Annotated in this window: 54 protein-coding genes (2 of these 54 running past the window's edge); 33 read left to right on the forward strand and 21 right to left on the reverse strand. The window is 64.4% G+C overall.

Features of this window, described 5'->3' with window-relative positions:
- On the forward strand, positions 1-342 hold the 3' portion of the coding sequence (locus BLV27_RS00540; RefSeq protein WP_092640684.1) for a YggS family pyridoxal phosphate-dependent enzyme. The gene continues 312 nt to the left of window position 1, outside the view; 342 of the gene's 654 nt are visible here — the last part of the coding sequence; its start codon lies beyond the left edge, outside the window; the stop codon is at positions 340-342.
- Here BLV27_RS00540 and BLV27_RS00545 read toward each other — a convergent pair.
- Both BLV27_RS00545 and ribA read right to left on the reverse strand, forming a co-directional pair.
- The gene (locus BLV27_RS00545; RefSeq protein ID WP_092641984.1) at positions 339-869 is read right to left on the reverse strand and encodes a L,D-transpeptidase family protein; all 531 of its coding nucleotides are present in this window, start codon (positions 867-869) and stop codon (positions 339-341) included. The two genes, BLV27_RS00540 and BLV27_RS00545, sit on opposite strands and share 4 nt — an antisense overlap.
- Positions 870-874: 5 nt before the next feature.
- Entirely contained in the window at positions 875-1915 is a 1041-nt protein-coding gene (ribA, locus tag BLV27_RS00550) for a GTP cyclohydrolase II (protein ID WP_092640687.1), read from the reverse strand.
- A gap of 163 nt (positions 1916-2078) precedes the next feature.
- Between ribA and BLV27_RS00555 the strand changes: the two genes are divergently transcribed.
- The 7 genes from BLV27_RS00555 to BLV27_RS00585 all read left to right on the forward strand — a co-directional run bounded on the left by BLV27_RS00555 (position 2079) and on the right by BLV27_RS00585 (position 7698).
- The gene (locus BLV27_RS00555) at positions 2079-2765 is read left to right on the forward strand and encodes a response regulator transcription factor (protein WP_092640690.1); all 687 of its coding nucleotides are present in this window, start codon (positions 2079-2081) and stop codon (positions 2763-2765) included.
- A gap of 365 nt (positions 2766-3130) precedes the next feature.
- On the forward strand, positions 3131-3790 hold the full coding sequence (locus tag BLV27_RS00560) for a DUF2461 domain-containing protein (protein ID WP_092640693.1): 660 nt from the start codon (positions 3131-3133) through the stop codon (positions 3788-3790).
- Between the two features lie 44 nt (positions 3791-3834).
- Positions 3835-4983, forward strand: coding sequence for an MFS transporter (locus BLV27_RS00565; RefSeq protein WP_244504490.1), 1149 nt, complete (start codon positions 3835-3837; stop codon positions 4981-4983).
- Between the two features lie 93 nt (positions 4984-5076).
- Positions 5077-5865 carry an exodeoxyribonuclease III gene (locus BLV27_RS00570; protein ID WP_092640699.1) on the forward strand — a complete coding sequence of 263 codons (789 nt, stop codon included), beginning with the start codon at positions 5077-5079 and terminating at the stop codon, positions 5863-5865.
- A gap of 58 nt (positions 5866-5923) precedes the next feature.
- Positions 5924-6841 carry a tetratricopeptide repeat protein gene (locus BLV27_RS00575; RefSeq protein ID WP_092640702.1) on the forward strand — a complete coding sequence of 306 codons (918 nt, stop codon included), beginning with the start codon at positions 5924-5926 and terminating at the stop codon, positions 6839-6841.
- Between the two features lie 27 nt (positions 6842-6868).
- The gene (locus BLV27_RS00580) at positions 6869-7513 is read left to right on the forward strand and encodes an LON peptidase substrate-binding domain-containing protein (RefSeq protein WP_092640705.1); all 645 of its coding nucleotides are present in this window, start codon (positions 6869-6871) and stop codon (positions 7511-7513) included.
- On the forward strand, positions 7510-7698 hold the full coding sequence (locus tag BLV27_RS00585) for a Trm112 family protein (protein WP_092640707.1): 189 nt from the start codon (positions 7510-7512) through the stop codon (positions 7696-7698). Before BLV27_RS00580 ends, BLV27_RS00585 begins: the two co-directional genes overlap by 4 nt.
- Positions 7699-7701: 3 nt before the next feature.
- Here the strand turns inward: BLV27_RS00585 and BLV27_RS00590 are convergent, their stop codons facing one another.
- On the reverse strand, positions 7702-8907 hold the full coding sequence (locus tag BLV27_RS00590; protein ID WP_092640710.1) for an FAD-dependent monooxygenase: 1206 nt from the start codon (positions 8905-8907) through the stop codon (positions 7702-7704).
- Positions 8908-8992: 85 nt separating this feature from the next.
- Between BLV27_RS00590 and BLV27_RS00595 the strand changes: the two genes are divergently transcribed.
- The 9 genes from BLV27_RS00595 to BLV27_RS00635 all read left to right on the forward strand — a co-directional run bounded on the left by BLV27_RS00595 (position 8993) and on the right by BLV27_RS00635 (position 18465).
- Positions 8993-10318: an amidase gene (locus BLV27_RS00595; RefSeq protein ID WP_092640714.1), complete on the forward strand. Its 1326-nt coding sequence runs from the start codon at positions 8993-8995 to the stop codon at positions 10316-10318.
- A 138-nt stretch (positions 10319-10456) separates the two neighbouring features.
- Positions 10457-10723 (forward strand): hypothetical protein, encoded by a 267-nt coding sequence (locus BLV27_RS00600; protein ID WP_092640718.1) that lies wholly within the window; start codon positions 10457-10459, stop codon positions 10721-10723.
- Positions 10720-10899 (forward strand): thermonuclease family protein, encoded by a 180-nt coding sequence (locus BLV27_RS19645; protein WP_244504491.1) that lies wholly within the window; start codon positions 10720-10722, stop codon positions 10897-10899. The genes BLV27_RS00600 and BLV27_RS19645 overlap by 4 nt, the downstream gene beginning before the upstream one ends.
- A 271-nt stretch (positions 10900-11170) precedes the next feature.
- Entirely contained in the window at positions 11171-12346 is a 1176-nt protein-coding gene (locus tag BLV27_RS00610; protein ID WP_092640721.1) for an aminotransferase class I/II-fold pyridoxal phosphate-dependent enzyme, read from the forward strand.
- 9 nt (positions 12347-12355) lie between these two features.
- Complete coding sequence (locus tag BLV27_RS00615; RefSeq protein WP_092640724.1) at positions 12356-15085, forward strand: DNA translocase FtsK; 2730 nt, start codon at positions 12356-12358, stop codon at positions 15083-15085.
- A 391-nt stretch (positions 15086-15476) separates the two neighbouring features.
- The gene (locus BLV27_RS00620) at positions 15477-15992 is read left to right on the forward strand and encodes a hypothetical protein (protein WP_092640727.1); all 516 of its coding nucleotides are present in this window, start codon (positions 15477-15479) and stop codon (positions 15990-15992) included.
- A gap of 71 nt (positions 15993-16063) precedes the next feature.
- Complete coding sequence (gene ppk2, locus BLV27_RS00625) at positions 16064-16948, forward strand: polyphosphate kinase 2 (protein WP_092640730.1); 885 nt, start codon at positions 16064-16066, stop codon at positions 16946-16948.
- A 106-nt stretch (positions 16949-17054) separates the two neighbouring features.
- A complete protein-coding gene (locus tag BLV27_RS00630; protein WP_092640733.1) occupies positions 17055-17651 on the forward strand; it encodes a LolA family protein in 597 nt (198 codons plus the stop codon).
- Positions 17652-17778: 127 nt separating this feature from the next.
- Positions 17779-18465 carry a type 1 glutamine amidotransferase domain-containing protein gene (locus tag BLV27_RS00635; protein ID WP_092640736.1) on the forward strand — a complete coding sequence of 229 codons (687 nt, stop codon included), beginning with the start codon at positions 17779-17781 and terminating at the stop codon, positions 18463-18465.
- Between the two features lies 1 nt (position 18466).
- On the opposite strand, the gene BLV27_RS00640 is transcribed toward BLV27_RS00635, so the two are convergent.
- From BLV27_RS00640 to BLV27_RS00655, 4 genes are all read right to left on the reverse strand, one after another.
- Entirely contained in the window at positions 18467-19342 is an 876-nt protein-coding gene (locus tag BLV27_RS00640; protein ID WP_092640739.1) for an MBL fold metallo-hydrolase, read from the reverse strand.
- Positions 19343-19427: 85 nt separating this feature from the next.
- Positions 19428-21455 (reverse strand): NADPH-dependent 2,4-dienoyl-CoA reductase, encoded by a 2028-nt coding sequence (locus BLV27_RS00645; protein ID WP_092641988.1) that lies wholly within the window; start codon positions 21453-21455, stop codon positions 19428-19430.
- Positions 21456-21544: 89 nt separating this feature from the next.
- Positions 21545-22147 carry an enoyl-CoA hydratase/isomerase family protein gene (locus BLV27_RS00650; protein ID WP_092640742.1) on the reverse strand — a complete coding sequence of 201 codons (603 nt, stop codon included), beginning with the start codon at positions 22145-22147 and terminating at the stop codon, positions 21545-21547.
- Positions 22144-22893: an SDR family oxidoreductase gene (locus tag BLV27_RS00655; RefSeq protein WP_092640745.1), complete on the reverse strand. Its 750-nt coding sequence runs from the start codon at positions 22891-22893 to the stop codon at positions 22144-22146. The genes BLV27_RS00650 and BLV27_RS00655 overlap by 4 nt, the downstream gene beginning before the upstream one ends.
- Before the next feature lie 73 nt (positions 22894-22966).
- Here BLV27_RS00655 and BLV27_RS00660 point away from each other — a divergent pair, with 73 nt between their 5' ends.
- The 6 genes from BLV27_RS00660 (at position 22967) to lpxK (ending at position 29244) form a co-directional block, all read left to right on the forward strand.
- Positions 22967-24463: a hypothetical protein gene (locus BLV27_RS00660; RefSeq protein ID WP_092640748.1), complete on the forward strand. Its 1497-nt coding sequence runs from the start codon at positions 22967-22969 to the stop codon at positions 24461-24463.
- 124 nt (positions 24464-24587) lie between these two features.
- The gene (locus BLV27_RS00665) at positions 24588-25931 is read left to right on the forward strand and encodes a TldD/PmbA family protein (protein ID WP_092640751.1); all 1344 of its coding nucleotides are present in this window, start codon (positions 24588-24590) and stop codon (positions 25929-25931) included.
- Positions 25918-26703 (forward strand): inositol monophosphatase family protein, encoded by a 786-nt coding sequence (locus BLV27_RS00670; RefSeq protein WP_092640755.1) that lies wholly within the window; start codon positions 25918-25920, stop codon positions 26701-26703. The genes BLV27_RS00665 and BLV27_RS00670 overlap by 14 nt, the downstream gene beginning before the upstream one ends.
- Before the next feature lie 60 nt (positions 26704-26763).
- Positions 26764-27006 carry a DUF4170 domain-containing protein gene (locus tag BLV27_RS00675; protein ID WP_092640758.1) on the forward strand — a complete coding sequence of 81 codons (243 nt, stop codon included), beginning with the start codon at positions 26764-26766 and terminating at the stop codon, positions 27004-27006.
- Positions 27007-27034: 28 nt separating this feature from the next.
- The gene (locus tag BLV27_RS00680; protein ID WP_244504492.1) at positions 27035-28288 is read left to right on the forward strand and encodes a 3-deoxy-D-manno-octulosonic acid transferase; all 1254 of its coding nucleotides are present in this window, start codon (positions 27035-27037) and stop codon (positions 28286-28288) included.
- The gene (gene lpxK / locus BLV27_RS00685; protein ID WP_092640763.1) at positions 28288-29244 is read left to right on the forward strand and encodes a tetraacyldisaccharide 4'-kinase; all 957 of its coding nucleotides are present in this window, start codon (positions 28288-28290) and stop codon (positions 29242-29244) included. Before BLV27_RS00680 ends, lpxK begins: the two co-directional genes overlap by 1 nt.
- 95 nt (positions 29245-29339) lie before the next feature.
- On the opposite strand, the gene BLV27_RS00690 is transcribed toward lpxK, so the two are convergent.
- Positions 29340-30002: a DsbA family protein gene (locus BLV27_RS00690; RefSeq protein WP_092640766.1), complete on the reverse strand. Its 663-nt coding sequence runs from the start codon at positions 30000-30002 to the stop codon at positions 29340-29342.
- 22 nt (positions 30003-30024) lie between these two features.
- Positions 30025-30519 carry a DUF721 domain-containing protein gene (locus tag BLV27_RS00695; RefSeq protein WP_092640769.1) on the reverse strand — a complete coding sequence of 165 codons (495 nt, stop codon included), beginning with the start codon at positions 30517-30519 and terminating at the stop codon, positions 30025-30027.
- Between the two features lie 75 nt (positions 30520-30594).
- Here BLV27_RS00695 and BLV27_RS00700 point away from each other — a divergent pair, with 75 nt between their 5' ends.
- Both BLV27_RS00700 and BLV27_RS00705 read left to right on the forward strand, forming a co-directional pair.
- Positions 30595-31611: an A/G-specific adenine glycosylase gene (locus BLV27_RS00700; protein ID WP_092640772.1), complete on the forward strand. Its 1017-nt coding sequence runs from the start codon at positions 30595-30597 to the stop codon at positions 31609-31611.
- Between the two features lie 78 nt (positions 31612-31689).
- A complete protein-coding gene (locus BLV27_RS00705; RefSeq protein WP_092640777.1) occupies positions 31690-32835 on the forward strand; it encodes an alkane 1-monooxygenase in 1146 nt (381 codons plus the stop codon).
- Here BLV27_RS00705 and BLV27_RS00710 read toward each other — a convergent pair.
- The 6 genes from BLV27_RS00710 to BLV27_RS00735 all read right to left on the reverse strand — a co-directional run bounded on the left by BLV27_RS00710 (position 32832) and on the right by BLV27_RS00735 (position 38644).
- The gene (locus BLV27_RS00710) at positions 32832-33428 is read right to left on the reverse strand and encodes a DedA family protein (protein ID WP_092640780.1); all 597 of its coding nucleotides are present in this window, start codon (positions 33426-33428) and stop codon (positions 32832-32834) included. The two genes, BLV27_RS00705 and BLV27_RS00710, sit on opposite strands and share 4 nt — an antisense overlap.
- Positions 33429-33501: 73 nt before the next feature.
- The gene (gene kdsA, locus BLV27_RS00715) at positions 33502-34338 is read right to left on the reverse strand and encodes a 3-deoxy-8-phosphooctulonate synthase (protein WP_092640784.1); all 837 of its coding nucleotides are present in this window, start codon (positions 34336-34338) and stop codon (positions 33502-33504) included.
- Between the two features lies 1 nt (position 34339).
- Entirely contained in the window at positions 34340-35119 is a 780-nt protein-coding gene (locus BLV27_RS00720; RefSeq protein ID WP_092640788.1) for a 3-deoxy-manno-octulosonate cytidylyltransferase, read from the reverse strand.
- Positions 35116-36057 carry a KpsF/GutQ family sugar-phosphate isomerase gene (locus BLV27_RS00725; protein WP_092640791.1) on the reverse strand — a complete coding sequence of 314 codons (942 nt, stop codon included), beginning with the start codon at positions 36055-36057 and terminating at the stop codon, positions 35116-35118. The genes BLV27_RS00720 and BLV27_RS00725 overlap by 4 nt, the downstream gene beginning before the upstream one ends.
- Positions 36058-36094: 37 nt before the next feature.
- Positions 36095-37336, reverse strand: coding sequence for a glycosyltransferase family 4 protein (locus BLV27_RS00730; RefSeq protein ID WP_092640793.1), 1242 nt, complete (start codon positions 37334-37336; stop codon positions 36095-36097).
- Positions 37337-37339: 3 nt separating this feature from the next.
- Positions 37340-38644: a UDP-glucose dehydrogenase family protein gene (locus BLV27_RS00735; protein WP_092640796.1), complete on the reverse strand. Its 1305-nt coding sequence runs from the start codon at positions 38642-38644 to the stop codon at positions 37340-37342.
- Positions 38645-38810: 166 nt separating this feature from the next.
- Between BLV27_RS00735 and BLV27_RS00740 the strand changes: the two genes are divergently transcribed.
- On the forward strand, positions 38811-40007 hold the full coding sequence (locus tag BLV27_RS00740; RefSeq protein ID WP_092640799.1) for a glycosyltransferase family 4 protein: 1197 nt from the start codon (positions 38811-38813) through the stop codon (positions 40005-40007).
- A 4-nt stretch (positions 40008-40011) separates the two neighbouring features.
- On the opposite strand, the gene xrtD is transcribed toward BLV27_RS00740, so the two are convergent.
- From xrtD to BLV27_RS00755, 3 genes are read right to left on the reverse strand one after another with little or no spacing between them, the layout of a single operon-like run.
- Positions 40012-41568, reverse strand: a complete 1557-nt coding sequence (gene xrtD / locus BLV27_RS00745; RefSeq protein WP_092640802.1) for a VPLPA-CTERM-specific exosortase XrtD — start codon at positions 41566-41568, stop codon at positions 40012-40014.
- A 5-nt stretch (positions 41569-41573) separates the two neighbouring features.
- A complete protein-coding gene (locus BLV27_RS00750) occupies positions 41574-44099 on the reverse strand; it encodes a tetratricopeptide repeat protein (protein ID WP_092640805.1) in 2526 nt (841 codons plus the stop codon).
- A 9-nt stretch (positions 44100-44108) separates the two neighbouring features.
- Positions 44109-44795, reverse strand: coding sequence for a sugar transferase (locus tag BLV27_RS00755; protein WP_092640808.1), 687 nt, complete (start codon positions 44793-44795; stop codon positions 44109-44111).
- Positions 44796-45121: 326 nt separating this feature from the next.
- On the opposite strand from BLV27_RS00755, the gene BLV27_RS00760 reads away from it, so the two are divergent.
- From BLV27_RS00760 to BLV27_RS00775, 4 genes are read left to right on the forward strand one after another with little or no spacing between them, the layout of a single operon-like run.
- Positions 45122-45976: an ExeA family protein gene (locus BLV27_RS00760; RefSeq protein WP_170831309.1), complete on the forward strand. Its 855-nt coding sequence runs from the start codon at positions 45122-45124 to the stop codon at positions 45974-45976.
- 23 nt (positions 45977-45999) lie between these two features.
- Positions 46000-47526 carry a GumC family protein gene (locus tag BLV27_RS00765; RefSeq protein WP_092640814.1) on the forward strand — a complete coding sequence of 509 codons (1527 nt, stop codon included), beginning with the start codon at positions 46000-46002 and terminating at the stop codon, positions 47524-47526.
- Positions 47527-47551: 25 nt separating this feature from the next.
- Positions 47552-48433: a CpsD/CapB family tyrosine-protein kinase gene (locus tag BLV27_RS00770; RefSeq protein WP_092640817.1), complete on the forward strand. Its 882-nt coding sequence runs from the start codon at positions 47552-47554 to the stop codon at positions 48431-48433.
- Positions 48426-48968 carry an acyltransferase gene (locus BLV27_RS00775; RefSeq protein WP_170831310.1) on the forward strand — a complete coding sequence of 181 codons (543 nt, stop codon included), beginning with the start codon at positions 48426-48428 and terminating at the stop codon, positions 48966-48968. The genes BLV27_RS00770 and BLV27_RS00775 overlap by 8 nt, the downstream gene beginning before the upstream one ends.
- Here BLV27_RS00775 and BLV27_RS00780 read toward each other — a convergent pair.
- From BLV27_RS00780 to BLV27_RS00790, 3 genes are read right to left on the reverse strand one after another with little or no spacing between them, the layout of a single operon-like run.
- On the reverse strand, positions 48965-49780 hold the full coding sequence (locus BLV27_RS00780) for a glycosyltransferase family 2 protein (protein ID WP_092640823.1): 816 nt from the start codon (positions 49778-49780) through the stop codon (positions 48965-48967). The two genes, BLV27_RS00775 and BLV27_RS00780, sit on opposite strands and share 4 nt — an antisense overlap.
- Entirely contained in the window at positions 49777-50940 is a 1164-nt protein-coding gene (locus tag BLV27_RS00785; RefSeq protein WP_092640826.1) for a polysaccharide pyruvyl transferase family protein, read from the reverse strand. The genes BLV27_RS00780 and BLV27_RS00785 overlap by 4 nt, the downstream gene beginning before the upstream one ends.
- On the reverse strand, positions 50937-52145 hold the full coding sequence (locus BLV27_RS00790) for a Coenzyme F420 hydrogenase/dehydrogenase, beta subunit C-terminal domain (protein ID WP_092640829.1): 1209 nt from the start codon (positions 52143-52145) through the stop codon (positions 50937-50939). The genes BLV27_RS00785 and BLV27_RS00790 overlap by 4 nt, the downstream gene beginning before the upstream one ends.
- Positions 52146-52289: 144 nt before the next feature.
- On the opposite strand from BLV27_RS00790, the gene BLV27_RS00795 reads away from it, so the two are divergent.
- The 3 genes in view from BLV27_RS00795 to BLV27_RS00805 are tightly spaced (at most 22 nt apart) and all read left to right on the forward strand, a layout consistent with a single transcriptional unit that may run on beyond the window.
- Positions 52290-53627, forward strand: a complete 1338-nt coding sequence (locus BLV27_RS00795; RefSeq protein ID WP_092640833.1) for an oligosaccharide flippase family protein — start codon at positions 52290-52292, stop codon at positions 53625-53627.
- A 22-nt stretch (positions 53628-53649) separates the two neighbouring features.
- Positions 53650-55707, forward strand: coding sequence for a right-handed parallel beta-helix repeat-containing protein (locus tag BLV27_RS00800; RefSeq protein WP_092640837.1), 2058 nt, complete (start codon positions 53650-53652; stop codon positions 55705-55707).
- A protein-coding gene (locus BLV27_RS00805; protein ID WP_092640840.1) for an O-antigen ligase family protein crosses the window boundary here: on the forward strand, positions 55704-56180 show its 5' portion. It continues 954 nt past the right edge of the window; only the first 477 of its 1431 coding nucleotides appear in the window; its start codon is at positions 55704-55706; its stop codon lies beyond the right edge, outside the window. Before BLV27_RS00800 ends, BLV27_RS00805 begins: the two co-directional genes overlap by 4 nt.

Below are 56180 nucleotides of genomic sequence, written 5' to 3' on the forward strand. Positions count from 1 at the left end.
CGCATCGCGGATATGGCGCAGGAAATCGGCAGCTGTCCCGACCTGTTCCTGCAAATCAACACCGGCGAAGAAGACCAGAAGGCCGGGATCGCGCCACGCGACGCCGACGCCTTCATTCGCGATGTTCGGGCGCTGGATGTGCCGGTAAAGGGATTGATGTGCATCCCCCCGGTCGATGAGACCCCATCGCTGCATTTCGCACTTCTGGCCAAGATCGCGGCCCGCAACGGGCTCTCCGGTCTGTCGATGGGCATGTCCGCCGATTTCGAGCAGGCAATCGCCTTCGGCGCGACGCACATCCGTGTCGGCTCCGCGATCTTCGGCGCGCGGATTTCGGACTAGGCGCGCACGATCAGCCGCGTTCCAAAGGTGATGCGCCGCGCAATCCAGAGCAGATGCTCCGGCGCGAATGCCACGCACCCCTCGGTCGGATATCCCGGCCTGCGCCAGCGATGCAGAAAAATGGCCGAACCGCGTTTGTATTCCGCACGCGGCCAGTTCCAGTCGGTAAGAATCACCAGATCATACAGCGGGTCCGCCCGGCGCAGTGCCTCGGCCGAGGCTGCGAAGGGCGCGCGGACCATCAGGTTGTAATCCTCATGCGCAGGATCGTCGCACCACAGATCACCCGGCCCGATCGGCAAGGCCCAGTTCGTCGGCTTCGGCATCCTGTCGGGGCGATAGAGCATTCCGACGATGCCATGCACACCGACTGGCGTACCGCCATCACTCTCCCGCTTGTCAGCCACGATTCCGCCGCGTCCGACGGTGCAGGGAAGGACCCGACCCCTGAAGCGCGCGCCCAACGGCGTCAGGACAATATCCGTCTTCTTCGCTTTGAAAATACTCCCGCCGGAGGCTTCCGCCATCGCCATCACTCCAGATGCCCCGACTTCGTACGTTTCACATTCAGGTAATCCGCATTCTCCGAGGTCCGTCCCACGTGCAGCGGCACGCGTTCCGCAACCTCAATCCCCTGCCCCCGCATCATCGACAGCTTGCGCGGATTGTTCGTCATCAGCCGGATCGTGCCGATCCCCATCCGCCGCAGAAGGCCCGCTCCCAGCCGGAAATCCCGTTCGTCATCCTCGAATCCCAACCGATGATTGGCTTCGACGGTATCGAACCCCTGATCCTGGAGGTCGTAGGCGCGCATCTTGTTCGCAAGGCCGATCCCACGCCCCTCCTGGTTGAGATAGAGGAGGATACCACCGCCTGCCTCGGCCATCGCCTGCATCGCGGCGTGGAGTTGGGGGCCGCAGTCGCACTTGAGGGACCCAAGCACATCGCCGGTAAAACAGGCCGAGTGCAGGCGCGTCAGCACAGGGGCCGCGCGGTCGATCATGCCGATCTCGATGGCGTAGTGTTCTTCGACCCCGTCACGAAACACCTGCACACGGGACTGGCGCTCGACAGCAAGGGGCACGCGGGCTGCCGAAATCAGCGTCGGCGGCAACGGCGGCGTCGCCGAGAGATCGACCGAAAGCCGGGTGATGCCGGAAGGAGCCTGTGCAATGACACCGACCACGGCCGGCAACAGCTGCGCCGCCTTGGCCAGGCGCACGCCGGTCCTCCAGGGGGCGCAATCGCCGCCGCGCAGCGTCGCCAACGGCCCCTTCATCGGGGCGCGCAGGTCGTTTGCCGGGTCGGCCACCGCGCGCAGCCAAGCCAGATCCACCCCTTCGGGCACCGCGATTCGTGCGACATCGCCGTCGTAGGCGCGCGCCTTCAACGTTTCCGCACGGCGACCGGATAGCGTCAGAACCAGATCTCCGGCGCGACGCAGCCCCTCCAGACGTTCCGCAGAAAGGGTCTCGACCGAGGCCAGAACGACGTTTCCCACGGACACCGGCAGCCCGACCCTAAGGTCGGCGCAGGCGCGCGCCAGCAGTTCGGACGGGGTGGGCGATAACATCGCGCGTGATTTCCTGTAACATTTCGCCCGATGACGGGCCTTGCACACTGCACATATGAAACATTTGCACCTTTGGCGACACGTCGGCGTGAGCGGTGATGAGCAGACTTCCCAGACAGAGGGGCACGAGGCACCAATAGGGAAACAGATAACGGAGGCTTCGATGGCCAATCTCAAGAAGATCCTACTTGTCGATGACGACGACGACTTGCGCGATGCCCTCGCCGAACAACTTGTGATGACCGAGGATTTCGACGTCTTTGAAGCCGATTCGGGGGCCACCGGCATGAGCCGGGCAAAGGAACAACTCTACGACCTGATCGTTCTGGACGTGGGCCTGCCGGATACTGACGGGCGCGAATTATGCAGACTCATGCGCAAGCAGGGTGTCAAATGTCCCGTGGTCATGCTGACCGGCCATGATACCGACGCCGACACGATTCTGGGGCTGGATGCAGGGGCGAACGATTACATCTCCAAACCTTTCAAGTTTCCGGTCCTGCTGGCCCGGATTCGGGCCCAATTGCGCACCCATGAGCAGTCCGAAGATGCCGTGTTCGCCCTGGGGCCATACACCTTCAAACCATCGATGAAGATGCTGCTGACCGAGGATGAGAAGAAAATCCGCCTTACAGAAAAAGAGACGAATATCCTCAAGTTTCTTTACCGGGCCGGCGACGGGACCGTCGCCCGCGACGTGCTGTTGCACGAAGTTTGGGGCTACAATGCCGGTGTCACGACACACACGCTGGAGACACACATTTATCGCCTGCGCCAGAAGATCGAACCCGAACCGTCGAACGCCCGTTTGCTGGTCACGGAGAGCGGGGGATACCGCCTGATGGCGTGACGCAGGTGTCACAGCCGATTCAGAATTCCGAAATTTCCGAAAATTAACCCTAGGGAAACTTTCGTCTCGTAGTATTATATTCATGTACCGGCGCATCAGCGGAATTTCTGATGCAACCTCCCTGTTGGACTTGGCCGGACCCTCGGGTTCGGCCTCTTTTTTTGCCGCAGGCTGACTTTTTTCCCCCGGCCGCCCAACGGGGGCGACGCCGGCCATCATCACCATGCCCGCACGCGGCGGCGCAGAACCCGGTGCTGCCATCAGCCTAGGGCAGTTTGCGTTTTCAGGATCAAGGTCCGGGACATGCCCCACCACCTGCGCTAGATTCGGAAAGGACGCGGAAGAGCGCCACCGAGGAGCAAGCGATGTCGGACGGATTTACCCAGATGCTGGACCGGGCGCAGGCCTTCTACGGGCAACTGGCGCGGAACAACTCGAAAGACTGGTTCGAGCCGCGCAAGGATCAGTGGAAGACCGATATCGAGGGTCCGGCAAAGCTTTTCACCGAACTGATGGCCGAGGAAATCAGCCGCATCACCGGCGACGGCCACACCGGGAAGGTATTCCGAATTTACCGCGACGTTCGGTTCTCCAAGGACAAGTCGCCCCTCAAGACCCGGCTGGCAATGACATGGCGTACCGGCGACGCCGTTGACATGGCACCTGTGTTCTATTTTGCCATCGAACCCGCGGCCACGCTTGTCGCCTGTGGTGTGCCCGGTTTCGCGGGCGAGGCCCTGCGCAGGTATCGCGTGCTCGTCGATACCTGGGGTGACCAACTGGCAGACGTGATCACGCAGACGGGTGCCGAGATCGCGGACATCGGCCCGGACCCGCTCAAGCGTGTGCCAAAACCCTACGATCAGGACCATCCGCACGCGGATCTGATGCGGCGCAAGTCGCTCGCCCTGTCGATGCCCTTGGTCGAGGGTTGGCGTGACAGCAGCGAGGGGCTGCTGGCCGCGCTGACCGACCGGATCGAGGCGCTGGCCCCCTTCCGCCGCTTTCTGGCGGATCGGCTTTGAGTTGTAATCTCGCTCTCTATCCCTGGTACAGGTTCCTGGCCGGATTGCTCTTCTGGCAGGCGATCTGGTTTCTGTACATCCAGGCCGAACTCTCGGCCGCCGAGGCGATCCTGATGTACGCCATCTTCGACGTGAGCACGACGGTTCTGGAGGTTCCGTCGGGCTGGCTCTCGGACCATTGGGGTCGCCGCCGCACCCTCCTCGTCGCGGCCTTCGCCGGAGTGGCGACCGCGATGATGCAAGCGATGGGCGGCCCGTTCTGGTGGTTCGCCGTTGCTCAGGTGCTTCTGGCGACGCAAGTGGCCTTCGCATCCGGAACAGACAGTTCGCTCCTCTACGAGTCCCTAGCCGCCGAAGGCCGGGAGGAGGAGATCGAGGCGCAAGAGTTGCGCGGCTGGCGGGCCGGGTTCGCGGCCCTCGCGCTCTCGGCTCTGGGGGGCGGTGCCCTGGCACGATTCGATCTGACTTGGCCCTATATCGCGAGTGCGGCGGGCTTCGGCGTCCTCCTGGCCGTCACATGGATGTTCCGCGAGCCGCCACAGGCCACCAACGACCCGACGGGCCCGTCGCGCCTGAACCTGTTGCGCGATGCGGTCCGGCAACCGGTGCTCCTCTGGCTTTCGGGTTTGGCGATCGTGATGTATGCCTTCAGCCACGTGCCTTTTGTCTTCGGCCAGCCCTTCATCGAACGCGCCCTTGCCAGTACTGACTTCGCCTCCGAGACACCCATCATCAGCGGTGCCATAACTGCCGCGATGATGACGGTATCGCTTGCCGTGTCACTGGTCGCACCTCGCCTTCGGGCGGCCATCGGCCTGACAGCGATGCTCCTGGGGGCTTTTGCCCTGCAATTGGCGCTGCCGGGCGCGCTGGCCATCGCGACGGGGCCGCTGGCCGTCCTGCTGCTGATGGCGCGGATGGTGCCCGACGCGCTTGCCCGACCGTTCCTGATCGCGCGGATTCAACCGCTCCTGCCTGACGGCAGCCGCGCGACCTACCTGTCGCTGCAAAGCCTGCTTGGCCGTCTGTTCTTCGCCGCCACTCTCTGGATCGCGGCAAGCGGCACGACCGAAGTGGGCCAGATGCCCGAGGCCGACGTGCGCTTGATCCTTGGGGCCTATGCCGTCGGGGGCAGCGTGATCCTCATCACGCTGGCGCTGCTTTCGCGTCGCCTTAGAATCGAGAAGCCGTGACCCCCCTCATCTCGGGAACTTGGCGGGGGCACGGGGCTGGCCCCCGCGTGTTCACCCTGCCAAAAGGCGGCACCCAAAGCCCGGAGCACAGACATGGCCTTCACCCTTGCCACCTGGAACATCAATTCAGTCCGCCTGCGAGAAGAGCTTGTGCTGCGCTTCCTGCGGGAGGAAGCGCCAGATGTGCTATGCCTGCAGGAGTGCAAGTCCCCGGTGGACAAGATTCCGACCGAAGGATTCGCATCGCTGGGCTATACCCACATGGTTGCGCGCGGACAGAAGGGATACAACGGCGTCGCCATCCTGTCGAAGCTGCCGATCGCCGAGGCCGGGGCCGAAGATCATGCGAAGCTCGGCCACGCGCGCCACATCGCCGGACGGTTGGAGAACGGGGTCACGATCCACAACTTCTATGTCCCCGCCGGTGGCGACAAACCCGACCGGCAGATCAATGAAAAATTCGGCCAGAAACTCGACTACCTGTCCGACATGCGCGACGCCTTCCATGCTGCCGCGCCCCAAAAGGCGATCCTTGTGGGCGATCTGAACATCGCACCCCGCGAAGATGACGTGTGGGACCACAAGAAGCTGCTCAAAGTGGTCAGCCACACACCGGTCGAAGTCGAGTCGCTGGCGCAGACTCAGGAAGCGGGCAAATGGGTCGACGTGACGCGCGCCGACATTCCCGATGGCAATCTGTACAGCTGGTGGTCCTACCGTTCCCCGGATTGGGACACCGCCGACAAGGGCCGGCGACTGGATCACGTCTGGGCCACGCCCGACATCTCCAGCGCCGCGCATTCCAGCCGGGTGCTGCGTCACGTGCGCGGCTGGGACAAACCGTCCGACCACGCGCCGGTGCTTGCCACCTTTGACCTTTGAAGGGTTGGAATATGTGGCGCTCGGTCGCATATAACCTGCCAACAGAGGAGTCCGCCCGATGATCGAACTTGGCCAGTCCCAGACCGACACACCAACCGACCTGATCCGCGACGTCGACGAGAGGTCCTTCATGGTAGAGGTGGTCGAGAAATCGATGACCACCCCCGTAATCGTGGATTTCTGGGCCCCATGGTGCGGCCCCTGCAAAACGCTGGGCCCGCAGTTGGAGCAGGCCGTTACGGGTCACAAGGGCGCGGTGATCATGGCCAAGGTCGATGTCGACCGAAACCAGCAGATCGCGGCCCAGTTGCAGATCCAGTCTATCCCAACCGTTTACGCATTCTGGCAGGGCAAGCCGGTAGATGGTTTTCAGGGGGCCGTCAGCCAGAATGAAGTCGCCGAGTTCGTAAAGCGCACTGCCGCACTGGGTGGCGGGGCCGAGGAAGACGACGGTCTTGCCGAAGCCATTGCCGCGGCCGAGGAAATGCTCGACGCGGGCGAAGCCGTTGACGCTGCCCAGACGTTCGCCGCCGTTCTGGGCGAGGAGCCGGAAAACGCCGTCGCCTATGGCGGACTGATCCGCGCGCATCTGGCGCTTGGCGAGGTGGACGAGGCTGAAACGCTAGTCAACGACGCACCCGAAGCCTTGGAGGGCACCGCCGAAATCGATGCTGCCCGCGCCCAGATCGCATTGGCCCGCCAATCGGCGAATGCAGGCCCTGTCGCCGACCTGACCGCCGCCGTCGAGGCCGACGAGAACGACCATCAGGCGCGCCTCGACCTGGCCGCCGCCTTGCAGGCCAACGGCGACACCGAAGCCGCGGTCGATCAGCTGCTGGAATTGTTTCGCCGCGACCGGGAGTGGAATGACGGGGCAGCGCGAGCGCAGTTGTTCACGATTTTCGAGGCCATGAAGCCGACGGACCCGATTGTTCTGAAGGGACGCCGCAAGTTGTCGTCGATGATCTTTGCCTGACGCACCCCGCGCTCTAGGTTCCTGACCATGTATCGATCGAATGACCTCCCCCCGACGATCCCCGTGTTTCCCCTTCCGGGGGCGCTGATGCTTCCGCGCGCCCGCTTGCCGCTGCACATCTTCGAGCCTCGTTACCTTCAGATGATTGATGACACTCTGAAGACGGACCATCGCCTGATCGGAATGGTCCAGCCGCGCGCCCAGACGACCGGCGACGGGCGGGAATTGCAGTCGATCGGCTGCGCCGGACGGCTGACCCAACTGTCCGAGACCGAGGACGGCCGCTACATGATCACGCTGGCCGGTGTGTCGCGCTATCGGATCACGCGCGAGGTGTCTGGCTTTCAGCCTTATCTTCAAGCCGACGTCAGTTGGGCCGGCTTTGAGCGGGATCTCGGCAAACCCGAAGTCGACAAGACTTTCGATCGGCCGGCCTTCCTAGACCTGTTGCACCGTTATTTCGAGGCGCAGTCCCTCTCGACCGACTGGGACAGCTTGAAAGATGCGGACGAAGAGTTGCTGATAAATTCTCTCTCGATGCTCTGTCCGTTCGAGCCGGAGGAAAAGCAGGCGCTTCTGGAAGCGCCCAGCCTTGGCACCCGTCGCGAGACAGTTGTGACCCTGATGGAATTCGCCCTGCGCGGCGGAGAAGGCGAAAGCATGCTGCAATGAGCGACGGCAAGGCCCCGACCCATGACCGCAAGATGCTGGAAGCGCTGGTTTGCCCCCAGACGAACAGTTCGCTGTCGTATGACGCGGATGCTCAGGAATTGGTGTCCAAGTCCGCGCGGCTGGCCTTCCCGATCCGGGGCGGCATTCCGATCATGCTGATTGACGAGGCCCGCAAGCTGGATTGATGCTCAGCCGCGCATCAGGCGGGGCAGGTCGCCGGAAATCCCCGCCGCCTCGCTGATAAACTTTCGGCGCAAGACCGGCATGTTGGAAATCGCCCCCATGCCAAGGTCGCGCCCCAAGCGCAGAATAGGGTTGTCGTTAGAAAACAGCTTGTTCACCGCGTCCGTCGCGATCCCCATGACCGAGGTATCGAACCGACGCCAGCGCTGATACCGCGCCAACACGTCCGCCGCGCCGATATCCTCCCCGCGCGCGCGGGCACGCCCGAGCACATGGGCCAGCGCGGCCACATCCTTGATACCGAGATTCAGACCCTGACCCGCGATCGGGTGGATACCATGGGCCGCATCCCCCACGAGGGCGATATGGTCCGCGACGAAAGCATTGGCCAGCGTCAGGCCGAGGGGATAGCTGTGCCGCGCGCCGAGCAATCGGATCTCCCCCAGGAAGTCGCCGAAGCGGGGCCTCAGGATCTCTAGGTAATCGTCGTCGGGCAGCGCGCTCAGGACGCCGGCCGTGTCGCCGCTTTCGGTCCAAACGATGCTGGACCGGTTGCCCCGGAGCGGCAGAATCGCCAGCGGTCCGGCGGGCATGAAGTACTGATGCGCAACGCCGTTGTGCGGCAGGTCGTGTTCAACGGCGCAGACGAGCGCAGTCTGACCGTAATCTTTGGCGGTCCGCCCAATCCCGGCACGGCGGGCAACCCCGCTTTCGCGTCCGTCGGCCCCCAGCAACAGACGCGCCGTCAGCGTCTCGCCCGCCTCCACCTCGACGCCTGCTGCCGTGGCACGTTGATCGCTGACAATCGTGTCAAAGCGCATCTCGATCCGGTCATTCGCGTCACAGGCGGCAAGAAGTGCAGGGCGCAGAAACCGGTCCTCCACCATCTGGCCCATGAACGGCTCGCCGATCTCGGCGGCATCGAAGGCAAGGTGCAGGGGCGAGGCCCCCTGGCCTGCGCGACCGTCACTGGCGCGGATACCCGTCATCGGTTGCGCCGTCCCGGCCAGCGCATTCCACAGACCCAAGGCCCGCATCAGCCGTACAGACCCCAACGCCATCGCGTAAGACCGTCCGTCGAATCCCGCGTCGTCGAAGGTATCGCGCGGCCGCGCGTCGAGAATAAGGGAGGTGAGGCCGGCGTCCGCCAGGGCAAGGGCCGTCAGCGGGCCGGTCAGCCCGCCGCCGACAATGATGACATCTGCATTCATGACCCCAGATATGCCCGCCCGCCCGCCATTGTCCAATCCTCTGCCGCGCTCTAGCGTGACCCGCGACACTTTGACGGAGGCGGCGATGCAGGAATGGTTATGGGCAAGCGCGGCGGACCTGGGCCGGGGCATCGCCAGCGGTGACATCGACGCCGAAGCGCTCTGTGACACCTACCTGTCCGCGATCGCGGGCCACGCCGCGCGCGACGACATCTATGCTAGGCTGACCGACGACCGCGCCCGGGCCGAAGCGGCGGCAGCGGCGCGCCGTGCGGGCCTCGGCCTGCGCCGGGGGCCGCTGGACGGTGTGCCGGTCAGTTGGAAAGACCTGTTCGATACCGCCGGCGTCGCGACCGAAGCGGGCACCGCGCTGCTGAAGGGTCGTGTGCCGCAGGACGACGCGACCGTGCTGGCCAATGCGACCCACGGCGGGTCGGTCTGCCTCGGCAAGACGCATATGTCGGAATTGGCCTTTTCGGGCCTTGGCCTGAACCCGATGACCGCAACGCCCCACAATCGCAACGACACGGATCGGGTGCCCGGCGGGTCGTCGTCAGGGGCGGCGGCCTCGGTCGCCTTTGGCCTCGCCCCGGTGGGCATCGGGTCGGACACGGGCGGTTCGGTACGAAACCCGGCGGCCTGGAATGACCTCGTGGGCCTCAAGACGACATTGGGCCGGGTGAGCACCGCCGGTGTGGTCCCCCTGGTCGAGACAATGGACACCATCGGCCCGCTTTCGCGCACGGTAGAGGACGCGGCCTTGATGCTGGCACTTCTGGAAGGCGGCAAGGCGGCGGACCTGTCTGGAGCAACCCTGAAGGGTAAGCGGCTGCTTGTGCTGGCCGATTATGCGGACACCAGCCGCGACGCCCCCCGCGTCGCCTTCAAACACGCCGTGGAGCGGTTCCAAGATGCCGGGGCGGTCGTCGAGAGGGGGGAAGTCACGGCCGTCAAGGACGCGATGGACCTGACCCCCCTGCTGTTCGCGCCCGAAGGCTACGCGATCTGGCGCGACGTGATCGAGGCCAATCCCCATCTGATGTTCGACCGCATACTGGAACGCTTTCGCCAAGGGCGCGACGTCAAGGCCGCCGATGTACTGGACGCGCATCGCAAGCGCCGCGCGGCTGAAGCCGCCTATCTGAGTGCCACTGCCGGGTACGACGCTGTGATTCTGCCAACTGCCGCGATTCTGCCCCCCGATCGGGAACGATTGATGACGGACGAGGACTACTACGTCACCGAAAACCTTATGGCGCTGCGCAATACCCGCGTCGGCAACGTTCTGGGCCTCTGCGGTCTGACCCTGCCCACGGGCGTGCCGATGTGTGGCGTCATGGCGCTCTGCCCCCCGATGCAGGAAGAACGGTTGCTACGGCTGGGCGCGGCGATGGAGACCGCGCTTGGATGAGATCCAGGGAGACGACAGCCGCTCTGCGCATCTCAACGGCAACCAACATGGACTTTGCCTCTTGCGGAACAGGCCACTCGGCCACGGCTTAGGTGGGAACGGGGTCCATATCCGGACAGCACAGAAAGTTGAGATGCCTTGGACGGCCTGATCGCACTCATCATGCTGATTGGATTCATCGTCATTATCGCCAAGATCAGTCGGAAGGCATCAGGCAATGGAGCGCTGCCCAAACGCGTCGAACCGCTAACAAGACCCGTGAAAAGGGCACCGCTCCCGGTGGCCAAAGCTCCTCGCACGACCACGTCGGTGATTCTGAATGGTTCCGCCCGTATCATCGACGGAGATACGGGCGTCATCCAGCGCGCCCGATCCGTCTCTTCGGTGTGGATGCTCCAGAAATGAACCATCCCCATGGCAACAATGCAAAATGGGCGCTTATCCACATGTGCAAGGGTCAAAAGATCCGGGCCGAAGTACCACAGAAAGACGTTCACGATCGGACGGTCGCACGATGCTACCTACCCGATGGACGCGATCTTTCGGCGGAAATGGTGAAGGCAGGTTTTGCAATTGACTGACCGAAATACTCCGGCGGGATCTACCGCACGCTGGAGGTACCTGACGCGCGCAAGAAGATGTGGCTGGCAGACGCCCGACAGAAGGGGCGAATGGACGTGTGGGACAGGTTCGAGACGAACCAAAAGCAGCGACGGAGGTAATACCGCCCTCGACCGACCCCAAAGCCACACCTGCATGACGCACCGACGTTTACCGTAGACCCCGGCCCCATGCCTTTGCTATCGTGCTAAAAATGGGGCCGTTAGAGCACCCGTATCGAGGCTACAGGCGATGATTTCTCCGAAGCGGTTCTCCGAACTGCCTGAATATGCGTTTCCGCGTCTGCGGACATTGCTTGGCGACCTGTCGCCCGGCAGCAATACGCCGATTCAGATGACCATCGGCGACCCGCGCCACGCACCGCCCGCACTGGTGGGCGAGGTGATTGCGCGGCACAACGCGGCCTTCATGTCCTATCCGCCCAACGACGGCGCGCCCGAACTTCTGGGGGCTTGTGCCGGATGGTTGAAGCGGCGCTACGGCTACGATGCCGACCCGGAGCGGGACATCCTCGTGCTCAACGGCACGCGCGAGGGCCTTTATAACGCTGCTATGGCGCTCTGCCCCGAAACCAAGAATGGTCAGCGCCCCGCGATCCTGACGCCGAACCCGTTTTATCAGGTCTATGCCGTGGCCTCTCTCTCGGTGGGGGCGGAACCGGTCTACCTGAATGCGACCAGCGCGACCGGCCACCTGCCCGATTATGACGCGGTTGACCCCGCTCTGCTGAACCGTACGGCCATTATGTACATCTGTTCGCCCGCGAATCCGCAGGGGGCGACGGCCTCGATGGACTACTGGGCGAACCTGCTGCGGCTGGCCGAAAAGCACGATTTCATCATCTGCGCCGACGAATGCTACGCCGAAATATATCGCGGCCAGCCACCCGTGGGCGTGCTGGAAGCGATAAAGGCCACCGGGGCCAACCCTGAGCGGGTCGTGGCGTTCCATTCACTTTCCAAGCGTTCGAACCTTGCGGGTCTGCGCTCGGGCTTCGCCGTGTCTGGTCCGAAAAACATCGCGCGCATGAAGCAATTGCGCGCCTACGCCGGAGCGCCGCTTCCGCTGCCGCTCCAAATGGCCGCCGCCGAAGTCTGGGCCGAAGAAACCCACGTCGAGGAAAACCGCACACTCTACGCGGCAAAGTTCGAGGCGGCCAAGGGCATCTTCCCGGACCTGCAAATTCCCGACGCCGGTTTCTTCCTCTGGCTGCCGGTCGAGGACGGCGAACAGGCGACGCTTAAGCTGTGGCGTGAAGCGGGGGTCAAAGTCCTGCCGGGTGCCTACCTCGCCCGGGATACCGAAGCCGGGAATCCCGGTGACACATACATTCGCGCGGCCCTTGTGGGTCCGCTTGGCGAGACGATCGACGGGCTGACGCGCCTGCGCGATTGCCTTTATTCATAAGGAGGTTTCATGGCCTATCAGGTGCGGCAACGCGATCCCCTTCTGGACTCAAGCATGCAGATCAGCCTGGCCCGTCGCGGGCGGGAGGGTCTGGGCGTCCTGATGATGCTGTTCGGGCTGGCGCTAGCCGTCCTGTTGCTCAGCTATCATCCTGACGATCCGAATTGGCTGGCGGCGACAGACGCGGCCCCGCGCAATTGGCTGGGCCTGTTCGGCGCGTCACTGGCCGCACCGCTTTACCTGGTTCTGGGCTATGGCTCTTTGGGGTTGGCCGCGGGGTTGATGATCTGGGGACTGCGCTTTGCTGTCCACGCAGGATCCGAGCGTGCCTTGCCGCGCGGATTGTTCGTTCCGGGTTGGGTGCTGCTCCTGTCGCTTTATTCGGCATCGATGGTCCCGGGGGTCGGCTGGACGCATGATTTCGGCCTCGGCGGGTTGTTCGGTGATACGGCTCTTGGGGCGCTGCTCCAGATCCTGCCAATCACGGCATCGATCGGGCTCAAGATCCTTTCACTGGCGATTGCCGGTGCAACGGTCCTCGGCGGTGCCTGGGTGCTGGGATGCACGCGCGACGACCTGCGCCGGGCCTGGGTCTTCTTCCTGACCGGCCTCGGCAATGCCGTGCATATGATAAAGCTGGCGACCGGATCGGCCGCGCGTGGAGCCGCAGTCGGCACGATGAAAAGCGCCGCCGCCATCCGCGAGGCCCGCGCCTCGCGCGAGGAAGAAGCCTTCGAAGACGACGTGTTCGAGCAGGAAGAGACACCGACCCGGCGCAACCTGATGTCCTGGCTGCCACAGCGCACAATGACCGAGCCCTTGGCCGATGACAGTCTGTCAGACGACGGCGAAGACCGGGTCAGCGCCCGCATCGCCAGTGCCGTGCGCACCCGCGTACGCCGCGCAAATATTGCACAGGCCCTGACCCCTGCCCCCGGCGCGCCCATGGCCCCGACAGCGCGGGTCGAACCGACGCTTGCCGTCGCACCGCGCCCCGAGTCGACCTTGCAAACCGCGCCGACAGCCGACACCAACGCCAGCATACGCCCCCCCGGCCTGGACGAAGACACGCTGATCGAAACAGCCGATCCCACTCCGCAGCCGACAACGCGCCAAGCCCTGTCGCGCAAAGTGGTGCAACCCGCAGCCAAGCCCGCGCAGCCGTCAAGGCAGGCCCGCGCGGAAGCGCAGCCCGCGCTCCAGTTCGAGGCGAAGGCCAACGACTACGAGATGCCGCCTCTTGGCTTGCTGGCCGACCCCTCAACGGTCGAACGGCACGTCTTGTCCGACGAAGCGCTGGAAGAGAATGCCCGCATGCTGGAGACAGTGCTGGATGACTACGGCGTCAAAGGCGAGATCGTCAGCGTCCGTCCCGGTCCCGTCGTCACCATGTACGAGCTGGAGCCGGCCGCCGGCCTCAAGGCAAGCCGCGTCATCGGACTGGCTGACGATATCGCGCGATCCATGTCGGCCCTGTCGGCACGTGTCTCGACTGTACCGGGCCGCACTGTCATCGGCATCGAACTCCCGAACGAACGGCGCGAGAAAGTCGTTCTGCGCGAAATCCTGTCCGCCCGCGACTTCGGCGACTCGAGCCAGGAACTGCCGCTGGCACTGGGCAAGGACATCGGCGGCGCGCCCATCGTCGCGAACCTGGCCAAGATGCCCCACCTGCTGATCGCCGGTACCACGGGTTCGGGCAAGTCGGTCGCAATCAACACCATGATCCTGTCGCTGCTCTACAAGCTTCCGCCGGAAGACTGCCGGATGATCATGATCGACCCGAAGATGCTGGAACTGTCGGTCTATGACGGCATTCCGCACCTGCTGTCCCCCGTCGTGACCGACCCCAAGAAGGCCGTCGTGGCCCTGAAATGGACCGTGGGCGAAATGGAGGAGCGCTACCGCAAGATGTCCCGAATGGGCGTGCGCAACATCTCGGGCTACAACGGTCGGGTGAAGGATGCGCTCGACAAGGGCGAAATGTTCAGCCGAACGGTACAGACCGGCTTCGACGATGAGACAGGGGAGCCGATCTTCGAAACCGAGGAGACAGTCCCCGAAAAGCTGCCCTACATCGTCGTGATTGTCGACGAGATGGCCGACCTGATGATGGTCGCCGGCAAGGAGATCGAGGCCTGCATTCAGCGCCTTGCACAGATGGCGCGGGCCTCTGGCATCCACCTTGTCATGGCCACACAGCGCCCGTCCGTTGACGTCATCACTGGCACGATCAAGGCGAACTTTCCGACGCGGATCTCTTTCCACGTCACCTCGAAAATCGACAGCCGCACGATCCTGGGCGAGATGGGGGCCGAGCAACTTCTGGGCATGGGCGACATGCTCTACATGGCTGGCGGCTCCAAGATCACCCGTATCCACGGCCCCTTCTGCTCGGATGAGGAAGTCGAGGAAATCGTCAACCACCTGAAATCCTTCGGCCCGCCGGAATATGCGTCCAGCGTGCTGGACGGACCCGACGGCGACGCGGCGGGCGACATCGACGCGGTGCTGGGCCTGACGGGCGGCGACTCCGGCGGCGAAGATGCACTCTACGATCAGGCGGTCCAAATCGTCGCTCGTGACCGCAAATGCTCCACCTCCTACATCCAGCGCAAGCTGGGCATCGGCTACAACAAGGCCGCGCGCCTGGTTGAGCAGATGGAGGACAACGGCGCGGTGACTGCGGCCAACCACGTCGGCAAGCGCGACATCCTGCTGCCGGATCCGAACGGGTAGGCAAGAATGTCGGCCAGAAGCCTTATCGATCGGTCTTGCGCGCGCAGCATCGGTTGCTGCGGCGAAGGAATCCGGCACCGCTACCGTTGAGATGGAACCCGCGCCTTCCTCGCCGGTGAGGTTCTTTGGCAGACGGCGGGATACAGGGATTTCCCTCCTCAGAATGGTGCTGACCGGGTTTACGAAATCATCGATGCCGACTCCTGAATGGTCCGTGCCGTGTCGTCTTCGATGTGGATGATGACAGCTCGTCCTTATCTCGGCTGTTCGCTGCGAACTGGTCTCTCGATACCACGGCAGCCACGTTCTCGTTCCCGACCTCTTCAGGATTGAGGGACTTCCGGTGCAGGTAAAGTCGCACGATTCAGCACCCGTTGAACTCCACCATTTTATGGAAGAGCGCGAGAACCCTGCATGGATGGCGACGCGTGGTGCCCGCTACCCGCCGCATGACCGCAGCGAGTTTTCCGGCTTTGGTGTGGTGGTCACCTACCCGCAGGATTGCGACTTGAAGGTCGGGCTGCGCATCTACGCGCCACACTACGTCGCCGGGATCGGCAAGATGGTCCGTGCCCTCGCCAAGCGCATGGTCACGATCCCGACCTGCCTCGAAGTCACAGACGACGCGCCCCGCGGCGGGGCGGAAATGCGGCTAGCGTTTCTTCGCGCCGAGAATGCGGAACTGCGGGGTGCTCTCCGGAAGTTCGGGCGTGAGATTCTTGGTGGCACTCTACCGCTCGCCGCGCTCTCTTCCTCTGCCTGCAAATGCCTCGTGGTCCTGCCCGGCGTCCTGCGATCTCGTGCCACGAACGGCTGGAACATCCGCCCTACTCTACGTCCGACGCAGATCAGCCGCATATCACCCGTGAATCACCCCCGCTCTCCGACGTCGAAACCCTCTCCTTGAGCCAGATCAAGGCGACCGCCCCGCCACTCCGTCACAACAGCATCCCGACCCGGAACTCTGTGGAGGATCAGATGAACAAGCAGCCGTCGAATGCCGAAAGCATCGCCGTCGCCCGCCCCCGCGCCCGGTTCGAGGTGGTCCCCTATCCGTACAAGCGGCACCTCGCCCGCGCCGCTTACGAGGTCGAAAAGGCCGCTTTGCAGGTGGAGTTACTGAAGGTTCAACGCTGGGTCCAGGAGTCCGGGCAAAAGGTCGTCATGCTGTTCGAGGGCCGGGACGCGGCAGGCAAGGGCGGCACGATCAAGCGCTTCACGGAGCATCTGAATCCGCGCGCGGCCCGCGTCGTTGCCCTCAACAAGCCGACCGAAGAGGAGCGCGGACAGTGGTTTTTCCAACGCTACGTCAAACACTTGCCGACGGCGGGCGAGATCGTTCTCTATGACCGGTCGTGGTATAACCGCGCGGGCGTAGAGCGGGTCATGCGCTTTTGCGAACCGACCGAATACCTGGAATTCATGCGTCAGACGCCGGAGTTCGAACGGATGCTGGCCCGGTCGGGCATTCGGCTCTACAAGTACTGGTTCTCCGTCACCCGCGGTGAGCAGCGAAAACGCTTCACCTCGCGCGAGACGGATCCGCTGAAGCAGTGGAAACTCTCGCCCATCGATCGTGCGTCCCTCGACAAATGGGACGATTACACCGAGGCGAAGGAGGCGATGTTCTTCTACACCGATACCGCCGACGCGCCTTGGACCGTAGTCCGGTCCGATGACAAGAAGCGTGCACGCCTGAACTGCATGCGGCATTTCCTGTCGACAATCGACTATCCGGACAAGAACCTCAACGTCGCACAGCCCCCCGACCCGAAGATCGTGCTGCACGCCGGTCACGTGGTCCACCGGTCGGACCACGTACTGGCCGCGTCGCTGCACCCGGACAACCGGCACAACGCCTGATTACGCGGACAACCGCTGTCACCCTTCTGTCATCGCATATCGGTGGGACTTGGCGCACATCGTACCTATATCCCATTCGAACACAGAACGGACTCGGACTCAGCTTATGCGTATCCTCACCCTCGCCGCGACGCTTGTAGCACTTGCACTGCCCGCCTCGGCCGAAATTCCGATCAACGAGGTCAGCGCCTACCTCAACAGTTTCAGGACCGCCAAGGCGGAGTTCACGCAAGTGAACGGCGATGGGTCCATCTCGACCGGGGATCTGTCGATCCGGCGGCCCGGCAATGCGCGCTTCGACTACGACGCCCCCAACAGTGGTCTGGTGATCGCCGGCGGCCAGCAGGTCGCCATTTTCGACCCCGTTTCGAACACGCCGCCCGAACAGTACCCCTTGTCGCAAACTCCGCTGTCGCTGATCCTGGCGCAGAATGTTGACTTCGGCCGCTCCGGGATGCTGGTCGCCCACGACGGCGACAACACGCAAACCGCCATCACGTTGCAGGACCCCGAGAACCCCGAGTACGGGACTATCAAGCTGATCTTCACGCCCGCCCCCGTAACTCTGCGCCAATGGGTCATTACCGATGATGCCGGATCACAGACGACTGTGATCCTGGGTAACATGGACACCGATGTCAGCATCGGGGCGAGCCAGTTCAACATCCCCCTGGAGATGCAACGACGCGGCATGTCGAACTGAGGCAGGTCTCCGGTCCCAGCCCGACCTCGGCCCGGGCAGTATGCCACAATCATAAGAACCGACCCATGAAGATGGACCTGTACCGCCCGCCGCGCGTTGAGCAGCATCGCCGCTAAAGGAGACAAACATGTCCAAGGTACTTTTCATTCTGACGTCGCACGACAAACTGGGCGACACAGGCAACCCGACCGGTTTCTACATCGACGAAATGGCCGCGCCGTACTGGGCGCTGACCGACGCCGGGCACGACGTGACCATCGCGTCAGTCAAGGGCGGCAAGCCCCCGATCGACCCGAACTCTCTGGACGACGATCCGTCGAAACGGCCCGAGCCGGTCACACGCTTTCTGGATGACGCAGAGGCCAGCACCAAGTTGAAGAATACGCCCGCCGTCGCCACGCTCCATGTGGCCGATTACGATGCGGTCTTCCTGCCCGGCGGCCACGGCACCATGTGGGACTTCGCCGACAACGCCGACATCGCCCGACTGGTGAGCGGTATTTACGCCAAAGAGGGCGTCGTGGGCGCGGTGTGCCATGGTCCTGCGGGCCTGCTGGGCGCGACCAAGCCCGACGGATCGCCGCTTGTGGCGGGCCTGCGCGTCAACGGCTTCACCGACAGCGAGGAACATGCCGTCGGCCTGACGGATCAGGTTCCGTATCTTTTGGAGACGCGCCTGCGCGAACTGGGCGGAAAGTTCGACAACGGAGCCGATTGGGATGCTTTCGCCGTGACCGACAGCCGCCTGGTCACCGGCCAAAACCCGCAGTCGGCCGAGAAGGTCGGCGCGCAGATGGTCGACGCACTGGCTTGATTTAGAGCTGTGACAGACGGCCCAGCGGGATCTTGAGATAGGTCTCGCCGTCGGCTTCGGGCGGGGGCATGTTTCCCGCCCGCATATTCACCTGGATCGACGGAATGATAAGTTTGGGCATGCCCAGCTTGGCATCCCGTTCGGTGCGGAACGCCACGAATTCGGCCTGCGTCTTTCCACCGCCCACGTGCAGGTTATCCGCCTTTTCCGAAGCGACAGTGGTTTCCCAACAGAACGTCTCGCGCCCCGGTGCCTTGTAGTCGTGGCATAGAAACAGCCGCGTATCGTCTGGCAGGGAGAGCACCTTCTGAATGCTGTCGTAAAGCTGCTCGGCCGACCCACCGGGGAAATCGCAGCGCGCCGTGCCGTAGTCGGGCATGAACAGCGTATCGCCCACGAAGGCCGCATCCCCGACCACGTAGGTCACACAGGCAGGCGTATGGCCCGGCGTATGCATCACCCTTACCTCCATGTTGCCGATCGCGAAGGTATCGCCGTCCGCGAACAGAACGTCGAACTGGCTGCCGTCCATCTGAAAATCGGTACCGGCGTTGAACACCTTACCAAATACGCGCTGCACCTCGTCGATGCGATTGCCGATGCCCATTTTCGCGCCGGTCTTACGCGCCATATAGGGCATCGCCGAAAGGTGGTCCGCGTGGACATGCGTCTCCAGCACCCATTCCACGGTCAGACCCTGCCGCACGACCTCGGCCAGAACGGCATCGGCGGACCTCTGGGAAATATCGCCCGACGCCGGGTCGAAATCCAGGATCGAGTCGATCACCGCACAGGCGGTCGATGCGGGATCGCGGACGATGTGGCAAACGGCGTTCGTCGCCTCGTCAAAGAAACTGATCACCTGCGGCTGGGTCATGGCGGGTCCTCCTGACGTCAGGGTTGTTGTGGAAAACACCCCCTGTCAATGCGCCGTCCGGCACCGGTGCGGACGGACACCCCGCCTAAAGTGTCGCCGCCAGCCGGGTCCCCTGATCGATGGCACGCTTGGCGTCCAGTTCCGCCGCAACGTCAGCCCCGCCGATGATGTGGCACCTGATGCCCTGCTCCTCCAACGCGTCGGCAAGGCTTCGGTCGGGCAGCTGACCGGCGCAAAGCACGATCGTATCCGCCGGGATGACGGTCGGGTTTTCCCGCGCCGCGCCCATGCTGATCATCAACCCTTCGTCGGTTACCCGCTCGTAATTCACGCCGCCCATCATCTTCACGTTCTTCATGCGCAGACCCATGCGGTGGATCCAGCCAGTCGTCTTACCCAGTCGCTTGCCCGGTGCCTCGGGCTTGCGTTGCAGCAAAGTGACCTGCCGCGCGGGGCCCTTAGGTTGCGGACCTTCGGGCGATAGGCCGCCGCGATGCGCCTCGGGGTCGGCGATGCCCCAGTCATGCATCCATTCGGGCAGGTTCTCGGTCGCGGAATGCCCGTCGTGGACAAGGAAGTCTGACACGTCAAAGCCGATTCCGCCCGCCCCGACCACTGCCACGCGCGGACCGACCTTGGCCCCACCGCGCAGGACATCAATGTAACTGATGACGCGGGCGTCGTCCTGCCCCTCGATTCCCGGATCGCGGGGGGAAACGCCGGTGGCGATGATAACCTCATCGAAATTTGACAGCATATCGGCGGTCACTTCGGTGTTCAGCCGTGTATCCACGCCTGAGGTCTCGATCATGCGGGCGAACCACTCGACGAAGCCCCGGAACTCCTCCTTGCCGGGCACGACCTTGGCCATGTTGAGCTGCCCACCGATTTCGGACGCCCGATCGAACAACGTCACGGTGTGCCCCCGCTCCGCCGCCGTGATCGCCGCCGACAGCCCGGCCGGACCGGCCCCCACAACGGCCACGGTCTTCGGCGCATCGGTCGGGGCGATGACCAGTTCCGTCTCGTGGCAGGCGCGCGGGTTCACCAGACAACTGCTGATCTTGCCCGAGAACGTATGATCCAGGCAGGCCTGATTGCAGGCGATGCAGGGCGCAATCTCCGCCGCCTTGCCCGCCGCTGCCTTGGCGACGAAATGACTGTCCGCCAGGAAGGGCCGCGCCATCGACACTAGGTCGGCGCAGCCGGTGGCCAGAACCTCCTCGGCGACGTCGGGCGTATTGATCCGGTTCGACGTGATCAGCGGGATACCGACCTTACCCATCAGCTTCTTCGTTACCCAGGCAAAGGCAGCGCGGGGCACGCTGGTGGCAATCGTCGGAATGCGCGCCTCGTGCCAGCCGATGCCGGTATTAATGATCGTGGCCCCCGCCGCCTCGACCGCCTGGGCCAATTGTACGACTTCTTCGTGCGTCGACCCGTTGGGGATCAGGTCGATCATCGACAACCGGTAGATGATCGTGAAATCGGGACCCACGGCCTCGCGGCAGCGGCGGACCACCTCGACCGGCAGCCGCATCCGATTCTCGTACGATCCGCCCCAGCGGTCGGTGCGCTTGTTGGTATGGGTCACCAGGAACTGGTTCAGGAAGTACCCCTCGGACCCCATGATCTCGACCCCGTCGTAACCGGCTTCGCGGGCGCGGAGCGTGGCGGTGACAAAATCCTGTATCTGTTTCTCGATGCCCGCCTCGTCCAAAGCCTTGGGTGCAAAAGGCGAAATGGGGGATTTGATGTCCGAGGCGCTGACGCATTCCGGACCGTAGGCGTAACGTCCGGCATGTAGAATCTGCATCGCGATCAACCCGCCCGCGTCGTGCACACGGGCTGTGACGATACGGTGCTTTGCGATGTCATCGTCGTTGAAGAGGCCCGCTGCGCCTGGGAAAACCCCACCTTCACGGCTGGGGGCCATACCGCCGGTGACCATGAGGGCCACGCCACCCCGAGCGCGTTCGGCATAGAATTCCGCCACGCGGTTCCAGTCCTTCGTCTCCTCCAGATTGGTATGCATGGAGCCCATGATGACGCGGTTCTTCAGCGTCATGTGGCCCAGGTCCAGCGGCGACAGAAGGGTGGGGTAGTCGGTCATGGGCGCATTCTCCAAGGCGGTCGGGCGCAGCGTGCCCTCCGGACAAGGGCGGGGGCAAGTGCAGGGTTTCGAAGACGTTGCGTCGGCGCTCAGGGGTGGCGCGGCACCATCGCCTTGATCGCGGCGACATGATCCGCTTTACCGACCGCCAGATCGCGGGCCGCGGCCACTGGATCAGGCGTTATGCGGTCAATCAGCCCGAAGGCCAGCGCCTCGCCCGCGTCCAGCCGCGCGCCCCCGGCCAGGACCAACTTCGTCCGTGCGGGACCGATCAGACGCGCCATGCGAATCGGGTCGGACGGTTGCGGCAGGAAACCGAGCTTGGCCACCGGGTAGAAAAACGACGCCCCCGGCACCGACAGACGGATATCGCAGGCCAGCGCCATACCGAAGGCCCCGCCCGCGAGCGTCCCGTTAAGCGCGGCGACCGTTAGGCAGGGCACCTGCTCAACAACCCCGGAAAGCTGTTCCCAGAGCGGCGATGTCGCCAGGCCGGCGCGCGCCTCCTCCAGGTCGGCCCCGGCGCTGAAGACCTTGTCGCCCGTCGCAGTCAGGACCAGCAGACGAAGGTCGCCTGCATCCCGCACAGCACCGATCAGGTCGGCCAACATCCCGGCGGTCAAGGAATTGGCCTTGTCCGCACGATCAATCGTCAACGTCAGAATGTCGCCGTCCCGGTCGGACCGGATCATGCCAGTCCGATCCGCTGCCGGATGTCCGGGTCGCGCAGGGACACCTCGGTGCCCTTCAGGTCATCCGCTTGCGCGCTGCACATCCAGACCAGCGCGTCGGCCACCCACTCGGGCGGGATGTGGTCCTCCCATTCCAGCGCGGCCACGGGACCGACACCGGAGGCTTTGATGTCACGCTGCATCTGCGTGGCGACGGTGCCCGGCGACAGGCCCATGATCCGCAGCGTCTCTCCATGTTCGACGTGGGCCGCCTCGGTCAGCATCTTTGCCCCGGCCTTTGATGTGCAATAGGCCGACCACCCGGCCAGGGCGCGATGCGCCGCTCCCGAACTGATGGTTATGATCGTGCCAGCGCCCTGCGCCTGCATGATCGGCAGGGCCGCGCGCATTCCGTGGAAGACGCCCTTTATGTTTACGTCGATGACAGTGTTCCAGCCGTCCACGTCCACCTCGGCCAACGGGGTGATCGGCTCGATGATGCCGGCGTTGTTGATGACCACGTCCAGCGACCCGAAGGTCTCGACCGTGGCGTCGACGGCGCGGGCCATCTCCGTCCAGTTGGACACATCGCACGGAATGGCGAGCGCGGCGTCGCCGATTTCTCCGGCCAGGTCGGCGATATCTCCGGTGCTGCGCGACAACAGGGCGACTCGCGCGCCCTTGGCGGCAAAGGCACGGGCGGCGGCGGCACCGATCCCGCGCGAGGCCCCGGTGATCAATACGGTTTTGTTGGTAAGGTCGGTCATGGCGTTCCTTCGGTTGACCCCTGCGGCGAGGTCCGGTTTGGTGTTTCGGGACATTGTTAAAGGAACCGACCCGATGCCGAAACAGACGTTTGCCCTCACAAGGCTGGCTGGGGCCGCAGCCTTGCTCTTGGCCACCGCGCCCGCCGCGTGGGCGGAATTACAGGCTCCGACACTCTGGCAGGATTGGCAGGATCTCTACAATCGCCTCGGCGGGACGCTCGGCTCGCAATCCGCCGAGTATTCCAATGGTAAACTCGTTCTGGAGGGTTTGAATTACCGCACCGAGATGGGCGGCGTTGTCAGCAGGACCGATTTCGGCTCAGTCACCATGATCGAGCAGCCGGACGGCAGCGTCGTCATCGAGGTACCGACCGAATCGGTGGCCCAGACCAGCAGCATTGCCGATGGGGCCCAGATCGATCAATCCATTACGACGCGGCATCAGAACCTTTCAATCGTCGCGCGTGACGAGGGAGAAGGGCGTGTCTATGACATCGCCGCCGATACGATCACGATCGAAGTGGACAGCATCGTCACCGAGGGCGATCAGGCAGGAGAGCCGTACACAGTCACGATGCGCATGGCCGGGGCGGAGAGCGAATATCGCTCGGGACTTGGAGCGGACGGCGACGGGTTTGCCCAGACGTCGCGTTTCGATGGCCTCGATATCGCGTCGAATTACTCCGACTCCGGCGACGAGTTCAATTTCACCTATGTCTTAACCGGCGTCACGTCGGATTTCGAAGGCACCTTCGGGGGTATCCCGGCAGGCCCCGTCAAAGGCCTGTCCGACATGAACATCACCTATGACGGGACAATCGGTCACAGCGGCAGCACCCTGAGCATGGTCGGTCTGGCACCGGGTGGCCCACTTGATGTCTCGGGCACGTCGCAGGGCGGCGCGATGGCGCTGAACCTGGGCGAAGAAAGCCTCGGCTATTCAATCTCCTCGACGGGCGGCAAATTCAGCGCGCTTGTGCCGGGGTTTCCGGTGCCGATCAATATATCGATGGCCGAAGTCGGCAGTGCGCTGACCCTGCCCTTCGGCGAACCGGGCGTTGAAAAACCCTTCGGCCTTCAGATAAGCCTGCGCGATCTTGTGCTGGACGACACACTCTGGGGCATGTTCGATCCGACCGGGCAACTGCCGCGTGACCCGGCGACGCTGGTCCTCGACATGGACGGCAGCGCGGTGATGAACATCGACGTCTTCGGCGACCCCGAGGCAGTCGCCGGAATGGCGGAATCCCCGGGCAACCTGAAGACGTTGACCCTGAACCAGCTTCTGCTGAACATCGCAGGTGCGGAACTGCGCGGCAGCGGCGACCTTGACTTCCCCACCGAGACGCCGATCCCCGAACCAGTCGGCACGATCGAATTGGCCTTGGATGGGGGGTTCACACTGATCGACAAGATCGTGGCCCTTGGCTTCATTCCCGCCCAGCAAGCCGCCTTCGTAAAGGGCATGGCCGGCGCGATCACGCGGCCCGTGGGCGACGACCAACTGGAGTCGACCATCGAGTTCACGCCCGGCGGCGGAATTTCGGCCAACGGGATGCCGCTGAAGTAGGCATCGACAGCGAATGCGGGCACCCCGTGGGGAAGCGGGGTGCCTTTTGATTGGTGCGGATTGGCGCACGACCTTGTTCCCATGGAGCCGCAGGGCTACCTGAGCAGGACAAACGAGGTGCCCGATGACCGATCTTTCCAATCTGACCGAGGCTCTGCTGCACGCCGCCAGGAAGGCCGGGGCCGAAGCGGCGGATGCGCTCGCCGTCGACGGCACATCGGTCTCGATCGACGTCCTCAAGGGCAAGCTGGAACATGCGGAACGATCCGAAGGCGTCGAGATCGGCTTGCGTGTTCTTCTAGGCAAGCGGCAGGCCTGCGTCTCCGCGTCGGACACCAAGCTCGAAACGCTGACAATGATGGCCGAACGCGCCGTGGCAATGGCGCGCGAAGCCCCCGAAGATCCGTATTGCGGCCTGGCCGATCCGGACCAGCTGGCGCGCGACTGGGACATTGCCGCGTTGGATCTGGTGGATGACAGCCCCGCGCTTTCCCCGTCCGAGTTGCAGGACATGGCGACCCGCGCCGAGGCCGCCGCACTGGCCGTCGACGGCGTCAGCCAGGTGTCCGGCGCGGGCGCGGGCTACGGTGATCGGCGCATTCACCTCGCCGCGACAAATGGCTTCCAGGGTGGGTATCGTCGGACTGGCACGTCCCTGTCCTGCGTCGCGATCACGGGTTCGGGCACGGGGATGGAGCGTGAATACTACGGCGACAGCCGCATCCACCGTGCCGACATGGACAGCCCCGAAACCGTGGGCCGCATTGCCGGGGAGAGGACCGTGGCGCGCGCAGGCTCAAGCAAGCCGCCGACCGGGGCTTTCCCGGTTATCTATGACGAGCGCGTGGCGGGACAGTTGATCGGGCACTTGCTGGGGGCCGTCAGCGGGTCCGCCGTGGCGCGGGGGGCAACCTATCTGCGCGATGCGATGGGCGAGGCGGTGCTGCCGGCGGACCTGTCTCTGGTGGAAGACCCGCTGATGCCGCGAATATCGGGGTCGCGGCCGTTCGACGGAGAGGGCCTGCCGGTCGCTGTGCGCGACATCGTACGTGATGGGATATTGCAAAGCTGGACACTGGACCTCGCCACGGGGCGCAAGCTGGGCCTTCCCAGCACCGGCAACGGCGCGCGCGGAACCTCCTCACCGCCGTCACCCTCGGTCACCAATGTGCGCCTGACGCCGGGCGGCATGACGCGCGATCAGTTGCTGGCCGAGATGGGGACGGGCTTGCTCATCACCTCGATGATCGGTTCCTCCATCAATGCCACGACCGGAGATTATTCGCGCGGGGCGTCTGGCTTCTGGGTCGAGAACGGTGAGATCGTGCGTCCGGTCAACGAATGCACCGTGGCCGGCAACCTGCGCGAAATGCTGCTGTCGATCCGGCCCGCGAACGACGCGCGGCTGCACGTCGGACGGCAGGTGCCCTCGCTGCTGGTCGAGGGGCTGACGATTGCCGGGGGCTGACCTGACGGCGGATCTGGCGTTGTTGCGGGACGCGGCGCTGGCGGCCGGGCAAATCGCGCGGCGACACTTCGGCAACGGCCCCGAAACCTGGGACAAGGGCGACGGACAGGGGCCCGTTACCGAGGCCGACTTGGAGATCGACGCGATGCTCAAGACGGACCTCTGCGCAGCCCGCCCGGATCACGGCTGGATGTCGGAAGAGACGGCCGACGGCCCAGACCGACTGTCGCGTGACAAGGTTTTCATAATCGACCCCATTGACGGCACACGCGCCTTCATAGACGGGTCTAAATCTTTCAGCCATTCACTTGCCATCGTAGAAAGCGGCACCCCGGTGGCCGCCGCGATCCACTTGCCGATGCTGGACCTGACCTATCTGGCCGCGCGGGGCCAGGGCGCGACCTTGAACGGCCTGCCCATCGCACCAACCGGACGCGACGATCTGAAGGACGCGACGGTCCTGGGGGCTAAGTCAAACTTTGCGGACGAACGCTGGAAGGGCGGGTGCCCCCCTGTGCAGCGGACTTTCCGGTCCTCTCTCGCCTACCGCCTGGCGCTGGTGGCGGAAGGCCGCTTTGACGCTATGATCACTCTGCGGATGGCATGGGAGTGGGATATCGCCGCCGGAGCCCTGATCGTGTCCGAGGCGGGGGGCCGAATCGCGAACCGCTGGGGCGAAGCCCTGCTCTTCAACAACCCCCACCCACAGCTTGACGGCGTGGTCGCGGGAACGCCGGTCGTTGCCGATGCCCTGCTTCATCGCATCGTCTGAGGTTTCCGACGCAGGTCGGACGCGCTAACAGGCACAAATACAAACCAACAGGAGGCCCAGATGGTCCAACGCCTGCATCTTGTTTTCGGTGGGGAACTGGTAAACCCCAGCTCCACCCAATTCGCGGATGTCGACAATATCGATATCGTCGGCATGTATCCCGATTACGCCAGCGCCTATGACGCCTGGAAAGGCGCGGCGCAGCGCACGGTGGACGACGCCCACGCCCGTTATTTCATTGCGCATATCCATCGGCTGCGTGACGAGGAATCCCCCGCCTCCCCCACCGAGGAGCTGGGCTGACATCATGCCTCGGTCTGCTCTGCTCGGCATGTATCTGACGCTCACGGCCTGGCCCGCCTTCGGGGAATGGATCCTTCGCAGGCGCCTGGCGCGCGGAAAAGAACATCCCGTCCGGCTGGACGAGCGGCGGGGCGTCGCTTCGGTTCCCCGCCCCGAAGGCCCGTTGATGTGGCTGCATGCCGCCAGCGTAGGCGAGAGTGTCTCTCTGCTGGAGATGATCCGCCGCATGGGCGATGAGTGGCCCGAACTGTCGTTTCTTGTCACGACCGGAACCATCACGTCTGCGCAGGTCCTGGCCGGGCGATTGCCGGCGCATTGTATCCATCAGTTCGTGCCACTCGACATCCGGCCCTGGATGCAGCGCTTTCTCGACCATTGGACGCCCGATCTGGTCGTCCTGTCGGAGGGGGAAATCTGGCCCACGTTGCTGACCGAGGTCGGCACGCGCAAGATCCCTGTGGCCATGATAAACGCACGCATGACGGAGAGGGCTTTCCGTCGCTGGCGCTTTGCTCCGGGTGCCGCGCGGGCGATGATGGCAAGACTCGATCATGTTCAGGCGCAGGACCAGGCGACCGCTGACAGGCTGCTTACACTCGGCTTGGCCCCCGACCGACTGGAAGTGACTGGAACACTCAAGGAAGGTTCTGCCGCCTTGCCGCATGACGAAGCGGAGCGTCAAAAGATGGCGCAGGTGCTGGCGGGACGCCCTTCGTGGTTTGCCGCTTCCACCCACGAAGGGGAAGAAATCCTCGCTGCCCAAGCGCACAAGCAGGCGCTGCGATCCTGGCACAAGCTGTTGCTGGTGATCGCGCCGCGCCATCCGGAGCGTGCGCCGGGCATTGTCGCCGGGCTGCGCGCCAGCGGCTGGAAGGTCGCGCAACGCTCGGCCGGGGAAGAGATTACCTCCGATATCCAGATCTACGTTGCCGATACCATGGGCGAGATGGGGCTCTGGTATCGCCTGTGTTCAGTCAGCTTCGTCGGCGGATCGCTGGTGGAGATCGGCGGGCACAATCCGTTCGAACCCGCCGCTCTTGGAAGCGCGATCCTGCATGGACCGCACTTGGTGAACTTCCAGGATATCTACGCCCGGCTGGAAGCGGCCGACGCCACCCGCCAGGTCACGGCCGCCACGCTTGGCGACGCGGTGGTGACAACATTGGAGCCGGATGCGGCGGCGCGCATGGCCCATGCGGCTTGGGGCGTCTGTTCCGAAGGGGCCGACGTTACCGAAAGGGCAATGGACCTGCTTCTTGCTATGCTGGACGACGTGGACTGATGCGCGCGCCGGGCTTCTGGTCGCGCGAGCCCGGCCTGGCGTCTATGCTTCTGGCCCCGCTGGGCGCGCTTTATGCCGCCGGAACCGCCCGTCGCGTTGCGCAGCCGGGCCTGCGCCTGGAGGTACCGGTAATCTGCGTCGGCAACCTGACGGCTGGCGGCACGGGCAAGACGCCAACAGTCATCGCCTTGGCCGAACGGCTGTGCAACAGGGGGATCTCGGCGCATATCGTCTCGCGCGGGTACGGCGGCACGATTATCGCCCCTACGCGCGTCGATCCGCAGGTGCATACCGCCGAACAAACGGGGGACGAGCCGCTACTGCTGTCCGCCTTTGCCCCCACATGGGTCGCCCGCGACCGGGCCGCGGGCGCACGTGCCGCCGTCGCCGCCGGCGCGCAGACGATCCTGCTGGACGACGGTTTCCAGAACCCGGCGCTGGTCAAGGACATCTCCATCATTGTCGTCGATGCGGGTGCGGGCTTTGGCAACGGGCGCGTCATCCCGGCAGGACCGTTGCGCGAACCGGTGGCAACCGGATTGGCGCGCGCCGATTTTGTGCTAACCATCGGAAACGAACAGGTGGACCTGCCCGCAACGCCCCCGCGTCTGACCGGGCACCTTGCGCCATTGCAGACCGGTATGGACTGGCAAGACCTCCCCGTCTTCGCCTTCGCGGGGATCGGGCGGCCGGAGAAGTTTTTCGAGACACTGCGCACGCTGGGTGCGGACCTGCGCGGGACCGAAGCTCTGGCGGATCATCAGCCCCTGACCCCCGCGCTGTTGAAACGCCTCGGGGAGCGGGCCGCCAAACTCTCCGCCCAGCCGGTGACGACCGAAAAGGACGCAGTGCGCCTACCCGCGAACCTTCGGGGTCAGGTCATGACGGTGCCGGTGCGACTGCAACTCGACGATTGGAGCCCGCTCGATGGCGCACTCGCCTCGATGAAGTTCTGACTCCCCCCGGACGTGCAAACGGACCGATCGCCAAGAACGACCGGCCCGCGTGTGATGGTGTTGCGGCGTTCCTCAAAGGCGACGCGTGCGCTGTTTCAGCTAGCCTCGTCGATCAGCGCGCCAATCTGGCCCAAGCTCATGTTGCCCGTATGCATGTCGCCGTTGATCAGGAAAGACGGCGTGGACCGGACGTTGTCCGATGCCGCATTGCTCTCATACCACGCAACCAGGCTCTGGGCCGCATCGGCATCCTGAAGGCAGGCATCCACCGCTTCCTGCGACAGACCAGCCTGCGCGCCGATCCGCTTCAGGCTTTCCGCGACGGATGCCGCATCGCCCTGGCGCGCCCATTGGCTTTGGGTCTGGTACAGGATGTCGGCCACACCGAAATAGCGGTCAGTACCGGCGCAGCGCGCGATCATCGCCGCCCAGAGGCCGTAACGGTCGAAAAATACCTCGCGGTAGGTGAAGTGCACCTTGTTTGTGTCGATGTACTCGGCCTTGAACGCCTTGAAGGTTTCATTGTGGAACGCTGCGCAGTGCGGGCAGGTATAGCTGGCATACTCCACCACCTTCACCGGCGCATTCAGGTCGCCCAGCGTCACGTCCTCGATCGGCGAATTACCCTGCGCGTTGGCTGCGCCAAGGTCGGCCAGACCGGCGGCATCCCCAGTTCGGGTGTCGCGCAGTAGGGTGAAGCCGCCGCCGGCGAGAAGTCCAATCCCGCCAAGGGTCAGGGCTTTGCGTCGTGTTATCATCAAGATTCTCCGTCTTTGGCCCTCAGGCCCTCTGTTTCGATATGATATTGGCGGCCAGCCGTTCAAGCGACTGTCGCAGCCCCTCGTCGCCGACGTCTGCGGTTTTCTGACGGGCTTCGGCTACTGCCTCCGGGCCGGGTTCGGCCCTGACCTTCGCGCGGGGTGCGAATTCGGCCTGTCCTTCGGCAAAGCCCGTGGGTGCCGTTTGCGTGATGTCGATGCGACTGATGGCGGAATAGCCATAACAGGCGTTCACCCGCTCCATGATCCGGGGCAGGCGCATTTGCAACATCGGGGCCTGCGCCCCGGTCGTCAGCAGGGTCAGGATCGCACCGAAGCCGTTGCGCGGAAAGCCGACCTTGACCGGACGACAGATCGCCGCGGTTTCCGGACCGGCGATCTCCTCCCAGTGGGTCAGAAGGCGCGTTTCGGTGAAGCCGCGTTTCTCGCCCATGCGCTTGATGTCCCGCTCGACCAAGGTCGAGACGCGGCGCGCGGATTTACGAAAACGGGTCATGGGTTCGGGGTTTCTCCTGTCTGACGTTCACCCTACATCACGGACCACGTCTGGGAACAGGGAGCATTCTCACCAATGCGTGATGATCGAAGCGAAGCGTTGCGCGATTGGTATGGGCGTCAGGCCCGTGCCCTGCCCTGGCGCATCCCGCCCGGATCAGACGCGATGCCGGACCCCTACCGGATCTGGCTGTCGGAGGTCATGCTGCAACAGACCACCGTAGCGGCGGTGAAGGCGTACTTCGCGACATTCACGACGACCTGGCCCACCGTACATGATCTCGCCGCGGCAGATGACGCGGCCGTCATGGCCGCATGGGCGGGGTTGGGCTACTACGCCCGCGCCCGGAACCTTTTGAAATGCGCGCGTGCGGTGGTGGCGGATCATGACGGGGTATTTCCCCGGACCGAGGCCGACCTTCTGACCCTGCACGGCATCGGCCCCTATACCGCCGCCGCCATCGCCGCGATCGCATTCCAGAGCCGCGCCGTCGTCGTCGACGGCAACGTGGAGCGGGTGATGACCCGCCTGGGCGCGATTGAAACACCCCTGCCCGGTGCCAAGCCCGAGATCCGGGCCCTGGCCGACACGCTGACGCCTGATACGCGCCCCGGCGACCACGCGCAGGCGGTGATGGACCTGGGGGCCACGATCTGTACGCCGAAATCGCCTGCCTGCGTGCTGTGCCCGCTGCGCGACCACTGCGATGGGCGCAAGGCCGGCATCGCCGAGAGCCTGCCGCGCAAGGCCCCCAAGATCCCCAAACCGGAACGACGCGGCTATGTCTATGTCGCGCGCCGGGGCGCGCAGTGCCTTTTGGAGACGCGACCGGCCAAGGGCCTGCTGGGCGGGATGCTGGCCTTTCCGACCTCGGACTGGTCCGACACGCCGATCCCCGCGGCACCCTTCGATGCCCGCTGGAAGGACGCCGGAGAGGTGCGCCACACCTTTACCCATTTTCACCTGACGCTGCGGGTCCTGACAACGACCCAGGGCGGCAACCCTGACCGGGGCGAATGGGCACCACTGGACCCCAAGGCCCTGCCGACGGTTTTCGCCAAGGCCTGGCGGCAGGCTTTCCCGGACACCTGACGCGGCGATTGCGCACGGGCGCTTGAGCGAGGGGCATTGCCTGCCCTATCGTGTGCAAAACCACGGGAACGACCGCGAATGACCCTTACGAAAATCCCTGACGCACAGGTGCGAAGGCCCTTGGCTGCGCTTCCCTTCTGGGTCTCGCTGACGCTGATCCCCATCGTGGTTGTCGGTGCCCTTCAGGGCGGTCTCTGGGTGGTGCTGATGCCGGTCTACGGATGGGGGCTCTATTCCATCCTCGACGCGCTTGCGGGACTGGAGGAGGGCAATGCGAACCCCGACATGGAGCGCACGGGGCTTGGGTGGTACCGCGCGATCACCCTGATCTGGGCCCCGGTGCAATTCGTCACCCTGTTCTGGCTGATCTGGTACGTAACGCGGGCCGATCACCTGTCCCCGCTGGAAATGTGGGCGCTGTTCTTCGGAATGGGCGTTGCCTCCGGCACGGTGGGCATCAACTACGCGCACGAGCTGATGCACCAAAAGCCGCGACTGGACTGCTGGTTAGCGGATATCCTTCTGGCGATGGTGCTATACTCGCACTTTCGGTCGGAACATCTGTTGGTGCACCACCGCTACGTGGGCACGCCGCGCGACCCGGTGACGGCGCGCTACAACGAAGGGTTCCACCGCTACTTTGGCCGCGTCCTGTGGCAGTGCTTCATATCAGCGTTCCGCGCGGAAAAGGCGATGCTGGCGCGCAAGAGGCTACCCGCGAGGGACCTGTCCAACCCGTTCTGGCGCTATGCCGCGTTACAGGCGGGGTTCGTGCTATTGGCCATTGCCTTGGGTGGCTGGGTCGGGCTGATCCTGTTCCTGGTTCAGGCCTTTACGGCGATCTGGCAGCTGGAGTTGGTCAATTACATCGAACACTACGGCATGACGCGCCGCCACCTTGGCGATGGGAAGTACGAGCCGGTCCGCCCGCATCATTCGTGGAACTCCGCGCAAAAGGCATCGAACTGGCTGCTGATCAACCTGCAACGCCACTCCGACCACCACTACAAGCCGGATCGGCCTTTCCCCCTGCTTCAGACCTACGACGCTGCGCAGGCCCCGCAACTGCCTGCCGGATATCCGGTGATGACGGCGGCGGCGATGGTGCCCCCGCTCTGGCGTCGGATGATGAACCCCAGGGTCCGGGCCTGGCGCAAGCAGCATTATCCGGACATCAAGGATTGGTCGGCCTACAAAGCGGGTACGACGCCCTTGCCGCGCTAGCGCCGGGGTTGACGGATCAGTCGCCAGATGTAGATGCCAACGACCGCGCCCAGCGTGACCCAGCCGATCGGATCGATCCAGCCCGCAATCCGGGCGTATTGCGACTGGAGGATAAAACCAAAGATGGCCAGTCCACCGATCCAGACGAGCGATCCGAGCGTCGAATAGACCAGAAAGCGCATTAGCGGCATACGCGCGACACCGGCGGGCACCGATATCAACGTGCGGAACCCGGGCAGGAAACGCCCGATCAGGACCCCCCAATGGCCCTGCTTCTTAAACCAGGCATTGACGGCATCCACGTCGCGCCCCGACAGGGTCAGCCAGCGACCGTGCCGATCTGCCCAGTCGCGCAGCCGGTCGATGCCGACCCACAGGCCGATGTAGTACCAGAACGTGGCCCCCGCGACGGACCCGATCGTGCCGAAGACGATAACCAACGGCAGCGAGAACCGCCCCTCCGCCGAAAGGAACCCGCCCAGCGACATGACAATCTCCGAAGGAATCGGCGGGAAGACGTTTTCGATCAGCATCAGGAACGCCAACCCGAGGTAGCCGCCAGCCGCCATCATGTCTGTGATCCACTCAAACATGCGCAGTCTTCCTTGCTCTGGAAATGTACCGACGCGGTCCTTGGCTACCGGCCTTGGATATCAAATTTTGCCCTTACGCGGCCTTGCGCAAATCGTCGAAGGCTCTCAACTCCCCGATAAGGCGCTCCATCTGGTCGACCGGGATCATGTTCGGCCCGTCCGACGGGGCGGTGTCTGGGTCCTGGTGCGTTTCGATGAACAAGGCGGAGACACCGACGGCCATGGCGGCACGGGCCAGGACCGGCGCGAACTCCCGCTGCCCGCCCGAGGTGTCACCCTGCCCGCCGGGCTGTTGCACGGAATGGGTGGCGTCGAAAACGGTGGGATAGCCCGTCGCCTCCATCACAGGCAGGCCCCGGAAATCGCTGACCAAGGTGTTGTATCCGAAGGACGTCCCCCGATCGCAGAGCATGATCCGCTCGTTACCCGTGCTGGCCACCTTGGCGGCTACATTCGCCATATCCCACGGGGCAAGAAACTGACCCTTCTTGATGTTGATCGCGCGGCCGGTTTCGCCTGCCGCCAACAACAGATCCGTCTGCCGCGAAAGGAAGGCGGGAATCTGGAGCACGTCGCAGACCTCCGCCGCCGGGGCGCAATGGTCTGGCAGATGCACGTCGGTCAGCACCGGGCAGCCGAATTCGGACTTGATGAGATCAAGGACGCGAAGGCCCTCCTCCATTCCGAGCCCCCGCTGCGACCCGAGGGACGAGCGGTTGGCCTTGTCGTAGCTGGCCTTGAAGATAAATCCCGTGCCGGTGGGTGCGCAGGCAGCGGCGATGCGCTCCGCCATCATGCGGGCATGATCTAGGCTCTCAAGCTGGCATGGCCCGGTGATCAGGGCGAATGGCTCCGTCCCGCCGACCTTGATGCCGGACACGTCGATGACCTTGGATTTGAGGGGGTCCATTTCAGGCTCCTAGCACGGCTTCGATACGGGGGACGTCTTCGGGGTTGTTCAACTCCCAGAACAGGCGACCCTTGGCGTCGACCTCGACGCAGGCGACGGTCGCGCCGTGTTCCAGAAAGCGCAGTTGTTCCAGGCCTTCGCGCTTCTCCAGCTCGCCCTCGGGCCAGCCGACGTAGGCGGCGAGCGCATCTGGGCGGTAGGCATAGACGCCGACATGGTGGAACACCGGCACGGGCTCAGGCACCTTGCCGGGTGCGATATAGGGGATCACTTCCTTGGAGAAGTAGAGACCGTGCAGGTTGGTATCGAACACCGCCGTCGTGCCGCCCACGCGGCCCGCCTTCCGGTCCTCGACAAACATATCGTAGGTCTGCCGGTCACAACGCAGCACCGGGGTCGCGACCTGCGCGGTCGCGTCGGATTTCATTCGCTCGATCAGCGCCTCAACGAACCAGGGCGGCGTCAGCGGCGCATCGCCCTGCAAGTTCACCACCAGATCCGCATCGACTTGCGTCAAGGCCTCGGCGCAGCGTTCGGTGCCGTTCGCAGCTTCTGGCGACGTCATCAGGACGGAGGCCCCGAAGGCCTCGGCGGCGGATTTGATCCGCTCGTCATCTGTCACGACGTAAACGGCATCGACGCCGCCGACCTGCAACGCCGCCTCCCAGGTCATATGGATCAGGGTCTTGGTCGACCCGTCCTTCTGGCGCAATTCGGCGAGCGGCTTGCCGGGATAGCGGGTCGAAGCATAGCGGGCCGGGATCATCAAAACAGTCTTCATGCGACACCTGCGCGCAAAAGGTCATGGATATGCAGAACGCCCACGGGAACATCGCCCTCGCAGATGACAAGCACGCTGATCTTGCGATCGTTCAAAATGGCCAGCGCTGCGGCCGCCAGCATATCCGGTGGCACGGTCAGCGGGTCAGGCGTGGCCACGTCGCCCGCCGTCCGCTCCATCAGATGATCGATGTTCCGCCTCAGGTCGCCATCCGTGATCACACCCGTCAGGCGGCCGCCATCGACCACGGCCCCGATGCCAAACCCCCCTGCCGTCATGACCAACAGTGCCTCGGCCATCGGCGTATCGGGGGCGACGACGGGGATCTTCGCGTGCATCAAAGTGCTGACACGGGCCATCTGCGCGCCAAGTTTGCCGCCGGGATGAAAGACGCTGAAGTCCTCAGGCCGGAAGTTCCGGCGCCGCAGCAGCGCCACGGCCAGCGCATCGCCTAGCGCAAGCGTCAGCGTGGTCGAGGTGGTGGGCACCATCCCGATACCGCAGGCCTCGGGCAGGGCGGGAATGGTCAACAGGTGATCCGCCGCCTGCATCAAGGTCGAGCCGGGCCGCGACGAAATTCCGATCAAGGGCACCTGGAACCGGCGCGTATGTTCGATCATGTCGCGCAGCTCCGCCGCCTCCCCGGAATTGGACAGCATCAGCACGACGTCATCGGCACCGATCATGCCCATGTCGCCGTGGCTTGCCTCGGCGGGGTGGACGAACATCGACGGCGTGCCGGTCGAGGCGAACGTGGCCGCGATCTTGCGGGCAATGTGCCCCGACTTACCCATTCCCGTGACGATCACGCGCCCCGACAGGCCGGCGATCAGATCGACGACCCCGGTAAAGTCATCGGGCAGGGCATTGGCCAGCACTTCGAGCGCAGCAGCTTCGGTGCGCAGAACTTCGCGGGCGGTTTCGAGAGGATCAATCATGGCCTCAGCAGATAGGGCCGGGGCACAGTTGGCGCAACTAGAGTTCGATGCGCCGATCCGCCGGAACCAGAGTGTTGATCTGCGCGATATGCTCGGGCAGGCATTTGTTCAGGAAGTCATATTCCGCGACGATATGGTCCCGCGCCGCGCGCCCTAGGTGGGCGAACTTTGCTGGATCGGCCAGCACCTCGCAAACCTGCCGGGCCAAGGCCTCGGGCTTGAGGAAGTCGACCAGCAGGCCTGTCTCACCGTGGGTTATCGCCTCGCGCACCGGGGCGACGTTGCTGGCAACGACCGTTGCCTGCATCGCCATCGATTCCAGTAACGACCAGGACAGAACAAAGGGCATCGTCAGATAAATATGACACCGGCTGATCTGAACGACCTTCTGGTAGTCGGCGTAGGGCAACTGACCGAGGAAATGCACCCGGTCCCAATCAAGGAGGTGCCCGACCTCGCGCTCCAGTTCAGCCCGGAAACCGCCTTCGGCCTGGCTGGCCGCGCCATAGGATGCACCGGAGCCGCCAACGATCAGAACACGCGCCTTGGGCCGCGCTTTCTGGATTGCAGGCAAGGCGCGCATGAACGTGTGGAATCCGCGCGTCCGTTCCATGTTGCGGGCTAGGTAGGTGAATATCTCGTCTTCGCGGGAAATACGCCCGACACGCCCCAGGTTCAGCGCGACATCCGGGTCCGGCCGCAGCCGGTCAGTCCGGATACCGTCGTGACAGACATATAGTTTGTCATGGAATATCTTGGGAAAGGTGTCGCGCTGCCAGCAGGTCGGGGCCACGCCCCTGTCGACCACGTGCAGGTTGCTATTGGGCACCGCATTACGCGCGTGTAGCAGGTACGGCGTTGCCGGCTTGGCCGGCTCTTCGGGGTCGAAGCCGACCGGGCCACCCTTTGCGAGGTAATAATACTCGAAAAACCCGAGAATGGGCACGCCCGGCAGGGCCTGCTTCATGAACAGCAATTCGCCCCAGCCAGTGTGCCCCAGGATAATGTCGGGAACGAATCCCGCCGCCTTCAACCGCGCCGCCGCCTGGGCCGCGCCGTAGCCGTTGCCGGCGGCCTCCTCCCAGGTCTTCGACAGACCATAGGCATCTCCGGCGGGGGCATGATGGCTTTTGTAGACCACCTTCCGTACGCCCCGACGTTCGGGAAAATTCTGTCGCTGGGTCAGAAAGACAAGATCGTGCACGCCCTGCCCGACCAACCAGTCCAGAAGTTCCCGGTATTGTCCGGGCATGTTCTGGTGAACCAACAGGATCTTCATGCGTCAGCGACCGACGGCCTCGTAGGCTTCAAAACCGGCCTGCATCGCATCCGACCGGTTGTAGATATTGCGCAGGTCGGCCATCCGCGCGACCGCCATCGACCCCGCGATGCGTTTGAGGTCCAATGCGCGGAACTCGTTCCACTCGGTCAGCAGCACCATCAGATCGGCCCCTTCGGTCGCTGCATAGGGGTCGCTCTGCCACTGCACGCCGGGCAGGAGGTTCTCACCTTCGCGGAACCCTTCGGGGTCGACGACGCGCACATGGGCCCCGCCCCCCACCAGAGCCGGCACGATGGTCAGGCTGGGCGCATCACGCATATCGTCGGTATTCGGCTTGAATGTCACGCCCAGCACGACGATCGTCTTGCCGTTGAAGCTGCCGTCGCACAGGTCGCGCAGCTTCTCGACCATACGAACCTTCACGCCTTCGTTGACGCGCATCACGGCCTCGGTGATCTGCATGGGGACCGCATGTTCCTGCCCGATACGGGCCAGCGCGGCTGTGTCCTTGGGAAAGCACGATCCGCCGTAGCCCGGACCTGCGTGCAGGAACTTGTTACCGATCCGACCGTCCATCCCCATGCCCTTGGACACTTTCTTGACATCGGCCCCGACCCGCTCGCACAGGGCCGCGATCTCATTTATGAAGGTGATCTTGGTCGCAAGGAAGGCGTTAGCCGCATATTTGATCATCTCGGCCGACTCCAGATCGGTTACCATGATCGGGAAGTCACGCAGGTACAGCGGGCGGTAGATGTCGGACATCACCTCGCCCGCGCGCTCGGTCTGCACGCCGACGACGACGCGGTCGGGTCGCATGAAATCGTCGATGGCCGCACCCTCGCGCAGGAATTCGGGGTTGGAGGCCACGTCGAAGTCGGCCTCGGGGGCGGCGGCGCGAACGGCTTCGGCCACCTTGCGGTTGGTGCCCACGGGCACAGTCGATTTCGTGACGATTACCGCATAGCCGGTCAGCGCCTGGCCGATTTCGGCGGCGGCGGCCATGACGTACGTCAAGTCGGCATGCCCGTCCCCCCGGCGCGTCGGCGTGCCAACGGCGATGAAGACCGCATCGGCCCCGTCCACCGCCCTTTTCAGATCAGTCGTGAACGACAAACGTCCCGCATTCACGTTGCGCGCCATCAGGTCGTCCAACCCCGGCTCGAAGATGGGGACCTTGCCGGCCTCCAGCATCTCGATTTTTTTCGGGTCCTTGTCGACGCAGATAACTTCGTGGCCAAAGTCTGAAAAGCAGACCCCTGACACCAAACCCACGTAACCGGTGCCGATCATTGCAATACGCATCGTAAACCCTCTTGGACATCGTCTTGGCCCGGCATCTTGCAATGCATCATGGCACGGTTGTGGCGACAGGACCATTTCGCCCCGATAAATCGAACCAAACCCTTGCCATTGTTACGGTCAACCTATCCCTTTGGTGACGATGACGGACCCGCCAAGAGGCCCAGAGATGAGCAGTTTCAACCCGCCCCGCCGTGTCTTGATAGTGGTGGAGAACCTCCCCGTGCCGCTGGACCGCCGCGTCTGGCTGGAGGCGACGTCGCTGACGGCCGCCGGGTACGAGGTGTCGGTGATCTGCCCGACCGGGCGGGGCTGGGACAAGCCGCGCGAAGTCATCAATGGCGTCCACATCTACCGCCACCCCGCGCCGCCCGAAGCGCACGCGGGGGCCATGGCCTATGCGCGAGAATACCTGCACGCGATCCGGCACTGGTTTAGACTGGCCCGCGTGGTGCGCCGGGATCGCGGCTTTGACGTGATCCAAGGCTGCAACCCGCCCGATCTGATCTGGCTTCTGGCGCTGCGCTACCGCCTTGCCGGGGTGCGGTCCCTGTTCGACCACCACGACGTCTGTCCAGAGTTGTTCGAAGCGAAGTTCGGCAAGCGGGGCCTGCTGTATGGCGTCATGCGCCTGTGGGAGCGGATCACCTTTGCCTGCGCCCAGACGTCCATCGCCACGAACGAAAGCTTCGCCCGCATTGCCCGCGAACGCGGCGGCATGGCGGCAGAGGACGTCTTCGTCGTCCGCTCCGCCCCCCAGATCGAGAAGTTCCTGCCTGGCCCCGGCGATGCGACTTACCGTCGGGCGGGCACCGTTCTGGGCTGGATCGGAATTATCGGCCAACAGGAGGGGTTGGACCTGATGGTCGAGGCGGTCAGCCATCTGATCGCCATGGGCAAAACGGACGTGCATGTTGTCGTCATCGGCTTCGGCCCACACCAGCAGGTCATCGAGGACAAGGTCCGACAGGCGGGCCTGTCCGAACGGTTCACCTTTACCGGCGCGCTTTATGGCGACGTTATGCTGGGCGCGCTGAACGCCATCGACATCGGGCTGGCCCCCGACCCCAAGAACGCGATGAACGACATTTCCACGATGAACAAAGTCATGGAATACATGACCCTGGAAAAGCCCTGCGTGCAGTTCGATCTGACCGAAGGGCGGGCCTCGGCCGGCGATGCCTCGCTCTACGCACGCGCAAACGACCCCGAGGATTTCGCCGACAAGATCGCCTGGCTGATGGACAATCCGCAGGAGGCCCGCGCCATGGGCCAGCGCGGGCGCGACCGGGTGCTCGACACCCTGAGTTGGGATCACTCGGTCCCACAGCTTCTGGCCGCCTACGAGCGGGTGTTCAGCAAATAGCGCCTCAGTCGGGAATCAGCGGCTGCAACGCCGGAAGGGCCGCGCGGGCCATTTCGCGCAGCCGCGCCTCGGCGTCGGCCTCGGTCTCGTCCGGGTGCAGGGGGGTCGTGAAGCGAACCATCATCCCATCGCTGCGCCCGGTCAGCAGACCGTCGCGCACGGCGGAAAACTTGGCCTGCCAGTCGCTGGTCAGGCGCGTGCCCCGCTGCTCGAACCAGTAGAGCACAACTTGCTTGTTCAGACCCTTCTGGATGATCGCGCGATTGACCGGGAACGTCGCGCCACCTGCCGTCAACTCGGCCCGGTCCAGCGAGGCGATCTCCCATCCGGCGGCGGGCAGGCAGATTTCCGGCGAATGGATGCCGGTGCCATCGGCCTGGCGTGCATACCAGGCGACGAACATGCCCACCGGAGCAGCGGCGTCGGGCCGGTCGAAATCGGCGGCCATGTAGTCGCTGGCCGACAGGATGCGCGTGACCTCCGGATCCAGCCATGCGCGCTGCCCCCCCCAATCGCCGATCTGCATCGGGTAGGCGGCCAACCGCGCCTCGGGGTCGACCTTGGGCCCGTTAACCGCCAGGTGCAGGCCCGTCACCAGAACGGTCAACACCGTCAGCACCAGCAATGGCACCGCCCCACCGATGCCGCCGATTCGCGATGCCTGACGCGCAAGACCGGCGGTGTCGAGGTCCAGCATCGGCCCCTGTACCGGGCGCAGGCGGCATAACCCACATGCCGAAAGGAGCAAGATAGCGATGCACAGCCCGAAGACGACCCAACCTTCAAAGACATGCAGAAACCCCTGCGCCTGCGCGATGCCGTAGCGGTCGACAAGGATGCCGATGATCCCGATCCGCACCGCATTCAGCAGGATGGCCAGCGGGGCCGCCATCGCGAACAGGATGATCCGATGCGCCATCGGACCGCGGTAGAGGATGGCCGTCAAATAGGAGAAGCTGAGGATCGGGAACAGATAGCGCAGCCCCGAACAAGCCTCGGCCACCTGCAACTGCCAAACACCCAGGTCGATGATCTGACCGTCGAGGAACACGGGCACGCCCGCCGCATCGACCAGCGCCACGCCAATCTGCGCCGAGATGTCCTGCAACGCAGTCGAAACCTTCCAGTAAAGGACCTGCGGCAGGGGCAGCATGAAGACGAGATGAAAAACCGAGGCCCAGTGCCGTCGTCCCCGCGACCATCCCATCGCGATGAGAACGACGGCCATCGTCCAGAAGATCAGCGCATAGGTAACAAGGTCCGGAATGGAGGTGCGCGCACCTGCCAGCGCCAAAACCAGAGCGAAGACGCCAAGTAGCACGCCGGGCCAGCGGACCGGGGCGGCGTCCAAGACGGCGGGCCGGTCGCGCATCTCGCGCAGGAACAGGAACAGGGAGATGAGCGGGATCAGCGGTCCGTGACTGTATTCCGGTGTCGTCCATGCCGCTCCAAGGGACGCGAGGCCCGTCCAGAAGAGCGGTACCGTGGCCAGTGTCGCCGCCAACAGGGCCAGCGGAGCCAGTGCGACGCGACGGGGCGTCAGGGTATCGGCGAATACCATCGTCGTCAGCCGTCCAGCGCGTCCAACAGCGCGCGCGCATCCTGCGCGACGGGGTGGTTCTGACCGGCAAGGGTAAGCACGGTCTCGAAGGTCGCGCGTGCATCGGCGGCTTGGCCCAACGCGGCATGAACCTGTCCCAGACGCAGATGCACGGCGGGATCCCGCGGCAGACCCCGTGCGGCACGTTCCAGCAGGGGCAGCGCGCCTTCGGCGTTGCCACGACGGAAGGCGATCCAGCCAATCGTGTCCGATACGGCGGGATTCATCGTGCCTTGCAGGGGGGCCACGATGCGCGCGGCCCGGCGCAGCACATCCGGATCCGAAGTGTCTTCGGTCAGAAGGGACGCGAGGTTGTTCGCCGCTATTGCATCTGCCGGCTCCTCAGCGTGCAGCGATTCAAGCAGGGCGATGGCACCGGCCCTGTCGCCGACGACCTGCCGGCGATTCGATTCGATCAGGCGCAGGGGCCGCGACGTCGGGTGTGTGGCCAGCCCCGCCGACAGAACGGTATCGGCATCGGTCCTTCGATCCTGTCCGGCCAGCAACCCAAAGAGCCGCAGGACGGGAACGTCCCCCGCCTGTCCCTGTGCAATCAGAGCGCGGTAGATTCGCTCGGGATGATCAACAGACCCCTCTTCACGCGCCAGGTCAGCGTCCAGCAAGCGAAGAGCGGTGTCATCGGGCCGCCGCACAAGCGCCAGGTTCAACTGCGTGCGCGCCGTCTCAAGGTCGCCGCGGGACACAAGCCCGGTGATTAGGCGCGAGAACGCACGCTGACGGTCCGGATCGGCGTCCAGCATACTACCAAACGTGCTCACCGCCTCTCCTGCCCGCCCCTGGCCCAAAAGGTAGGCCGCTTCGACAGGGGTGCGCAGCGTCAAGGCTTCGGGCGTGTCGATCTGGCGCAGCGTCGCCAAAATGCGCGCCACTCCGTTCCAGTCCGATCGCGCAATACGCAGATCGGCGAGAGTCCGGGCCAAATCCAGGTCCTGCGGGTGCGCTTCGTGCGCGACGTCCAGCACCCGCACCGCGACTGTTTCGCGCCCCTCGGACAGGAGCGCCATTGCATAGCGCTGCGCTTCGCGCGCGGCATGGCCCGAGACTTCGGCGGCATTCGCCAATTGCTCCAGCGCGAGGCCGCGATTGCCGTCCTGTTCGTGGGCGGCGGCCAGCAAGGTCATCAGCTCCGAGTCGCGGGGCCTTTGCGACAGGGCGCTGCGCATGTCGACGATAGCCTGCTTGGGGCGTTCCTCGTCGATGGCCCAAGTCGCGCGCAGCTTCAGCGCGCCCACATCGCCCGTATCTTCCGAGAGGACATCCGCCACCAGCCTGCGCGCTTCAGGACGGTTGCCCAGCCGGTCGTGCATCCGCGCTAGTAGGACTTTCAGAATGCCCACCTCCGGTGCATCGCCGGCCTCGGCGATCAACGCCGTCATTCCGGCAATGGCACCGTCCCGGTCGCCCATGTCAAAGCGGATCGATCGGTCCATCGCCGTATAGAGCGTCGCGGCAGAGGTCTCCACCGCCTCCTCATGCAGGCGGGCCAGTTCGGTAAGCGCCGCCTCGGACCCGCGCACACGCTGGATGAAGCGGACAAGGACACTGCGCATCTCGGTATCCCCCAAGGGGGCCCCATCGGCCAGCGCGCGCAGCACCGCCTCCGCCTCGTCACTACGTCCGGTCGACATGTGCCGCGCGACCAGGAGGCCCGCGATTTGCGGGTCGTTGGGATAGAGCGCTGCAAGCTCCATCAGGCGCGTCTCGGCAGCATCGGCGCGGTCGGTCTGAGCCAGAAGGCGAATGCGCAGCAATTGCAGCTTTGCGTCATGCGGGTTCACCGCCAGCGCCGCATCAAGAACCGGCAGCGCAGCAGCGGGTTTTTCGCCGCTTGTCAGGTTGTCGAGCGCGATGCGGGTCAGAACGGGATGGTCCGCACGGATGTCGAGCAGGGTCAGCGCCTCGTCGGCAATTTCGTCCTGAAGGGGCCGGTTGGACTGGCTGCGGGCGATACGGAACCGCGCGGCAAGGCGTAGCGCACGGGAGTCGAGCGCGGCCGCGTCGATCGCTTCGGCCGCATCCGCCTGCCGGTCGAGCGCGCGCCAGTTTGCACTGATCAGCGCGATTTCACCCAACTTGGAACGAAATTCCAGCGTTTCGGGGAAACGCTCGGCCAGCAGGGTGAACTCCTGCTCGGCCTGGCGGATATCGCCCTGCGCCATGAAGGACGCCGCGATGGCGGCACGGGAGTCGGCATGGTCCGGATCGATCTTGAGCGCGTTGCGGAACTGGATCACGGCGCGCGCGTGATCGCCCTGCTGTGCAAAGGACTGACCGCTGGTCAGATAGTCCGACAGGCGCTCCCCTTCGGATTTGCAACCCGACACCATCAGCGCCACGGCAAGAACCGCAGCGCTCGTCCGGAGGACGTGCTTGATCGTCATATCACTGAACCCGTTCTGCTCGGTTCTTGTTTTATGCTCGGCAGCCTGCCCCATGCGCACCCACCGGGCAAACCCGGCAACGCCACCCATGTGGATAAGTCAGCGACCTGTGGCTCGCAGGACAACACCCACCGTTGCGGCAATGATCGTCAGATCAGTCAGCAGCGACAAGGCCCGGTCATAGGTCAGGTCGAAGTCGGCGCGCGCGGCAAAGGTCGTCGCGTTGCGGTCCGACACCTGCCAATTGCCGGTCAGGCCAGGACGCAGGCGGAAGTAGGTGTGGCCCGGATAGAGGACGCGCTGTTCGGGGAGCATGGGGCGCGGACCGACCAGGCTCATGTCGCCGGTCAGAACATTCCAAAGCTGCGGCAACTCGTCCAGCGACGTCCGGCGGATGAGCTGCCCCAGCCGCGTGATGCGAGGATCATTGGCCAGCTTCTGGTTTCGGACCCACTCGGCACGGGCCGTGGGATTGCCGTCCAGATGCGCCGCAAGCGCGGCATCTGCATCGACCACCATCGAGCGCAGCTTCCACATGCGGAACCGACGCCCGCCGCGGCCCAGCCGGTCTTGACTGTAGAACGCGGGACCACCGTCACAGGCCACGATCAACGCGATCAGCGCGACCAGCGGCAAAGCGACCGGCGCGGCCAGCATCACCAGCAGAATGTCCAAACCCCGCTTGAGGTGTTCGCGATATGACAGGCCGCCCACCGGGTGGGCATCGGGCTGCGCCACGGCAGTCGCACCGGCCATTACGGACTTTGGATCGAACTGTAAGGTCATCGTGAACGTCCCCTTGGTGTCGTTTCGGGACAACGGCCCGGCTGACGCTCTTATGGCGGGGAGGAAGGGCCGGTTTATGGCCCGTTGACCCTGAATCGTGGCGGTATCGGTGTGATTTCGAGACGGAATGAGGCGCGGCCTGAAAGACGGCGCCAAGTGCCCTCAATTGCCCAGCCCCCCGCCTTAGTCCTGTCCAATTCTAATCGAATAAAGGGGAACAGTTTTGCGACCTGCCGACCGCAGGGAAACAATACGACGAAAATCGAACTACTGAATTGGAATACGGGATGAGCCAGCTTCAAAGTCTTTATGAGGAGCATTTCGGAATGACCGGACGCCCCTTTTGCGGGCTGACTGATGCACACGTAATCCATTGGGGCACAGCGCAAATCCGGGCGCAGGCCGCGCTCGACTATGGCCTGATGGCCGGGGCTGCGTTCACCGTCATCACCGGCGAGGCCGGGTCGGGAAAGACCTCTCTTTTGCTCAACATGGTGGAGAATGCCGCCGAGTCGGTGAAGGTCGCGTTTGTCCAGGGCCTGCGCCGCGGTGGCGCGTCGGTCATGCCTTGGATCCTGCAATCCTTGGGTCATGAAGTGACCGGCGACGAGGCCGAGACCGTCCTCTATACGCGGGTCCAAGACCTTTTGATCGAAGAGTATGCCGCGGGCCGCCGCGTCGCGCTGATCTTCGATGAGGCCCAGAACCTGTCGACCGCCGCCTTGGATGAGTTGCGCGTCCTTACCAACATCAACACCGCCCGCGACCAGTTGGTGCAGATCGTCTTGTGCGGCCAGCCCACCCTGCTCGCGCACCTGCAATCGCCGGATCTGGGCGGCTTGTCCCAGCGCGTTGCCTCCTGGGGTCATCTGAACCCGCTGTCGCGCACCGATCTGGATGGCTACATCGGTACACGCCTGGCATCGGCCGGCGGCCCCGAAGATCTGTTCACCGCCGAGGCGCTGGACATGATCCAAGAGGCGACCGGCGGCCTGCCACGCCCGATCAATCAGCTTTGCGAACTTGCCCTGGTCTACGCGATGACTGGCGGCGGCGCGGAAATCGACGCGCCCGTCGTACGTCAGGTGCTGGAGGACGGGTTGTTCATGCCGCCCGCAATACCGGCACCGCCGGAACCCGTGAAACCCCGCGACGGGCGCCTGCGCCTGGCCGTGGGCTGATCGGTCAGGGTGGGGACACTGACATGATGAACGAAATTCGCTTCTACGCTTCGCTGTTCCGGCGGCGGCTCGGTTGGTTCCTTTTGGTCGTTCTGGTCATGACCGGCACGGGCGTCGGCGTGGCCGTCAGCTTGCCTCCCGTTTACGCGGCCAAGGCACGCCTGGTCGTCGAATCCGAGAAGATCCCGGACGAGCTCGCCGCCTCCACCGTGCAAACTCAGGCGCTGGAGCACCTTGAGATCATCCAACAGCGCCTGCTGTCGCGTGAGAACCTCCTCGACATGGCGAACCGCCTCCAAGTGTACGGTAGCGATCGCCCGGCACCCGACCAGATCGTCAGTGACATGCGTCAGCGCATCACGCTGGAAATCACCGGCGGGCAGCCCCGCCCCCGCGATCCAATCAAAGCCACGATCCTGATCGTCGGCTTCGAGGCCGAGACGGCGATCATGTCAGCGGCCGTTGCCAATGAATTGGTGACACGCGTCATGGCCGAAGACGTTGACATGCGCACCACCGTGGCACGCCAGACGCTGGAATTCTTCGACCAGGAAGTTTCTCGCCTGCAACAACAGCTGTCGCAAAGCGGCGCGGTCCTGCTGGCGTTTCAACAGGAAAATCAAGACCTTCTGCCCGGTACTCGCGACCTGCGCCAAGCTCGCGTCGCCGCCATCGAGGCCGAGCTTTCCCGGATCGAACGGGATACGAGCGATCTGCTCCGCGAGCGGGAACGTCTGACACGCCTGCACGAGTCGATCCGTCGCCGCGAAGGCCGTCCGAATCTGGGCTACGAGGCGCGCCAGATCGCGGCGCTGCGCGAAACGCTGGCCAATCTGCCGTCGGGCGACCCTGGTGCGGACGATATCGCGGCACGCATCAATTCCTTGACACGCCGCATGGAGGCCACCGAGGGACCCGGTACGGAACGAACCGCCTATCACCGCCACCGCGACGAGATCGACGCTCGCATCGCCGAAGAAGACGTTCGCCGCATCGACCTTGTCGACGAGCTTGAGATCCTGCGCACCGGACTGGCGCTGGCTCCCGTCAAGGCCGCCGAGTTCGCCAGCCTGGAGCGGGATCACAACAACCTGCAGGCGCTCTATGATCAGGCGTTGGAGGCCAAGGCCCTCGCTGAGACGGGCGACGCCATCGAATCCCTGTCCAAGGGGCAGCGTATCGGCGTGATCGAGCAAGCCTCCATCCCCCGCCAACCAGACCGGCCCAACCGCAAGATCGTCGCGATTGCCGGGCTTGCCGGCGGCATCTTCCTCGGCCTGCTGGTCGTCGTGATGATGGAACTTCGCCTTGGCTTCCTGCGCCGTCCCGCCGATCTGGAACGGCGTCTGGGCATCACCCCGATCGCCACCCTGCCCTTCTTCGAAGATGAAGAAACCCAGCCCGTTGCCACTGGGCGCAGCCTGCAACGCAAGCTCTGCGTCGCTGCGGCCGCTGTCATCGCGCTGGCTGTTGCGGGGGGCTTGATCTCCGGATACCTGCCCGGCCCCGCCGAAATCGCATCGCGTCTTGTCTCGTCCGACATTCTCTGACGCGCCCCACCGAAAGGATCACGACATGGACCGTATCCAAGCCGCCATCGCACGTGCCCGCACAGCCCGCGAAGCCGTCCTCGCCGGCCACACCGCGCCCGGGCCCCAACCCGCCGCGCAGCCGGCGGTGTCGCCGCGCCCGGCAGACCCAGTTCCAGAACCGGCCAAGTCGACGACTGATCAGTCTTGGGATGCGTTGCAGTGGTTCGAACCCGACCCCGCACATCTGACCAAGCGCCGCATCGTGACCCGAGAAAGCGGCCCCAAAAGCGCGCCCTTCGACGTGCTGCGAACCCGCGCCCTGCAGCAGATGTCAGCGCAAGGGTGGAAGCGCCTGGCCGTCACCTCCCCCGGACCCGGCTGCGGCAAGTCGACCGTCACGATGAACCTTGCCTTCTCGCTGGCGCGGCGGCCTGACATTCGTACGCTGGTGATCGATCTGGATCTGCGCCGCCCGATGCTGGCGAACCTTTTGGGCATAAAGGACCGGCACGAGATCTCTTCTGTCATCCGCGGCACGTCTGACGCGCGCAGCCAGATCGTGCGCGTAGCCGACAACCTGGTCTTTGCGACCACGCGGACGCCGGTTCACGACCCGGCGGAACTGCTACAGGGTCGTCGTATCGGCGACATGCTTACGCGGTTGGAGGAGGATTTTGCCCCCGATGTCATCCTGTTCGACCTGCCCCCGATGATGGTCAGCGACGATGCAATCGCCTTCATGCCCAACGCCGACTGCGCCCTGATGATCGCCGCCGCCGAACAAAGTACGCTAAGCCAGGTCGATATCTGCGAGAAGGAACTGGCCGCGCAGACAAGCGTGCTGGGCGTCGTTCTGAACAAATGCAATCATCAGAGCGAGGGGCAGCGCTACGGCTATGCCTATGGGTCCGACGTCGATGGCTGAACCGCGGCCCGGCCCCGTCGCTCGGGGCCTGCGCGCCGTGGCACGAATACTGGATCCCGGCGTATTGCTGCATGGGGTCCGGATGCTGAATTACCACGGCTACGCCCACGTACGCCCGCGCCGCGCCATGACCTGCGGCAAGAATGTCCGGATCGCGCCGAACGCCTCGTTCCGCAATGGTGAGCGAATTACCCTCGGCGACGCGGTCCAATTGGGCGAACGTGTATCCCTCTGGGCGGGCAAGACGTCCGCGCGCATTGCAGTCGGCGACCGAACGACATTGGGTCCGGATGTTTTTGTGACGGCGGCTGACTACGGGCTGGCGGCGGATCAACGGATCGTCGATCAGCCGATGACTGAACGCGATGTTGTGATCGGGGCGGATTGCTGGATCGGGACCAAGGTCGTCATTACCGCCGGGGTGACGCTGGGCGACGGCTGCGTGATCGGGGCCGGATCGGTCGTCACCCGCAACGTTCCCGGCGGGGCCATCGCCGCCGGGATTCCGGCCCGTGTGCTCAGGCAGCGCGACTAGCCGCGCATCATCCAGATCATCCGTGCGCAGCGCAGGCGGATCAACGTCCCCAGCGCGCGCAGTTTCTCGGGCGCGCTCAGACCTGATTCTGACAGGACCCTCGGTGCTTGGACCAACGCCGATATCGGCATCGCCAATGCACGCAGCGACCAGGCCAACGCGCGCCCGCCGCGCGCCCGGTGCAGTTCCCGCGCCTCGGACATCAGACGCCGCCACTTGCGCGCCAGTGCAGCCCAATCGCCCCGCGACGGGTGCATGACCTTCAGGTCAGCACGATATGTCACCGGAAGCCCCGATGCCCGCGCCCGCAGACCCCAATCTTTGTCTTCGGACAAGCCGCCCCGAAATGGCCCCACGGCATCGAAGACGGCGCGCGGGACGACCATGTTCGCCGTCACCGAGAACCCATCCGATGCGATGTAGCGGGCATTGTCGAAGGCGAAGACCTGCTCGAACGCCTGGGCACCTGACAGGGGGCGGGGCGTTTCATGAAACACCTCCACCGCGCCGCCAACCGGCCCCGGTCCGCAGGTAAGCGCGATGCGGACCCAATCGGGTGACGGCAAACAATCGGCATCCAGAAACAGCAAGAGAGGCGCATCCGTTTCAGCCACGCCCCGGTTGCGGGCGGCGGCGGCCCCCGGTTCAGTCTCGACGATCAAGCGGGCATTTCCGACATCGACCGGATCGCGCGACCCGTTGTCGACGACAACAACATCGACGCCTTCGGGTACGTTCAGCGCGGCAAGGCAGCGCGACAGCCGGTCCTGATCGTCCTTGTGGGGAATGATGATCGCGGCCCGCGCGGTCATGTCTTGGCCAGAACGCCCCGCAGCGCATCCTCGTATCGCCGGAGGCGCATGCGCCCCCGGTCCGCCGCCTGATCGACCTCCCGCGCGACAAGGGTGCGGTTAACCCAGGCGTCGGCGACTGCCGCCTTGATCGTCTCTGCGTCCTGCGATGTGCAATCGACCGTGCGGGTATAGCCGAGCGAGCCGAACAGCCCCGCGAACTTGCGGCTGTAAGCCATCGGCACAACCGGCACGCCAGTCGAAAACGCGGCGATGCAGGCATGCATTCGCGCGCCAAGGAAAAAATCCATCGCAGAGATATATCCCTTCGCGGCGGACGGGTTTGCAAAGGCCGGGGCCAGCACCGTGCCCGGATGCCTTGCAGCCAATGCCTCGCAGGCGCGGAAATCATCCTCGCCCACCATCGGCCCGTCGGGCACGATCACGTGGGGGATCAGGTGCACTTCGGCCTTCTGGGTGTGGAAGTAGGCAATCAGGTCGTCGATCAGAGCCGGATAATCCAGCCCGATCCCGAACTCGTTCCTGCCGGTATATCCCCCCGCCATCAGCAAGCCCGAGACGTTCAGCCCGACCTTTGTCGCATCGCCCAAAGCAGGCCTTTCCCCCGCGGGCATCCGCAGCGCCACGTCGGATGCCAGGATCGGCGGAGCCTTCACGCCAAGCTCGGCCATGTGATCGCGCGACGGCTCGTCCCGTACAGCGACGAGGGCGCAGCGGTTAAGGTGCATACGGGCCGCGACCCGTGACGTGCGTTTGGTAAAGGGGCCCACGGTCTGCGGCGCGAAGACATAGGGTTTGCCTGCCAAGTGCGCCAGCGCCTTGAGAACGAACATCAGGCGGAGACGTTTGGTGCCGTAGATGTCGGCGAAACTGTCCCCGCCACCAATGTCGATCACCGCATCGGTCTGTCTCAACTCCGCCCAATAGCCTGCGCGCGCCTTGATCCACTTGCCCGACAGGGGAACAATACGAATATCGTCGCCGGTGATGTAAGACTCCCGAGCGTCGGGGTAATCGGCCAGCGTGATCTGCAACGTACGCCCCAGGTTGGATGCGACATCGCGCAGGATCGCCACCTGCGCCACGCTGAGCGCGCCCACGCCCAGGTTGTGCGACCGCGTGGAGTGCAGCAGCAAAAGCACGCGAAGCGGCCTGCTCACGACCGCAGCGCCCGTTTCAACGTGCCCATGAAATTTCGAATATTCCGGCGCAAACCATTCTGCCGCGACACGGCTTTCAGGTGCAAACCGCGATAGTCCGGCACCGGACGCCCCAGCAGACGCAGCGCGGCCAACCGGGCGCGCAGGCCCCGACGGCGATCGCGTTGCCCCGGTTGGAGCGCCTGGAGCGTCTTCATGTCAAAATCATCCAGCGCCAGCCGACCGGCGGCCTGTGCCCCCAGCGCAATCTGTTCACCAAGGATGGTGCGCGCCATGACAAGGCTGATCCCGTCTTCCTCCTCGAACATGGGATAGCCCTGCGAATCGACCTGCCAGGCGTCGGCACAGACCAGATCAGCGGCCATCCCCGTTCCGTCTGCGCAAATCTTGCAGCGATGCTGGACGTGTTTGGACAGGATGTCGCCCCAGCTATCGCGATAGCTCATTGAGCGCTCGGACCCGTCGGTCAGTGTTGCGGTCGCGCGACCGGGCCAGCCCTTGCCGCGATAGCGGAAGGCGACGACGTCGGCCTCCGACACCTCCAGCGCCTCCAAGATGCCCTGCGCCCCTTTTGCCGACGGCACGCCGGCACAAAAAAACGACAGGATCACCGGGATCGCCCGGGCGACCGCAGGATCCTTCGCCCGGATCGCGGCCAGCGCCGCAGCGTCGCACGGCTTGCCCACGAAGGCCACGCGGCGACCATCGGCAAGTATGTCGGGCAAAGCGTCCAGCGGAGCTGAAGGCGCATAGCGCGACCCGGCCGTGGTTGCGAAACAGGCCGGGTCTTCGGTCAGGACGGTGCGGTTCGCCAAAGGGTTGCGCGCGTCGGGCGCGTTCTGCACCACGGCTTGCACCACACCGGCGCGCAGCAAATGCGTCAGGATCGCCGTCAGCGCCCCACCCGAAGCACCGCGATGGCGCTGATCTGCGTTAGTGGACCAACCGGACCAAGCCTGACGATAAGGCCCCCACATCCGGTCATCGGAGCGCCCAACCGCGTCCACGCTCTGCCCAAGGCCCGGACAGAACGCCTCGATCCGGGTATCGGCACCGACGGGCAGCGGGGCAATCTGGGCGGGCCGAAGGAAGCCGCCATCGTCCATCCGCATCGAGATGGCTTCCGGAAAGACCCCCGAACAGCCGCCGCAGCCCGCGCACAGACTGCCACGCGCGACTCGGTCCAAGGCCTCGGACGCGCCCATGGCAACGTCCGCAAGGGGAGAATTAACTGTCTTCAACGTCTGCTCTGCCTGCCGCGGTTCGCCTTCTTGTGGGCATGCGGCTTGACCACAGCATCGCAAGACCCGCACAACGGCGCAAGTTTTTTCGCCCGAGGAGCTAGGGACATGCTGCGCGCCGCCCTGCTTTTGCTGTCCGGCAATGTCGCCACATCGGGTCTGCTGTTTGCGCGCAACCTGGCCGTGGCGGCCCTTATCCCGGTCGAGGATTATGGCATCGCGGCCACCTTCGCGCTGGCCATGGCGGCGGTCGAGATGGCCTCGTCCTTCGGGTTGCAGCAGCAAATCGTCCAGGCCCGCGACGGGGATGACCCGCGATTGCAGGACGCGCTGACCGGGTTTCAGCTGCTGCGGGGCGTGATTGCTGCCGCTGTCCTGTTCGCGCTGGCGGGCCCGCTCGCGACTTTCCTCGATATTCCGGAAGTGACTTGGGCGTATCGCCTGCTGGCCTTGGTACCACTCCTGAATGCCACGCAGCATTTCGACATCCATCGCCTGAATCGCGACAACCGGTTCGGCCCGCTAATCGCGACGAATACCCTGCCTTCCGCGGTAGCGCTGGCCCTGATCTGGCCCCTTGCGGCGTGGTTGGGCGACTGGCGCGTGATGCTGGCCGCAATCCTGATCCATGCCGTTCTGACGGCTGTCCTGTCGCACGCGGTTGCGGAACGGCCCTGGCGACCGGTGATGGACCGCGTTCTCTGGGGCCGCACCATAAGATTCGGCTGGCCTATCCTGCTGAACGCGTTGGTTCTTTTCCTGGTGTTCCAGGCCGACAAGCTGGCGGTGGGGCGCATCTTGGGTCTGGTGCCGCTGGGCGTTTTCGCGATGGGCGTGACGCTGACGTTGACGCCATCGCTCATCGCGGCACGCACCATCCAGACAGCCACCCTGCCTCGGCTGAGCGTGGCGGTTGGCGCGCACGGGTTCGACCGCAAGGCCAACGGCACGCTTGTGGCGTCGATGAGTGCAGGGCTAGCCGTCGCGGTCGCCGGCGTGGTGGGCGGCTGGCTGTCAGCACCTTTCCTGCGTGGTACCGATTGGGCCGGACTGACCGCGCTTCTGGGGCCGTTGGCCATCGTGCAGGGCTTGCGCATCGCCAAATCGGGAAGTGCGATCGTGGGGCTGGCTCTGGGTCGGTCGGGCAACGCCGTGATGTCGAACCTGCCGCGCGTTGTGGCCCTGATCGCGGGGGTCGCCGCACTGGCACAGGGGACAGACCTTTTGGTTCTGATCTGGCTGGGGGCCGTGGGCGAAGCGGCTGGCTTCGTGCTGTCCGCCGCGCTGGTCACGTGGCGCGACGGGGTGCGGTGGCGCATGGATCAGTCGATTGTTTTTGCGACGGGGGTCGTCCTGACGATCCTGTCACTGTCGTGGTCGCCCCTATTATTCGGGGCGGGTCTCGCGTTGCCGCTTCTGGCACTGATGCACCGAAAAGCGGCCTGACCCCGCGGCCAATCCGTGACACATGCGCATCAAACTCTTGCCCGATCCGCATATTAACCTTCCCCGAACGGACCGACGCGCGATAGTTTCGGCGCGATCGGTCCCGTCAGAGGACCACGAGCAGCAGACCGGCATCGCCGGACCGGAGCAGGCAATGACCGTGCATACGATCTTCCGCGCCCCCGTTGCGCTGGTAGGGGCCTTGGCCCTTTGCTTCGTCGTGCTCGCTGTCCAGGCCGCGCAGGCCGGTCGCACGATCTGGGTCGATGCAACCTCTCTCGACACTGCGCTGAGCGATGCACAGGCAGGCGACCTTCTGGTGCTCGCTCCGGGCGACTATGACACGCTGAACATCGAGAAAAGCGGCGCGCCGTTGCAACCCGTCGTCCTGCGCGCCGCCGATATCGAGAACCGCCCCGTCTTCCCCGGACTGCGGCTGACCGGGGCGGATCATGTCACGCTCGACGGTCTGATCTTCCGGATGCAGCCCCGGTCGGACACGGTAAAGCGCAACGTCCATATCCGCGACGCCGAGGACATCACCCTGAGCCGAAACCTGTTCGAAGGCGCGCGGCGGCCCGACACCGACGGGTTCGCGCATCCCTGGGGTTTTGGCCTGACCATCGACGACAGCACCGACGTGGCCCTGTTCGACAACGAACTGCGTGGCTTTGCGCGCGGCCTTGTGGTCCGCGGGGTCGACCGGCTGACGGTGGCCCGCAACGAGATACATTCCATGCGGACCGACGGGATGATTTTTGCTCAGGTGGCCGACGTTCTGATCGAGGACAACGTGATCCGCGATTTCGACCGCGCGCCCGGCCGTGGCGACCATCCCGATATGATCCAGTTCTGGACCCGCGATACCGAGCGGCCCAGCCGTCAGATCACCATTCGCCGCAATATCCTGAATTCCGGCGAGGGGTATTTCACCCAGTCCATCTTCATGCGCAACGAAATGGTCGACACCAACCAGGCCGGAGAGGACATGTTCTACCGCGACGTGGTGATCGAGGAGAATGTGATCATCAACGCGCACCTTCACGGCATCACCGTGGGTGCCACGGTCGGCCTGATGATCCGCCGCAACACGGTGGTGCGCAACGCCGCCTCGCAGGGGGACGATGGCAATATTGGTCTTTGGACACCGCAGATCACGGTAGATGCCATCGCCCGTGACGTACTGATCCTCAACAACGTCGCCCATGCCTTGCCTGAACCCGGCTGGCAGCCGGGCTGGGTCATCGCCGGAAACCAGATCGTACAGGACCTCATCCCCGGTCAGGCTGACCACTACGACCAAGTGTTTTTTGGCGTTTCGCCCGCCACACCGGCCAGGGTCACCGACTTCGCCGCCCGTCCCGGCGGGCTGCTGGACGGACGCGATGTCGGGGCGTCCCGCTTGGTCGCAATTTCCGTCGAAGTGGCCAAGACCGCCCCGGACGACGTCACAGATCCGGGGATGTCAGATCTGCGTGGGATCATCCGCCTCGAGCCGGACCGCTTGGCGCTCCTCGCAGACGGCGGTGCCGGCTCACCCCCCTTGGTGCACGAGTTGGGCGGCTCCGAAATTCTGCTGGGCGACACGTTGGCCCCGACCGTCCTGACGCGACAGATGACCGGTGCCTTGTTCGATGCCGCGCGCTTCGTGATCGACATGCGCCTGCGGCCGACGGGCGACTACCGTACCGCGGGCGAGGTGCTGCGCTTGCACGAGTCGCTGAAAGTCGGCGTCACCGGCCGGGGCGTATTCGAGGTGGAGGTCTTCAGCGATCTGGGTGGGGTCGCGCGCCTGAAGACACGCGCGACGTCGCTTTACCGCGATGCCGGCCCATTGGACCTGACCATAGCGTATGACGGTCCCGTCGGCGCGCTGACCGTCATCGCCAACGGCGAGATCATCGGACAGGCCCCCTTCTCGGGTCAGTTGCGCCCCGTCGCAAGCTGGGGGCTGTCCTTCGGGAACCCGTTCGGCACGCATCTCAGTTTCGACGGCGCGATCGAAACCTTCGAAGTCCGGACCGACCCCGCCGACATGACCGATGTCTTCGATATCATCAACGCGAGCGTCCGACAGTGACGGCAACCCTGACCAACCCACCCCGCCGCGCCACGTCGCAAAATGCGCCGGATTCGCAGGCACGGGCGACGTCGGACAAACTGCCGTTCCTGGTGGTGCTGTACCTGCTGTGCGTGATCCTGCCAGTTTCCATGAATGTCGGCGGTGTCTACCTGACAACGCTGCGGGTCTTGCTGTTACTTGTGACGTTGCCGATGCTCGTCAGCCTGCTCATCGGGCGCTACGGCAAGACGATCCCGACCGATTGGCTGTTCCTGGCGCACGCGGTCTGGCTGACTCTGGCGCTGGCGGTCAACAACCCGGACCGTGTGATCCAACAGGCCCCATCGGTCGGGGTGGAGTTCTTGGGCGGGTATGTCCTGGCGCGCACAACGATCCGTACGCGGACACAGTTCATTGCTATGTGCAAATGGCTGGTGGCACTCGTCCTATGTCTCTTGCCTTTTGCCCTACTTGAAACGCAGACGGGTGAT

Source organism: Jannaschia faecimaris, assembly GCF_900107415.1.
Classification (GTDB): Bacteria; Pseudomonadota; Alphaproteobacteria; order Rhodobacterales; family Rhodobacteraceae; genus Jannaschia; species Jannaschia faecimaris.

What these genes read in the sequence shown, in the direction of transcription:
- BLV27_RS00545 (WP_092641984.1), bottom strand. Translation starts at nt 869, where the DNA reads ATGGCGGAAGCCTCCGGCGGGAGTATTTTCAAAGCGAAGAAGACGGAT.
- ribA (WP_092640687.1), bottom strand. Translation starts at nt 1,915, where the DNA reads ATGTTATCGCCCACCCCGTCCGAACTGCTGGCGCGCGCCTGCGCCGAC.
- BLV27_RS00555 (WP_092640690.1), top strand. Translation starts at nt 2,079, where the DNA reads ATGGCCAATCTCAAGAAGATCCTACTTGTCGATGACGACGACGACTTG.
- BLV27_RS00560 (WP_092640693.1), top strand. Translation starts at nt 3,131, where the DNA reads ATGTCGGACGGATTTACCCAGATGCTGGACCGGGCGCAGGCCTTCTAC.
- BLV27_RS00570 (WP_092640699.1), top strand. Translation starts at nt 5,077, where the DNA reads ATGGCCTTCACCCTTGCCACCTGGAACATCAATTCAGTCCGCCTGCGA.
- BLV27_RS00575 (WP_092640702.1), top strand. Translation starts at nt 5,924, where the DNA reads ATGATCGAACTTGGCCAGTCCCAGACCGACACACCAACCGACCTGATC.
- BLV27_RS00580 (WP_092640705.1), top strand. Translation starts at nt 6,869, where the DNA reads ATGTATCGATCGAATGACCTCCCCCCGACGATCCCCGTGTTTCCCCTT.
- BLV27_RS00585 (WP_092640707.1), top strand. Translation starts at nt 7,510, where the DNA reads ATGAGCGACGGCAAGGCCCCGACCCATGACCGCAAGATGCTGGAAGCG.
- BLV27_RS00590 (WP_092640710.1), bottom strand. Translation starts at nt 8,907, where the DNA reads ATGAATGCAGATGTCATCATTGTCGGCGGCGGGCTGACCGGCCCGCTG.
- BLV27_RS00595 (WP_092640714.1), top strand. Translation starts at nt 8,993, where the DNA reads ATGCAGGAATGGTTATGGGCAAGCGCGGCGGACCTGGGCCGGGGCATC.
- BLV27_RS19645 (WP_244504491.1), top strand. Translation starts at nt 10,720, where the DNA reads ATGAACCATCCCCATGGCAACAATGCAAAATGGGCGCTTATCCACATG.
- BLV27_RS00610 (WP_092640721.1), top strand. Translation starts at nt 11,171, where the DNA reads ATGATTTCTCCGAAGCGGTTCTCCGAACTGCCTGAATATGCGTTTCCG.
- BLV27_RS00615 (WP_092640724.1), top strand. Translation starts at nt 12,356, where the DNA reads ATGGCCTATCAGGTGCGGCAACGCGATCCCCTTCTGGACTCAAGCATG.
- BLV27_RS00620 (WP_092640727.1), top strand. Translation starts at nt 15,477, where the DNA reads ATGGAAGAGCGCGAGAACCCTGCATGGATGGCGACGCGTGGTGCCCGC.
- ppk2 (WP_092640730.1), top strand. Translation starts at nt 16,064, where the DNA reads ATGAACAAGCAGCCGTCGAATGCCGAAAGCATCGCCGTCGCCCGCCCC.
- BLV27_RS00630 (WP_092640733.1), top strand. Translation starts at nt 17,055, where the DNA reads ATGCGTATCCTCACCCTCGCCGCGACGCTTGTAGCACTTGCACTGCCC.
- BLV27_RS00635 (WP_092640736.1), top strand. Translation starts at nt 17,779, where the DNA reads ATGTCCAAGGTACTTTTCATTCTGACGTCGCACGACAAACTGGGCGAC.
- BLV27_RS00640 (WP_092640739.1), bottom strand. Translation starts at nt 19,342, where the DNA reads ATGACCCAGCCGCAGGTGATCAGTTTCTTTGACGAGGCGACGAACGCC.
- BLV27_RS00645 (WP_092641988.1), bottom strand. Translation starts at nt 21,455, where the DNA reads ATGACCGACTACCCCACCCTTCTGTCGCCGCTGGACCTGGGCCACATG.
- BLV27_RS00650 (WP_092640742.1), bottom strand. Translation starts at nt 22,147, where the DNA reads ATGATCCGGTCCGACCGGGACGGCGACATTCTGACGTTGACGATTGAT.
- BLV27_RS00655 (WP_092640745.1), bottom strand. Translation starts at nt 22,893, where the DNA reads ATGACCGACCTTACCAACAAAACCGTATTGATCACCGGGGCCTCGCGC.
- BLV27_RS00660 (WP_092640748.1), top strand. Translation starts at nt 22,967, where the DNA reads ATGCCGAAACAGACGTTTGCCCTCACAAGGCTGGCTGGGGCCGCAGCC.
- BLV27_RS00665 (WP_092640751.1), top strand. Translation starts at nt 24,588, where the DNA reads ATGACCGATCTTTCCAATCTGACCGAGGCTCTGCTGCACGCCGCCAGG.
- BLV27_RS00675 (WP_092640758.1), top strand. Translation starts at nt 26,764, where the DNA reads ATGGTCCAACGCCTGCATCTTGTTTTCGGTGGGGAACTGGTAAACCCC.
- BLV27_RS00680 (WP_244504492.1), top strand. Translation starts at nt 27,035, where the DNA reads ATGTATCTGACGCTCACGGCCTGGCCCGCCTTCGGGGAATGGATCCTT.
- lpxK (WP_092640763.1), top strand. Translation starts at nt 28,288, where the DNA reads ATGCGCGCGCCGGGCTTCTGGTCGCGCGAGCCCGGCCTGGCGTCTATG.
- BLV27_RS00690 (WP_092640766.1), bottom strand. Translation starts at nt 30,002, where the DNA reads ATGATAACACGACGCAAAGCCCTGACCCTTGGCGGGATTGGACTTCTC.
- BLV27_RS00695 (WP_092640769.1), bottom strand. Translation starts at nt 30,519, where the DNA reads ATGACCCGTTTTCGTAAATCCGCGCGCCGCGTCTCGACCTTGGTCGAG.
- BLV27_RS00700 (WP_092640772.1), top strand. Translation starts at nt 30,595, where the DNA reads ATGCGTGATGATCGAAGCGAAGCGTTGCGCGATTGGTATGGGCGTCAG.
- BLV27_RS00705 (WP_092640777.1), top strand. Translation starts at nt 31,690, where the DNA reads ATGACCCTTACGAAAATCCCTGACGCACAGGTGCGAAGGCCCTTGGCT.
- BLV27_RS00710 (WP_092640780.1), bottom strand. Translation starts at nt 33,428, where the DNA reads ATGTTTGAGTGGATCACAGACATGATGGCGGCTGGCGGCTACCTCGGG.
- kdsA (WP_092640784.1), bottom strand. Translation starts at nt 34,338, where the DNA reads ATGGACCCCCTCAAATCCAAGGTCATCGACGTGTCCGGCATCAAGGTC.
- BLV27_RS00720 (WP_092640788.1), bottom strand. Translation starts at nt 35,119, where the DNA reads ATGAAGACTGTTTTGATGATCCCGGCCCGCTATGCTTCGACCCGCTAT.
- BLV27_RS00725 (WP_092640791.1), bottom strand. Translation starts at nt 36,057, where the DNA reads ATGATTGATCCTCTCGAAACCGCCCGCGAAGTTCTGCGCACCGAAGCT.
- BLV27_RS00730 (WP_092640793.1), bottom strand. Translation starts at nt 37,336, where the DNA reads ATGAAGATCCTGTTGGTTCACCAGAACATGCCCGGACAATACCGGGAA.
- BLV27_RS00735 (WP_092640796.1), bottom strand. Translation starts at nt 38,644, where the DNA reads ATGCGTATTGCAATGATCGGCACCGGTTACGTGGGTTTGGTGTCAGGG.
- BLV27_RS00740 (WP_092640799.1), top strand. Translation starts at nt 38,811, where the DNA reads ATGAGCAGTTTCAACCCGCCCCGCCGTGTCTTGATAGTGGTGGAGAAC.
- xrtD (WP_092640802.1), bottom strand. Translation starts at nt 41,568, where the DNA reads ATGGTATTCGCCGATACCCTGACGCCCCGTCGCGTCGCACTGGCTCCG.
- BLV27_RS00750 (WP_092640805.1), bottom strand. Translation starts at nt 44,099, where the DNA reads ATGGGTGGCGTTGCCGGGTTTGCCCGGTGGGTGCGCATGGGGCAGGCT.
- BLV27_RS00755 (WP_092640808.1), bottom strand. Translation starts at nt 44,795, where the DNA reads ATGACCTTACAGTTCGATCCAAAGTCCGTAATGGCCGGTGCGACTGCC.
- BLV27_RS00760 (WP_170831309.1), top strand. Translation starts at nt 45,122, where the DNA reads ATGACCGGACGCCCCTTTTGCGGGCTGACTGATGCACACGTAATCCAT.
- BLV27_RS00765 (WP_092640814.1), top strand. Translation starts at nt 46,000, where the DNA reads ATGATGAACGAAATTCGCTTCTACGCTTCGCTGTTCCGGCGGCGGCTC.
- BLV27_RS00770 (WP_092640817.1), top strand. Translation starts at nt 47,552, where the DNA reads ATGGACCGTATCCAAGCCGCCATCGCACGTGCCCGCACAGCCCGCGAA.
- BLV27_RS00775 (WP_170831310.1), top strand. Translation starts at nt 48,426, where the DNA reads ATGGCTGAACCGCGGCCCGGCCCCGTCGCTCGGGGCCTGCGCGCCGTG.
- BLV27_RS00780 (WP_092640823.1), bottom strand. Translation starts at nt 49,780, where the DNA reads ATGACCGCGCGGGCCGCGATCATCATTCCCCACAAGGACGATCAGGAC.
- BLV27_RS00790 (WP_092640829.1), bottom strand. Translation starts at nt 52,145, where the DNA reads ATGGGCGCGTCCGAGGCCTTGGACCGAGTCGCGCGTGGCAGTCTGTGC.
- BLV27_RS00795 (WP_092640833.1), top strand. Translation starts at nt 52,290, where the DNA reads ATGCTGCGCGCCGCCCTGCTTTTGCTGTCCGGCAATGTCGCCACATCG.
- BLV27_RS00800 (WP_092640837.1), top strand. Translation starts at nt 53,650, where the DNA reads ATGCGCATCAAACTCTTGCCCGATCCGCATATTAACCTTCCCCGAACG.